Source organism: Prevotella sp. TCVGH (assembly GCF_023522295.1).
GTDB classification, from domain to species: Bacteria; Bacteroidota; Bacteroidia; order Bacteroidales; family Bacteroidaceae; genus Prevotella; species Prevotella timonensis.
The window spans coordinates 1-45102 of sequence record NZ_QFFX01000024.1 but is presented as its reverse complement, the minus strand read 5'-3'; the positions used below and the strand labels follow the sequence as shown (position 1 = coordinate 45102).

Below are 45102 nucleotides of genomic sequence, written 5' to 3'. Positions count from 1 at the left end.
GTGTAGCTCGCTACACTCCTTCACTCTCTTGCATTTTGACCTCAAAAATAAGCTCAAAATCTAACAAAGCTAATTTACAGAACCAGCCTTAAAAGCGAACAAAGAAGGCTTATCAATCTATTGTAAAGATTGGAATAGCAGAAGAACTCAAAAACGGAAATCGTATCCTTTTGCTATATCCAAGAAGCGGAAGATGAGGGATTCAAACCCCCGATACCCAAAAAGGGTATACCGGATTTCGAGTCCAGCGCATTCGGTCACTCTGCCAATCTTCCTAATTTGCCTTGCAAAAGTAAACATAATTCTGCAATCTCCAAAATTTTAGACCATTTAATTCTTAGGGAACAATTCAACGTCAACGCACCAGCTCTGTTTGTATGGATAAGAATAAACGTTCTCCAACATCACCTCAAAAACTTACTTTCTTTTTGGTTTTGTCTTCGTTCCACACGATAATAACAAGGTTGTTTGTTAGTTAAGGGCTGGTTCTATAAATTACCACCGCATATAGTCATTAAAATTTTATGAAATACGTTTTGTTATCTTTTGGCTTCTTTTTGGTTCAAAATGTAAGATTGTTCAGTCGTGTAGCTCGCTACACTCCTTCACGCTCTTGCATTTTGACCTCAAAAATAAGCTCAAAATCTAACAAAGCTAATTTATAGAACCAGCCTAAAATCTTTGGTTATTTTCAGAAAATATTTTACAACACCCCTTGCATAGCTGCGATATTTTCAACTACCTTCCTCCTTCGTTCAAAATATTGAAATTATGAGCACTTTTCATAAAGTGTTGTATTTCAGTATGATATATAAATTTGGAAGAAATTCGGCTCCTCAAATAGTCTTTTTTTTCTTGAAAAACATCACTTCAATACGACTATTAACATGCTTCAAGCACTTTAAGTCGTGTTATTAGTGCCCTTATAACATGTTTCCAATCGCCTTAACTCAATGCTATAGGACAGAAAACAAGTTTTCTTGGCCGTTTTTGTGCATAATAGCATAGAATTTGTGGCTTGATTTTTTCTATTTTGTCTTTTTTCAACGCTCATTTTATTGTCATTTTTTAGGACAAATTACACAAATAAAAAACTGATAAAAAATAAGAAAAAGCAGAAATTTTCGTGTCTCTTATATTCGTCAAAAAAGATGAGAAGTTTACAAATCGTTTGGGATTTTCTACCGAGTTCATTAAAATCTTGGCACCCGTTGTAAGTGCGTATAGCAATTGTGTGGCTACCAATATGAATCCTTTTAGTCCTCAAAATTAGTAAACAAACAGCAAACTGAAAAAGAAGATATAAGTTTGTTAATGATAAGTTTTTTTGTTACCTTTGCGCTCTAAATAACAAAACATATCTAATAAAGTATATTTATGGGTAAAAGATTTGCCGAACATCAAGGTTTGAATTTGAAGAAAACTAACGAAGAGATATTGGCGAAATGGGAAAAGAACGACATTTTTCATCGCTCTATCAAAGAAAGGGAAGGCTGTCCACAATTTATATTCTTTGAAGGTCCTCCCTCGGCAAATGGACACCCTGGTATTCATCACGTGTTGGCACGTGCGATTAAAGATACTTTCAATAGATACAAGACGATGCAGGGTTTTCATGTCTTGCGCAAAGCAGGATGGGATACCCATGGACTGCCTGTTGAGTTAGGTGTTGAGAAAGAGTTGGGCATTACTAAAAAGGATATTGACAACAAAGCATCCGAACACTACATCTCTGTTGAAGATTATAACAGAAAATGTCGGGAAAACGTCATGAAATTCACGGAGGAATGGCGTCGCTTGACTGAAGAAATGGGCTATTTTGTAGATTTAGACCACCCATATATCACTTATGATAATAAATATATAGAAACCCTTTGGTGGCTTCTAAAACAATTATATAACCAAGGTCTATTGTACAAAGGTTATACCATACAACCCTATTCACCTGCTGCTGGAACGGGATTGAGTTCACACGAACTTAATCAGCCCGGATGTTATCGTGATGTGAAAGATACGACTGTCACAGGTCTGTTCAAACTTACTCCTGATAGTGTGGCACAGTTGGATGAAGCGCAAGACTTAAATTCATGGGGAGATACCTATTTCATCGCATGGACTACCACGCCATGGACGCTTCCTTCTAATACAGCACTGTGTGTGGGTCCAAAGTTCGATTATGTTTCGATACAGACTTACAATCCATATTCAGCCCAGCCAATAAACATCATCATGGCGTACGAAAGAGTGAGTGCATATCTTTCCACAGAGGGTGAAGTGGCGAAGGATGTCGACTTGCCTGCTTTTAGTAAGGGAGACAAAGTAGTACCCTACAAGATTATCAATCACCACAAAGGTGAGAAACTTGAAGGACTTCATTACGAGCAACTGATGCCTTGGGTAAAACCCACGGAAAAGGTGGACAGCAATGCTGCACCATTCATCACCAAGTATGCTCAGGCTCATCCCGACAAAGTATTTGTGGCAGAAAATAACAAAGATCACTTTGTTGAAATGGAAAGTGAAGCTTTCAGAGTGATTCTTGGCGATTATGTTACCACTGACGATGGAACAGGCATCGTACATATCGCACCTACCTTTGGTGCTGATGATGCTAAAGTGGCAAAAGATGCACATATACCAGCACTTTATCTCATCAACAAAAAGGGAGAAACTCGCCCGATGGTCGATCTTCAAGGAAAATACTACAACCTTGTAGAACTGGATCAAAATTTTGTGGATAAATGTGTTGATGTTGTTGAATACCACAAGCATGAGGGAGACTATGTAAAAAATGCTTACGATCCTCAATTTAATCCAAATGGTATTTGGGATGTAAAAGCTTCAGAAAAAGCCGATGATTTAAACATCGTGATGTCATTGGAAATGAAAATGGAAGGCTCTGCCTACAAGATTGAGAAACATGTACATAACTATCCTCACTGTTGGCGAACCGATAAACCTATCTTATATTATCCGTTGGACAGTTGGTTTATCAAAGATACTGCGAAGAAAGAACGTATGGTAGAGCTCAATAATACCATTCGTTGGCAACCAGAGTCAACAGGAACAGGAAGATTTGGTAACTGGTTAGAGAGCCTGAATGACTGGAACTTGAGTCGTAGTCGTTTTTGGGGAACGCCTTTGCCTATTTGGCGAGATGACGAAAAAGGGGAGAAATGTATAGGTAGCTTAGTCGAATTGTACGATGAAATAGAGAAAAGTGTTGCTGCAGGACAAATGAGTTCAAATCCAATGAAGGAAAAAGGATTTGTGCCAGGTGATTTCTCTAAAGAAAATTATGATAAGGTAGACTTGCATCGTCCCTATGTCGATCAGATAGTACTTGTCAATGACGAGGGGAAACCAATGTATCGCCAATCAGACTTGATAGATGTGTGGTTTGATAGTGGGTCTATGCCTTATGCCCAATTGCACTATCCATTTGAAGGAGAAATGGCAGAAGGAGTTTCCCTGAAGAATGCAGAAGGACAGACACTGACAGGCGAGGACGCTCGTCAGGCGATGGTACAGAGTAATTATATCGGTACACCGATTCCACCAGCTTTCTTCCCCGCAGACTTCATTAACGAGGGCGTGGACCAAACACGTGGATGGTTTTTTACGCTCCATGCCATTGCCACCATGGTATTTGATTCCGTAGCCTTTAAGAATGTGATTTCAACAGGTTTGGTTCTTGATGCCAAAGGCAATAAGATGAGCAAACATTTGGGGAATGTCAAAAATCCGTTTGATATGATTGAACGGTATGGAGCTGATGCTGTTCGGTTCTATATGATGACAAACTCAAGTCCATGGGATAATTTGAAATTTGATGAAGAAGGAGTGGATGAGGTTCGTAGGAAGTTCTTTGGTACACTCTACAACACTTATTCATTCTTTGCACTATATGCAAATGTCGATGATTTTCAACCGACAGGCTGTTTTGATAAGACAAAGTTAAAAGATGCGCCAGAAATTGATAGATGGATTATTTCGAAGTTGCACTCTCTCATCAAAGGAGTGGAAGATGATTTGAATAACTTTGACCCAACTCGAGCTGGGAGATTGATAGATACCTTTGTGAATGACGACTTAAGTAACTGGTATGTACGCCTTAACCGCAAACGGTTCTGGGGTAAGGAAATGAGCGAAGATAAATTGTCCGCTTATAACACCCTGTATGAGTGCTTATTGACCATTAGCAAACTTGCAGCACCGTTTATACCTTTCTTTTCAGATCAACTGTATGCAGATTTGGGTGGAGCATTAGCAAGTGTTCACTTGGATAAATTCCCCAAAGTAGACCAGTCGCTCATTGATGAGGACTTGGAAGCAAGAATGGAGATTGCACAAAAGCTAACCAGTATGGTTTTGGCACTACGAAGAAAAGTAAATATCAAAGTGCGACAACCACTCCAGCAAATCATGATTCCTGCAACAAGCGAAGAACAAAAACGCAGAATTGAAGCAGTTGCCGACTTGGTGAAAAATGAAGTGAACATCAAAGAAGTGAACTTTATTGAGGGACAAGGAATGCTTGTCAAAAAAATAAAGTGTAATTTCCGCACTATGGGAAAGAAGTTTGGCAAACTTATGAAAGGCATTGCGAACTATATGGATAATGTATCACAAGATGATATTGCAATGCTTGAAAAGAACGGTCAGCTAACTTTCTCTGTAGACCAGCAAGAGGTAACCGTTAGTCGGGAGGATGTTGAGATCGTGAGTGAAGACATTCCAGGATGGTTGGTTGCTAATGAGGGAAATCTAACTGTTGCTTTAGAGGTTGAATTAACCCCAGCATTGAAGAAAGAAGGAATCGCTCGTGAACTCATCAATCGTATTCAAAACTTACGAAAAGAAAACAATTTTGAAATTACCGACAGGATTGATGTGGTCATTTCACCAAATGAAAACAGTGATGCAGCAATTCAAGATTACAGTGATTACATCAAAAGTCAAGTTCTTGCTAATCAAATTAAAATCAACGAGAACGATGGAGTAGAGACTGATTTTGATGATTTCCAACTTCATATCCTCATTGAAAAAAAGAATGTAATATAAAAGAGAATAGAGTTTGAAGAACTCAATTGATTAATTAGATTGATAAAATTTATCTGTATGGAACAGAAAAAACGTTATAGCGATGCGGAACTTGAAGAGTTCCAGGCTATTATAAACGAGAAATTAGCTTTGGCTCGTAGAGATTATACCAGCATGATGAAGCAAATCATGAATGAAGATGGGAATGACACTGATGACACGTCTCCTACCTATAAAGCATTGGAAGAAGGAAGCACGACACAAACTAAAGAAGATTTGGTTCAGATGGCGGCTCGTCAACAAAAATTCATTCAAGGTTTGGAAGCAGCATTGGTTCGAATAAAGAATAAAACCTATGGAATTGATCGTATCACGGGCGAGTTGATTCCAAAAGAACGTTTAAGAGTAGTACCTCATGCTACTTTAAGCGTTGCATCTAAGAATGCAAGGAAACATTAATATTTTCTCTATTGCATTCTAATTAACTCAACGGAGTATGAAAAGATACATCACAGACGGAAAGCTGGCTGTCATTATTGTCGTATTGATACTGTTGATAGATCAAATCATAAAGATTGCGGTCAAAACCAATATGGCGTTGGATGATTCCATTCGGATTACCAATTGGTTCTATATTAGATTTATAGAAAATAACGGAATGGCTTATGGCATAACCTTTATCAACAAATTAGTCTTGAGCCTATTCAGGTTAGTAGCTATTGGCGTGATTATCTTCTATATGACCAAACTCTTGAAGCGACCACATACGAAGGGTTATATTATCTGCCTTTCTATGATTCTGGCAGGGGCTATGGGAAATATTATCGACTCTATGTTCTATGGGTTAATCTTCACACCTTCAACTCCCTATCAAGTTGCAGAGCTTGTTCCTTTTGGTTCAGGATACTCTTCTTTTTTACATGGTAAGGTGGTAGATATGTTTTATTTCCCTCTTATTGTGTCTACATGGCCTAATTGGGTTCCCCATTTTGGAGGACAAGACTTTATTTTCTTTTCTCCAATTTTTAATTTTGCCGATGCTTGCATCAGTGTTGGGGTGATAATCCTTTTGCTTTTTTATCGCAAAGATTTAGAGAATATTGGCAGTACTATTCAAGATAAAGAAACATCGATTAGCAAAAATGAGTAAGAAACTTCTTACATATTGTTTATGTTCGATATTCTATTTGCTGACATTGATATCGTGCAAGCCCTCTGTTCCGAAACAATACATTCAAGAGGATAAAATGGAGGATATTTTATACGATTACCACTTGGCGGATGCGATGTACAGAGGAAATTATGAAGATGCTTCTTTGATGTTAAAATACAAGGCTGCTGTCTTAAAAAAACATGGTGTTTCAGAAGCTGAATTTGATTCATCAATGGTTTATTATACGCGTCACACCCGACTCCTGCAACATATTTATGAATCTTTATCAAATAGAATGAGTAAAGATGCTCTTTCTTTGGGTGCTTCAGCAAGTCAAGTCAATAGATATCAATTGAACTCTGCCAGCGGAGATACCGCTAATATTTGGCGTGATAATCGGTCAATGGTTCTCAGTCCTTACAGACCTTTTAATGTAAGTTCTTACACTATTCAGGCAGATTCAACATTTAAGCCTGGCGATCGACTTTTTCTTAATTTCGATGCTCAGTTCATTTATCAAGATGGTACACGTGATGCGGTGGCTATCATGGCAGTAAAATTCAAAAATGACAGTGTTGCCACTCAAACTCTTTATGTATCTACGCCGAATCACTATACTACGCAAATTTCAGATGACAATAATATTGGCATTAAAGAGATACGGGGTTATTTCTTATTGAATAATAACAATCCAGCAGATGCTTATAGTACAACATTCAAGCTCATGATATTGACCAACATCTCTTTGGTGAAAATACATGTACAAAAGAAAAAGACAAAGCAGCAATCTGATTCACTAAATGTGGATAGCACGCTCATGCATGACTCTCTGAGAGCTGCCCCGAATCGAGGAATGCAACCAAAAAGGAGAGAGGTTGACGCTTCTCGTCCAGTACAAAGTGTGTCTCAATAATAAATTATAATCATCAAAAAATACTTAAACTTTATATCTATGAAAAGAACGAAGCAAATTTTTCAAATCCATGAGCATCTAACACGGGCTATCGCTTTTATAGCTTTATTCGTCGCTCTCCTTTTTAGTTCTCAAACAACAAACGCATGTACCAACTTTATTGTCGGGAAAAATGCCTCTGTTGATGGTTCTGTCATTTGTACGTACAATGCCGATGACTATGGACTATTTATCGGACTTAATCATTTTCCTGCAGGAAAGCATCAAGCAGGTACAATGCGTGATATTTATGATTGGGATTCCAATGTTTATCATGGACAGATACCAGAAGCAGCCGAAACCTATAATGTGATTGGGAATATCAATGAATACCAAGTAACCATAGGTGAAACAACTTATGGAGGTCGTGAAGAAATGGTAGATACAACAGGTATCATTGATTATGGTTCACTGATTTACATTGCGTTGCAAAGATCTAAGACCGCCAGAGAAGCGATTCGTATTATGACAACTCTGACTAATCAATATGGATATAATAGTGAGGGGGAAACTTTCACCATTTGTGATCCAAATGAGGCTTGGATTATGGAGATGATGGGTAAAGGTCCTGGAAGCAAAGGAACCGTATGGGTAGCGATACGTATTCCTGATAATGCGGTATGTGGTCATGCCAACCAAAGCAGAATTGGTAAATTTAATATGAAGGATAAAAAGAATGTTCTCTATTCTAAAGATGTTGTTGAGTTTGCGAGGAAGAAAGGTTGGTACACTGGTAAAGATGCAGATTTCTCATGGAAGGAAGCTTATGCAAAACCTGATTTCTCTGGACGTAGGTTTTGTGATGCGCGAGTTTGGAGCTTCTTCAATCACTTTCAAGATATGTCCAAGTATTTGCCATGGGCGTTAGGTAAAGATCCAAATGCAGAAGATATGCCGCTATGGATTATCCCTGAAAAGAAAGTAAGTATTCAAGACGTACAGGCTTGCATGCGCGATCACTATGAAGGAACACCCTTGGCAATAGATAGTGTTGATATCGGAGGAGGTATTTGGCAAATGCCTTATCGTCCAACACCACTAAAGTATAAAGTTGGTGAGCAGACCTATTTTAATGAAAGACCAACATCCACCCAGCAGTCAGGATTTACTTATGTAAGTCAGATGCGAAGTTGGTTGCCTCGAGAAATAGGAGGATTGCTCTGGTTTGGCAATGACGATGGAAATATGATAGCATATACGCCTATTTATTGTGGAAACACATCGCAGCCTGAATGCTATCATACGCCGGGAGCAGATGCTGTAACATTTTCTGATAAAAATGCCTATTGGGTGTGCAATTGGGTAAGCAATATGGTCTATCCTCGTTATCAACAAATGTTTCCAGATGTGAAAGCTGTTCGTGACTCGTTAGAATTGTCATATTTCAAAAAGCAACATGCAGTGGAAGAAGAAGCTTTACGTCTGTATAAAAACAACAAGGCAGAAGCAATCCAGTATCTCAACCAATATTCTAATGAGACAGCCCAACAGATGCTAAGTCGTTGGAAACAATTGGCTATCTTCTTAATCGTTAAATACAACGACATGGCTGTTAAACCTGTGAAGAACGGACAATTCACGAGAACCAAAACAGGATTAGGTTCACGAGTAAAGCGACCTGGTTTCCCCGCTTCATATGCCAAAGAAATTGTTAGACGAACAGGCGATAAATATTTAGTTCCTTCGGAAAAATAGCATTTATAAGATAGAACTCTATATGCAACTAAACAAGTAGGAGATAAACACACTAATGGTATTTATCTCCTACTCGTTAGATTTCTTATCCTAAATACTTCATGAGGATTTTTGCATTACCACTGTCACGGAGCTTGGCAATACTCTTTTCTCTAATTTGTCGAACACGTTCACGGGTTAACCCTAATTGATCGCCAATTTCTTCGAGTCCCTTTTCGTGACATCCAATGCCGAAGCATTCTTTAATAATAGTTATTTCGCGATCTTTCAGCACCTTGTTTAATACGGTGTTAAGCTCTTGTGCCATTGATTCATGGTCAACCTGTCTGTCCGTCCTACTGTCATCTCCACTTGGCATGACATCCAACATGGTGTTATCTTCACCGTCTTGAAATGGCGCATCAATGCTTACGTGATGCCCGTCTGCCATCATACTCTGTCCAATCTTCTCTTCGTCGATGTTTGTTGCATCAGATAATTCTGTGATAGAAGGGCGTCTATGATGTTCTTGTTCGAATCGGTTGATTTCGTGATTAATCTTATTAAGTGATCCTACTTGATTCAATGGAAGTCTCACAATGCGACTTTGTTCCGCAATGGCTTGTAAAATACTTTGTCGAATCCACCAAACAGCGTACGAAATAAACTTGAAACCACGTGTCTCATCAAACTTTTGAGCGGCTTTAATAAGCCCTATATTGCCTTCATCAATTAAGTCTGTCAGGGTAAGTCCTTGATGTTGGTATTGTTTTGCTACAGATACGACGAATCTTAAGTTGGCTGTAACAAGCTTATCCTTTGCTCTTTCGCCTTCTGGTCCGCCCTTTTTAATCTTTTGAGCGAGTTCTATTTCTTCGTCGATAGAAATCAAAGGGGCACGACCAATCTCCACTAAATACTTATCTAATGCTTCACTTGAACGATTGGTAATACTCTTCTGAATTTTTAATTGTCTCATCTTTGATATCCTTACTTCTAACTTTTGATTACAATATATTTATATACGCACGAAAAATGTGTGCAGAAAATCTGTACAAAGGTAAGGAAAAATAACGAGAATAACGAATGATGTTGTTTGTAAAATATTTAAATAATTATAAAAAGAGCTGTTATCTGGTAAATATAACAGGGTTGTTGTTCCTAATGGCTGTATTTGCGGACCATTTCATCTATCGATTAGTCTTTGATGTGGATAAGTGAGTTCGTGAGAATAGCCGCTAATCCACCTGTTGTAATACCAGAGGAAAATATATTCCGAATGGTCTCAGGCATTTGATTAAGAATGTCAGGTACCATTTCAACACTTAATCCTAAGGAAAAACTAATCGCCATAACAAGTATGGCTTTTCGGTTAATTTTGGTAGCGGCAATAATCTTAATGCCAGCTGCGGCAACGGTACCAAACATCAAGAGGGTAGCACCTCCTAAAACGGGAGCAGGAATTAAAGAGAAAACAATTCCTACTGCAGGGAACAGCCCCAGCAATATTAAAGCTCCTGCAATGTAATAACCCACATATCTACTTGCTATTCCTGTGAGTTGAATCATGCCATTGTTTTGAGCAAAAATGGAATTTGGGAATGAATTAAATATGGCAGCCAACATTGAGTTAAAACCATCGGCAAGAATACCACCAGCGGCTCGCTTTTCAAACGTACGCCCTTGAATGGGTTCACCCGAGATAAGGGAGTTTGCTGTGATGTCACCATACGCCTCAATTGCTGTGATGAGATATACTAATCCTAAAGAGATGATTGCCGAAATATCAAACCTAAAACCATATTTGAACGGTATAGGAATGTTGAACCCACCATAATCTTGTGTCGCATCGAATGGTATCATATCTAAAAAATACGCTACAACGCAGCCAATGGCTAATCCTAAGACGATAGAACTCATTCTTAAGATTTTGTTTGACGAACGATTAAAGAAAATGATGGCAAACAAAACCAACGCAGCCAATCCCAAATTCATTAACGACCCAAAGGTTCCGTTAGCTTCAGCCGCTGCTCCGCCACCACAAGCGTTAATGCCTGCTTTGATGAGAGACATACCTATGAGCGTAACCACAATTCCAGAAACCAGCGGAGTGATAATTTTTTGAGTGTATTTCAAAATTCGACTTACAAACATTTCCACCACTGAAGCAAACATACAAGCTGTGAATATGTAGGCTAATGCCAATTCTGTATCTATTTTTCCACCAATCATGCCTAACATGCCAGCACCAATAATGGGCCCAATAAATGAAAAGCTTGTTCCTTGAATACAAAGCAGTCCTGTTCCTATCGGACCAATGCGATGACACTGTATAAAGGTGGCAACGCCAGAAACAAATAATGACATAGATACAAGAAAGCCTGTTGTATGAAGGTCAAAGCTCAGTGCGTTTGAAATGATTAAAGGCGGTGTGATAATTGCCACAAAAATAGCCAAAAGATGTTGCAGCGCTGCAAACAAGGCTTCTCTAAGTTGCGGCTTATCATGTAGACCATAAATTAAATCGGTTTGATGATGAAGGATAGGCTCTTGTGGTTTTGTTGAAGTCGTCATTTGTCGCTGGTGTTGTGAGTTAATCAATTCCTTTCAATTTGATTTTACAGTCATCGAGTGATTCAATCATCGCCAATGATTCGCATCTAACGCCTGCCGCTTCAATCACTTCACGACCATGCTGAAAAGTCTTCTCAATAATAAACCCCATGCCTACCAATTCTGCTCCTGCTTGTTGACAAAGGTCGATGATTCCTTTTGCTGCATTACCGTAAGCAAGGAAATCATCAATAAACACAACCTTGTCTTGTGGGGTCAGGTAGTCTTTGCTAATAACTACATTATATTCCCGTTGCTTGGTAAATGAGAATACTGTAGTGGATAAGATGTTGTCCATGGTCGAAGCTTTCTTTTTCTTCGCAAACACAACAGGAAGATCCAACAAGAGTCCCATTACAATGGCGGGTGCAATACCTGAAGCTTCGATGGTTAATATTTTATTGATTTCAGTAGAACTGTATCTTTTAATAAACTCAATGGCAATAGCTTTCATTAAGTTGGGATCCATTTGGTGATTGATAAACTTGTCTACTTTTAGAATCCCACCAGGATAACAACGCCCGTCTTTCAAGATACGGTCAATTAATGTTTTCATTTGAGCTGCATTTTTGTAATGCGTGCAAAGTTACTAAAAAGATGCAAGAGCTAAGCAAAAATGCTTAGTATTTTGTATGGATAATGCACGACTTTTTTATTTAAGATAGGGTGGCTTATCGTAAAAAATAATCTTTTTTCTTTTATTTCAGCACCGTGTCTAACGAATAAACTGCATCACATTGCTTCCCTCGTTTGCTGCAATAGTAATTACACATCAATAAAAGAGTTGCGTTTTTTCTTGTTATTTTTGCTAAAAACATCAGACGTTTTTGTCCTGTAATTTTACCAAAAAACGACCATCTAAAATCTTCAAAATAGAAAAATTTAATAGGCAAACGATATATAAAATTACGCTGATTTTACAAAAATAAACGCCTTTTCAAGTTAGAACATTAACTTAACAGCCTTGGAAACACTCATTAGAGGTGTTATTTACATGACATAACAGCCTTAAAGCATGCAAATTGCAGGCTTATCTTAATGCTTTAGCCGCTAATGAACGGTAAAAAAGGGAGTGAAAATATGTTCTTTATGTATAATATGTTCAATATCAACGTGTTATAAAAGTCTCTCATAATTCGCGTATTTGCGACCAACTTTGCCGTTGGATGTTTTCACGCGAGTTATGAGAGATACTTTGTAAAGAAAATTCAGCATTTATTTTCTTTGAACAAGGCAGTGCATCACCAATTTTACCAACGCTTTTTTATGATTGGATTTCATTGAATGATAATGGCTATAACAGAAGCCAAAAGCAGATTGTTCTTTACAATAAACCCCTTTCTTTAGCGAAATCTGCAGTTTCTTTGGTGTGAAATAAGAGATACAAACATTTGCGATGTAAATAAAAATAATTATCTTTGCAAACTGAACAAATACACTTCATAATGAAAGCTCTGCGGGTTTGAACAACCCTACAGTGGAGGTGAAAAATGGAGATGATACCCTATATCGCTTGTTAGTAACGACTGACAAGGAGAGGAGGGTGTCTCTGTTTTTTAACCCTTTGGAGGAGCATTCATGGGTGTGTTGATGTTTCAATTCAGGTTTTTTCTTGTGCGACGAGGGATAAGTTTTTTCGCTATCAAGTTACTTTTTTCTGTTTATTGAAATCCAGAATCGCTCACTTCGTTCAACATGAGATGAAATCTCACCTATAATATTCATGATTTAATTTTATATTTATGACAAATCGCAAAGTGGCTCTTATTACTGGTATTACCGGACAAGATGGAAGTTATCTTGCAGAGTTTTTGATTGATAAGGGATATGATGTACATGGTCTTCTTCGCCGTAGCTCATCTTTCAACACAGGACGTATAGAACACTTGTATTTAGATGAATGGGTGCGGGATATGAAACAGTCTCGCTTAGTGAATTTGCACTGGGCTGACATGACCGATTCGTCCTCTCTCATTCGTATCATTGGTGAGATTAAACCTACCGAAATCTATAATCTTGCAGCACAGAGTCATGTCAAAGTGAGTTTTGATGTTCCTGAATATACGGCAGATACGGATGCCATAGGTGTACTCAGACTGTTGGAAGCAGTGCGTATTTGCGGCTTAGAAAAGAGTTGTCGCATCTACCAAGCCAGCACTTCCGAACTTTTTGGAAAAGTTCAAGAGGTGCCACAGAAAGAAACCACCCCCTTCTATCCACGTTCGCCCTACGCTGTGGCAAAACTCTATGGCTTTTGGATTATGAAGAATTATCGCGAGAGTTACGGCATGTATTGTTGCAACGGCATTTTGTTCAATCATGAAAGCGAGCGGAGGGGTGAGAATTTCGTGACCCGCAAGATTACCTTGGCAGCTGCACGTATAGCGCATGGGTTGCAAGACAAACTGTATTTAGGTAACTTGGACGCTCGACGCGACTGGGGATATGCGCCCGATTATGTACAATGTATGTGGTTGATGCTGCAGCAAGAGCAGCCTGACGATTTCGTCATTGCCACAGGCGAATATTATAGTGTGCGCGATTTCGCTACCTTGGCATTTCATCATGCTGGCATTGAACTTGAATGGCGTGATAAGGGGATGAATGAAAAAGGCATTGACAAGGCCACTGGCAAAGTGCTGGTAGAGGTGGATCCCAAATATTTCCGACCCGCAGATGTCGAACAATTGCTCGGTGATCCAACAAAGGCGAAAGAACAGTTAGGCTGGAATCCTCGCCAAACCAGCTTTGAAGAACTGGTTAAAAAGATGACAGAGTATGATTTGGAAAATGTGAAATAGTAAGGAAAATAGTTTTTTCTTTCCAGATTACCTAGTATTCCTAGGTTTCCTAGTATCCCTAGAAAATTTAGAAGACCTATTCATCAATCATGGCATTATCAAAAACATCTAAGATATACGTTGCTGGGCATCACGGCTTAGTGGGTTCAGCGATATGGAAGAATCTTGAAGCAAGAGGATACAGCCAGCTGATAGGGCGCAGTCATAGCGAATTAGATTTAACCAATCAGCAAGCCGTTGACGACTTTTTCAAGACAGAACGTCCTGATGCAGTGGTGTTAGCCGCTGCCTTCGTGGGAGGTATCATGGCGAACAGTCTGTACCGAGCCGACTTCATCATGCAAAACATGATGATGCAATGCAACGTGATTTCGTCAGCTTATAAATATGGTGTGAAAAAACTACTCTTCTTGGGTTCCACCTGCATCTATCCAAAGAATGCACCACAGCCCATGAAAGAAGACGTGCTGCTTACTTCGCCATTGGAATATACCAACGAAGAATATGCCATTGCCAAGATTGCCGGACTGAAGATGTGCGAGAGTTATAACCTACAATATGGCACGAACTATATTGCGGTGATGCCCACTAATCTATATGGTCCCAATGACAACTTCCACTTGGAGAACAGTCATGTGATGCCTGCCATGATGCGCAAGATCTATTTGGCTAAACTGATTCATGAGGATAACTGGGAAGCCATTCGGGTGGACATGAACAAGCGACCGATTAATCCTGTTAAGGCTTTGGCAGAGCAGATAGGAAAAGACAATGTTGACGGCGAGTGTAGTAAAGAACGCATCTTGCAGGCATTGAAGTTTTATGGCATAGAAAACAATAAGGTAACCCTTTGGGGAACAGGCTCGCCATTGCGTGAGTTCCTTTGGAGTGAGGATATGGCAGATGCTTCGGTACACATCCTTCTAAATGTAGACTTTAAGGACATCATCGGTATTGAGAAGTATTCGAGCGTGTTTTACGGCACTGCTACCGATGGTGAGGTAAATCGAAACAATAGCGAGGGACGTGGTGGTGCTATTCCCTCACTTGGCGAGATACGCAACTGTCATATCAACATAGGTACGGGAAAGGAACTAACCATTAAGCAACTCTCCGAACTTATTGTACGAACCGTTGGTTTTACAGGAATCGTTGTGTGGGATGAAAGTAAACCCGACGGTACTCCGCGCAAACTCATCGATGTGTCAAAGTTGCACTCTTTGGGTTGGACGCACAAGGTGGAAATAGAGCAGGGCGTGCAATGGTTGTACGACTGGTACAGGCAATCGCTGCAAGGATAAAGATAAGGGATAGATTTTAGCGAGTCTGATTCGTTTATCAACTTAATAACAGAGGAACACTTCCATTCAAATCATTACTCATGAAAACGTATGTAAATCTTTGCCTGTTATGGTTGATACTGTTATTTCTTGGGACGGTAGAAACTCATGCACAAAGGTTTTATTTTAAAGAGTTGTTCAAAAATTGCGTGTATAAAAATAGAAAGCATACTCCGCAAACATTTTATGCAGCAGATAAATCTTACGGTCATCAATGGAAATTGACAGTAGATGGAGCGCTTGCTGATAGCGATGTGGATTGCCTGCATGTGGGGAAACAAGAAGAAAAATCTCAGATTATTTGTTTAGAAACCACAACACCGTTTAAGGATGTGGATTTGGTAAGAGTGTCCACATATATAGCAAAAGGACGAAAAGGGAGAGGTTACGAAGTAAGCATGACCCTCGGTTCGGATAAAGAGAAATTCAGTGATACACGTAAATACACGAAAAAGAAAGAAGATCTCAATGATGACTTAAGTAATTTTTATATTACTGAGGGTAACATAAATAGTGGAACTCTTACGGTTGAAATGAAAGGGGAAAAATATGAAAAAGGAGCTTTATATTTGTTTTTTATAGAAGTTGCCTCCATTTTATCCGATCAGCACGAGCTACAAAGCCAACACATCAAATCTGAAGAGATTTATTCATATCAAGTGCAGCGCACTTTCTCCAAAGACTATTGGAATACCCTTTGTTTGCCGTTTGATGTGGAGGAGAGTCAAGTGCAGGAATTATTTGGAAACACCCATAGATTAAGAACTTTTACGGGAAATATAGATGCGAATGGTACGATGATTTTTGCAGAAGCAAAGGAAATAAAAGCAGGTGTTCCCTATCTGCTAAAGCCTGCAAAGACAGTAGAGAACCCTGTTTTTACGAATGTCATTTACACCAATGCTATGCCTACTGTAGTGAGCGATCCAACGGGAGCTTTCTGTTTCGTGGGTGCTTTTAACCCCACGGAGCTACAAACAGACGGTACAGAACTATTCCTTGGAAACGGTGACAAACTGTATAAACCCTCTTCGTCGCATAACAGAATGAATGGTATGCGTGCATTCTTTAGAATAAAGAAAAATTCAAACGCATTATCAAATGGCAAATACGCCATACGGTTTGATGACGAAACCACCGCTATCATGGATATACTTCCTGAATTGAAATCACATAACTCTCGTACTTACAATTTGCAGGGAATGATAGTGGACGATAGTCAACCTCTGCCACCAGGCATTTACGTCAAGAATGGAAAGATAATATGTGTATGTAAATAAGATATAGTCGTGCGTCAAATTTATATAACTCCACATATAGATGTTTTATGCGTCGATAGCACAATTCATCTGTTAGAAGAATCGGGCAAGTCAGGAGTAAACAATGAAGGTAATGTAGATACTACAGGAAGCACTAATGAGTGTGACGCCAGTGGTGCGCACTCCAAACTTTTTGAGTTTGAAGACGAAGACTCTTCTTGGGACGATCATTGTTGGGAGTAAGACAAATGCTATTTTCTATAGTTAGTATCTCTCTCTCTTATAATAATAGGTAACGATTTATAGAACAAGCCTTAAGTCAGATAACATCATGAAATCAAATACGAAAGCAAAGATAATCTATCAGTTCAAGATTGAATTGAGAGGCATCACCAATCCACCCGTATGGCGACGCGTATTAGTACCTGCCAACTTCACCTTCTCAGGATTCCACGCCGTGATTCAAGAAGCATTTGGCTGGTGGAACGAACATCTGTATTGTTTCGGTGATAAACCATACAGTCAGTCGCTGTATATTGCAGAGGAGGATAAAGAGGATTGGTGTCGACCTGACTATGATGCCCGAAAGTTCACAGTAGGAGAGTTATTCGGTGACGGAGGTATCATCAAGAAATTTTGCTATGTCTATGATTTCGGCGACGACTGGATTCACGACATCACGCTTGAGAAGGTATTCGACGAGTATTCTGACCATGCCACCTGCATCAAAGGTAAGGGAGCCTGTCCCGAAGAAGACAGTGGCGGTGTATGGGAGTACGAAGATATGAAAGAGGACGGAGAGATTGACGATTCTGCTTTCATTGATTTGGAAGAGATAAACAAACATGTGGAAGCCGTAAAAACAACGGGGTTTGAACCGTGGTAAGGGAGTACTATATAACTCTTGATAGAAATTGAATTTGATTGAAGATAAGACTAAACAGAAAAAATTGGCGTAAATCTTTAAGAAAACATTAACTCTGTTAAATAGAAAATGGAAAATCAGCAACACAACAGTAAACGTATAGCAAAAAACACGGCTATCATGTATATCCGAATGTTCGTCATGTTGCTGATAGGTCTATATACCAGTCGGGTCATCCTGCAAACTTTGGGTGTATCCGACTATGGAACCTATAATGTTGTTGGTGGAGTGGTAGCCATGTTTGGCATCTTGACATCGACACTTTCTGGGTCAATTAGCAGATTTATCACTTTCGAAGTAGGTACAGGCAACAAAGAGCGATTAAAGGACATTTTCTCAACCATTACGTTAGTTCAACTCGTCATGTCTATTGTGATAGTTGTACTCATTGAGGTCTTGGGTGTTTGGTTCCTCAATGCCAAGATGAATATTCCACCCGATAGAATGGGTGCAGCAAACTTCGTTTTACAATGTTCTATTCTTTCTTTTGTGCTTAGCATGAACACGGCTCCTTACCATGCCTCTGTCGTGGCTTACGAAAGGTTTAGTCTTTTTGCTTATTTAACGATATTGGATGCCGTGTTGAAGTTGGCAGTAGTTTTTGCCCTATTTTTCTCTCCTTATGACAAGTTGAAGACTTATGCGGTTTTATTACTGCTTGCGGCTATCTTAGTGGAATCTATCTATGTACTCTATTGTCGTCGCCATTTTTCTGAGTGTCGCTTTAAGCTGAAATATGACCAAGCATTGTTGAAGGAAATAGGCGGTTTCTCATTTTGGGGCTTATTTGGGAATGCTTCATGGATTCTCAATACGCAGGGTATCAATATTTTAATCAATCTTTTTTTCGGAGTTACACTCAATGCGGCAAGAGGTATTGCAGTGCAGGTAAATGCGATGGTTGAGAATTTTGTTTCTAATTTTATGATGGCATTAAATCCGCAGATAACCAAATCTTATGCTGTTGGCGATTATGAATACATGCAAAAGTTGGTTTTCACAGGTGCAAAATATTCTTTTTTTCTCGTGTTGTTTTTCTCCTTACCGTTATGTTTAGAGACCAAAACGATACTCACACTTTGGTTGCAGCAAGTGCCCGACTACTCTGTCCCCTTCGTAAGACTTACGCTTTTGTCAACAATGATGTTTGTCTTAGGTAATACATTGACCACGTCTCAACATGCAACTGGGAAAATTCGTAAATATGCAATAGTTACCAGCTTGTTTACTTTTATTGAGTTCCCTGTAACTCTCATCTTTTATAAAATAGGTTTCTCACCGATATCCACATATATCATTCACATTATCGTATATACGTTGTTGATATTTGTAAAAATACATTTGGTAAGGGATTACATATACATTACTTATCTCCAATATATACGACACGTTTTATTAAAGGTTTTTGCTGTTTCTGTTGTCTCTGCTATCTTACCCTTGGTAGTTTATTTCTATATGAACGATTCGCTTTTACGCGTATTCTTTGTATGTCTGATAAGTGTTCTGTCAACGTCGTGTTGTATATGCTTTATAGGAATGGAATGTAACGAGAGAAAGGCGGCTCTCATGTTTCTTAAAAATAGAATTGCAAGTAAGTAATCAAATAGTTCTATTTTATCAATCCGATAGATATCAATAGTTACAAAATAATTAGTATGACACAACGTATACAACGATTTCATTGGATAGATTGGGCAAAAGTTATTTTAATCTATCTAATGGTTGTGGGTCACTGCTTTCCAATCAAATGGCAATATAATTTGATATACGCATTTCACATGCCTGCTTTTTTCTTTATATCAGGTTTTTTGTACAAGCCGCATCCTTGGCAAAAGACACTGAAAGCATTCGGTATTCCTATTTTACTTTTTTCAGTAGTTAATTTAGGTGTGTATATCCTTCCTAAAATGATAAAGGGAACATTAGACTTTTCTCATTTTATGGAAAGATGTCTATTGCCATATTGGGGTGGAGTAACAAACCCAGATTTAGAATATATTTATTTGTTCCCTGGGGTGTGGTTTGTCATTACATTGTTATGTGCTCGATTTCTCATGGGGGACATCAAATGTTTTTCTTTTGTTACGAAATATGCAAAAGTTGTATTGATTCTTTTGCTTGTCTATCTTGTAGTTGAGCCTATTTGGTTAACTGAAAATCCGTTGATACCTTATAAATTATATAGGGTAGTTCCCAGTCTTCCTTTTTTGTTGACGGGTTATATAATGAGAGACAACATAGAGGCGTGGATACATTTATCTTCATGGAAGGTACTTCTTTTGACAGGTATGTTTTGCATAGGTACATCCTTATTGGGTACTTGTAACATATTGGATTATAGGTTCAGTTATTCTTATGTTTTATTTTATGTTGGTCAAAGTGTTTGGTGGTTCTATTTTAGATGATACTGTTTTGCTGCCGTGGATTATAGCAGCAATGATTATGGGCATCAGTTATTATCCTATCAAATTTTTATTGTTGAATTTTCCGTTAGCATTAGGTAAGAGAAAATGAATTTTTACAGGTGATTATATTTCTAAGTTTTTTAAGGTATAGTCTTGTTTGATGCAAATTTGTAAGTGACCATGAGTGTTGGGGTGAAGAATCGAAGTTCAAATTTTGAGTTATTAAGAATCGTGTCTATGTTATTGGTAATGGTAGTTCATGCCAATTTCTCATCAATAGGTGCACCAACGATTGAAGATTGGAACGTTGCACCCCATATAACATTTGTTAGACACTTTGTAGAATCTCTTTCAATAGTTTGTGTAGATGTTTTTGTTTTGATTTCTGGTTGGTTTGGCATTCGGTTTTCTATAGATAGACTGAAGGAGTTTGTTTTTCAGATATTGTTTTTTTCTTTAGGTGGTTTTGTATACTTCATGCTTACTCCCCCCCCCCCATTCATTAACGATATTTAGTATTAAAAATATATTTTTATTTAATACAGGAGATTATTGGTTTATCAAGGCATATCTTATACTCTATCTCCTTTCACCAGTTCTCAATAGTTTCGTCGCAACAGCGACAAGACGGCAGTTTCAAGTGATGTTAGGAAGTTATTTATTGTTCATGTTTGTGTATGGTTGGTTGGAACCTGCATCAATACAATTTACGATGAATGGAACAACGGCACTTTCGTTTATAGGTTTATATTTGATAGGTAGGTATGTACGCCAATATCCACCAATTTTTAAAAACAGAAACACTTATTTGTTTCTGTACATAGGACTTTCCTTGTTGTTAGCTTTCCTGGCATGTCTTATGATGAATTATGGATTACGGGTTTCGCTAAACAGTAGATTGTACAATTATGGCAATCCACTCGTTATATTGTCCTCTGTTTCCTTGTTATTGTATTTCAGCCGTTTAAAGTTTCATAGCAACATTGTTAATGTGATAGCGACATCCAGTTTAGCTGTTTATCTGTTCCACTGCAACGAGTACGTCTTTCCTTATTATAGGATGTTAATGAAAAGCCTCATATCAGGCAGTAATTATGGTTTTATACTTGCTTTATTTGCTATTTTAGGCATATTCATCTTGTCTGTGCTGATAGATAGATTACGAATGTTGAGTTACTCTTTATGTCAATCATTCACGAAAAGAAAAATGTAAATATTATTATGGGGAATTTCAAATTTCTTTATAATAAAGTGTACTATTGGGCTGCCGTGAATTACAATCAAGTAAAAACATGGTTATATTCCTATGTTGTGCCCTACACGTTTGATAGTACGAAATATCCAAATAGCTTTTTGGTCAACGAAGTTCCTGCAACTACCAACGAAGCCCATTGCCTTTGGCATGAGAAGGTTCCAAGGGTAATTTATATCTTTTGGACAGGAGATAATGAAATAACGCCTAATCGCATGGCTGGTATCAATTCTTTGGAAAGAACTTGTGGTGTTGATGTTAAATTGATAACTCCCAAAAATTTAGATGCCTATATTAAAGACGACGACCCTTTGCCAGAAGCTTATCAATATTTGTCATTAAATCATAAGTCAGATTATTTACGTTCCTATTTTATGCATCATTATGGAGGAGGTTACGCAGACATCAAAACTTATTCTCATTCTTGGGTAGATGCTTTTAATCGGTTGGATAATTCGGAAGCGTATGCCATTGGCTATCCTGAGGTTGGGTTCTTGGGGGCAGCGTATCAAGATGTAAAGGATGCAACGTTGCAAAAAGATCTTAAAACTTATTGGCGCTTGTTGATAGGTAATGGTGCCTTTGTCTGTCGACCGCATACACCTCTTACTATAGAGTGGCATAAAGAAGCCAAACGACGGGTTATGACTTATGCCGACGAGTTGAAAAAACATCCTGCGCGAGATATATTTGGTAGAAATGCCGATTATCCACTTGCTTGGTCGATGATGCAAGGTGCAATATTCCATCCCCTATGTCTTAAATATCGAGCCAAACTATTGAAAGATAAGTCGTTGATGCCTTCTTTCAAGAACTATAGATAAGCAGTATGACAATTCTACTGAAAATATGGATACAGATAAAATATTGTTTTCTATTGTGTTTCAGAAATGCGATAGTGCTAAATGGCTATGTGGATGGTCTTAAATGGCAGGGCATACGACACCGCAATTGGGGTGATGACTTAAATTATTATTTGTTAAACCGTATGACTAAGCGACCTGTTGTTATATATCAGCATTTTTGGTTAGCTAAAAAGTTGCGGTTACGCAATTATCTCTGCATAGGTACATTACTTGATGCCGTTGGCTATTCAAATACACAAACGGTTGTTTGGGGAAGTGGTGTTTCTGGACAAGATAGAAATTTTGTGTTGCCAGTTCAGATTTGTTCGGTACGTGGTAAGAAAACTCAAAGCTTTCTATTAGATAGAAATATATCGTGTCCAGATAGTTATGGCGACCCAGCCTTACTGTTGCCACTGTATTATCAGCCAAAGACTATCAATAAAAAGTTCAAACTGGGCATTATTCCCCATGTTGTTGATCAGCAACACCCGTTCGTTCTCAATATAAAGCAAAATCATCCTGATATATTAATTATAGATTTGGGCAATTATCGAAAGTGGACGGATGTTATTGACCAAATATGCAGTTGCGAGCAGATAGCTTCCAGTTCGTTACATGGATTGATAGTTTCCGATGCATACGGCATTCCCAACTGCTGGATAGAATTAACGGGAAACATCTCTGGCGGGTATTTTAAGTTCTACGATTATGCTTCATCTATAGACCGAACGTTTGTCCAGCCCCTTACAGTTAATGAAGAGACGTCTTTTGATACTATTTTCAAAGAAGTTGACGAATGGCAACACCCTCATATCGACATGAAGAGCATACTTCAAGCCTGCCCATTTACTCTTCATTCGTAATAAGTGTTTAGCATCGGAGTTTCACAGATTGACACGGAATATAAACACCGTGTGCTTCCTTGCCTATCCGATGCAAGATAATATGTGAGAGTGTATCACAATAGTTTCATATGCAAGTAAAGACAAAGTTTGTCGAAGAATTAAACGTGATGAAAGTCTTAGCTACTTTTTTAGTTGTGTTAGGACATGTGTTCACCAATTATAGGGACGGTGGGTTAGTTAAGCCGTACTACGACAATGATTTTTTTGTAACTCTTTGTTCTTACATCTACTCTTTTCATATGCCAGCTTTTGTTGCAGTGTCGGGAGGTGTTTACTTCTACACCAGAAGAGTGTTAATGAAGTATAATAATTGGGGGGGTATGTGCTTAATAAATTAAAAAGAATTATAGTTCCATATATCTTTTTTTCTGTCTTCGTTGTTTTTCCAACCTTATTTGTATTAGGTTTTACAGGAGATAATCCTTTGAAATATTTTTTTGTTAATTATATCTTAGCAATAGATCCTCGACATCTGTGGTTTCTATTGATGCTTTTTGAAGTTTTTCTGTTATTTCGGTTTTTTGATAAATATGTTGATAAGCATAATTGTATTGTAGGACTGTGTCTTGCCCTCATATTAAATTGGTATAGCAGATATATTCCCACTTTCTTTCAATTGGGACCGATGTTTCGCTATTCGATTTACTTTTATTTGGGGTACGCATTTATGCAAAACAAAAATAAATTAGACGGATTTCTTGGTGTGAGATATGTAGGTCTGTTGTGCTTTGTGATAAGTATTGTTACATGGTGTATTTTGAAATACGATTTGCCTTCAATGGTTCATTGGATAATTGAAGTTTTTTGTGCTGTTGCAGGTAGTATTACATTATATATATGTTCCAAACAACTTTCTAACAGTAAAATAGTTCAAAGCGATATCTATCAACGCATCTCAAATAATGCTTTTGGTATTTACCTTTTTCATCCTGTGTTAATTTACAGTTTGCTATATATAACTCAAAAGTTGTCAATAAACCCTTGGGTATTGGCTACTTCAACTTTTATATTATCTTTTATATTGTCCTCTTATTTAACGACCTTTTTCCGAACAATCAAGTTGGGATGGGCTATTGGTGAGAGAAAACGTTGAACCTAAAAGCAAATGCCGATACTTTCTGTCATCATTCCAGTGTATAATGCTGAGCGCACTTTAAGAGAATGTGTGGATTCAGTACTTCAACAGGATGTGAAAGATTTTGAGCTTATACTTGTAGACGACGGCTCAAAAGACGCCTCGCCTGTCATCTGCGATGAATACGCATCAAAAGATAATAGGGTGAGAGTTATTCATCAACAAAATGCTGGAGTTAGTGCGGCTCGTAACAGAGGGTTAGATATTGCACAAGGAGAATGGATTACCTTTGTGGATTCGGATGATAGCATAGGTGCACATTTCTTTGACGAGGTTGTCAATTCAACCGAAGAACTCTTACTGCGAGGATATTTCATGCATGACGAGCATGGTGAGGAGGTGGAGCGATTAGTGTTGGATAATGTTCATCCACAACCAGCGTTAAGAGACTTTATTAACCAATATATCAGTTATAATTTATTGCGTGGACCAGTAACTAAGTTTTATAACCGTAGCATCATAGGTAACTTGCGTTTCCTTGAAGACATGAAAGTGGGTGAGGATACATACTTTGTGTGGCTTTATTTGTCCAAAATAAAAACCTACAAAATTCTCTACTACTACTACTACTACTACATAACAACGGATGTGGCTTCTCATATCAAGTATCAATCATCCACCAATTATAGCATCGCTTCTCTACAACATCTTCAAAAAGCTTTTGAGTGTTTGCACAACAAACACGGCATCAGTAAATCCAAGTTTTTGGGTTTTATAGGATATTTCAAGAAAATATCAAGTGCAGATTGGGGAGAATGTCCAAGCAAATGGTATCGCAACAAAGAAGTGCAAACACTCTATAAGTATGTTTGGCCTGACTTGTCTCTTTTGCAGAAGCTACGTATCATTATTACTTTTATCATCATGAAGAAATGAGCAAACCTTCTATATCCATCATCGTACCTATCTATAATATGCAGCACTGTATGCGCAGGTGCATTGATTCGCTGTTGTCACAGACGTTCAGAGATTATGAACTGTTGCTCATTGATGATGGCAGCATAGACAAAAGTGCTGTGATATGCGATGAATATCTTGACAAAGATTCACGCATACAGGTATATCACAAGCCTAATGGCGGTTTGAGCGATGCACGCAACTATGGGCTTCAACATGCAAAAGGCAAGTACACCATCTTTGCAGATCCTGATGATTATGTAGAAGAAAAAGGGTTGGACTTGCTGTTCGAAACTGCAGAACGAGAGCAGGCGGACATCACCATTTGTGACCTTTATCGGGAAGACGAGTATTCACGGCATTATGTGAATCAACAACCTTCTGAGCTTAAACCTGAAATCATTTTGCAGGAATTGTTCTGGAAAATAGGTGGCTTTACGGTAAATAAGTTGATTCGCCGAGACCTATACCAACAATTTAATATCCAATATCCCAAGGGTATCTATGGATGTGAAGATCAGTATGTCATGGCGCAATTCTTGCTGCATGATATTAAGGTTGCATACGTTCCCGTTGCTTTCTATCACTATATGTATAATCCCACTTCGTTAACACGTCATTATGATGAAGGAACCTATGAAATGGACGTTCATATTCTTCAGATGTTCACAAACTTGCTCCAAGGTACAAATGCTTTGGAGATAGCGCAGAAGAGTAAACACCAGGCTATCTTCTCTCGTGCTTTTTGGAATGGAGGCAATTATTATAGTTCATTGCTTTTTAAGCAGCGGTTTGCATCCTATCGGTCACAGGTGATGAGCTTCAACGAACCTTTGGTGGTTCGTTGGGCGATGTATGTCGCATGTAATGGCTGGTATCAATTTTCTAATAGAGTTATTTTTACACTCTTTCATGTTAAACGTAGGATGAAACAGCTAAAAAATATTTGTGATTCAAAATAATTAGTAATTTATGGTTGTTCTGTTTGCTTTGTTTTATTTGTTTTGCTTTGTACTGGTTATTCAGAATAAAGTAAAACACCAACATAAGGTTCTGATTTTGGCTCTATGTGTTCTTACATACGCCATTGGTGTTCGGACGGCATGGCCAGATGAGTTGGTGTATCAGATAGCATTTGACATGGCACCACTGCCATGGGATTTCTCTTTCAATGCTAAACCATTTGGCTATGCCGAATCAGGATATTGGTTTTTGGCATCATGTGTCAAGGTAATAGTTAATGATAGCCGATTTTATTTGTTCGTCATGGGTGGACTATCTATGTTTTTGTTGTATAAGAATCTGCAAAGATATTCTGTGTTTCCTTTGATAGGGCTTTGTATCTATATAGGTCGCTTTTTGCTTAATCGTGATTTTATGCAGATGCGTGCTTCGTTAGCAATATTATTGATTGTGCTTGGGGTAGACCTTATCAAAGAACGAAAGATGTGGCGCTATCTCTTGTTGGTTTTAGTGGCTTATCAGTTCCACCATATGGCTATTATTGGATTGCCGCTTTATTTCATTTGTTTGCTAAAATTGAAAAAGAGCCACATCGTTATTGGATTGGTTCTGGCTTTCATTGTTTCACAGGTAATGTTCTCTTCAATTGCCAATTTTGTTGAGACGTATAGTGAAGACTTGCAATATACTACTTATACAGAGGGAATGTATGTGGATGAAGCGAAAGGACTTGCAAATCCTATGATTTATTTTCAAGTTTTCATTTTGTTGATGTTTACATTTATGGAAGATAGGTTACGGTGTTTTTCATCTTATTATGATGTATACCGCACGGGTTATTTTTATTCCACATTGTTTCTTATCATTTTCTGCAACTATACAACTCTTTCTGGTCGCACCTCAACCATGTTTGCCACCCTGGAAATCTTTATGCTCCCACTTATGGCGAAATCACTTTCTATGAAATGGCGTATGATTTTTTTACTGGCTTGTGGAGTTGTGTTTGTCTATTTCTTCCATGATAAGTATAGCAGTGCCATGATAATGATGAGAGGTGAACAAATATTGCAGCAATTATAGGCATCGTTGTTCTTGTTTCGAAATAATAAACTCATGAAGATATTTATTGTCTGTAGCAGATTGTCGTATGGGGGTGCTGAGCGTGTGGGCGTAATGCTCGCCAATGGCTTGTCCGTTTCTCATAGCGTATATCTCATATCTAATACTTTAGAAGAGCCAACGTATGAGGTAGAGAGTAGTGTACAGCTCTTGCCTTTATTTTCAAGTATATCTTCTAAAATTGAGAAGTGGACAAGTACGTTGCCAAATATTCGTAAATACGCCAAAACTTATCGACCGGATGTAATTATTGGTATTATGGAAACATGCAGCTTGGTTGCGAAATTGGCTACGATAGGATTGAATATTCCAGTTATCATGACTGAGCATAATGCCTTTGAAAGACCAAAAAATACACCTCTTACTAAATGGCAGATTATAACGAAATTCTATATAAATAAATTATATTGTTGTGTAACAATACTAACAGAGGCTGATAAAGAGTTCATAGGATTGCGTTTAAAGAATACGGTAGTTATGCCTAATCCTCTTTTCCTAACCCCTATTATTAACTTACCTGTAAAAGACAAGATTGTATTAGCTGCAGGAAGAATTGATGACTGGCATTATAAAGGTTTTGACATCTTGTTAAAGGCTTGGGGAACAATAGCCAAACAATATTCTGATTGGACTTTGGAAATTGCTGGAGAAGGGAAAAAAGAAGATTTAGAGTTGTTGCAGAATATTGTTCGGAAATCAAACGTTGAAAATCAAGTAAAATTCTTGGGATATCAGAAAAATATTGTTGATAGATACAAGCACTCGGCTATCTTTGTTTTAAGTAGTAGATACGAAGGCTTTGGATTGGTTCTCATTGAAGCTATGTCTCAGGGGTGTGCTTGTGTGGCTTGCGATTTCAAAGGACGGCAACGGGAGATTATTCGTAATGATTCTGAAGGGTTAATTTGTGTTCCAAACGATGTGGATGCATTAGCTTTAGCAATCAAAAAAATGATAGATGATGATGTTTATCGACAAAAAGTTCAACAAGCTGCCATTGAACGTTCTAAATATTATACAATTGATAAGACGATAAAAAGATGGGAGGAATTGTTGAAAAAAGTAGTTAAACATTTTTAGACAAACACTATATAATATCTTATAATACGAATTTACATCTTAGGCGACTTTGTTTCTATCGGTGAGGGAATTAAGGCCGTATAAAATAATACTGCGGTATCGGAGAATATGGTGGAATCTTTCCGCCAATCATTTCTCGTAGCCTAACTACTTAAAGCATATATAGGTTTTTTATTTAATCACGCAACAATTTTATTGATAATACACATTTCTAATAAAAGAGGATATAATTATAACAGAGCATTTAAATAGATTTAGAATGAAAATAAAAGAGACGTTATTTTATAACAACTTAAAGCGTTGTTATTTCCGTATGAGAGCTTTTCTTATACCCAAAAGGATATATGCACATATTAAATATTATGTCCTATATCATAAGAAATTAAGTATTGACAAGCCACAAACGTTTGACGAGAAAATATGGTGGTTGAAACTTCATTATTTCAATCCTCTTATGACCATTTGTACGGATAAATATTTGGTAAGAAAATATGTTGAGAAATGTGGCTTACGCGATATCTTAAATGAGTGTTATGCGAATTTTACAAGTGTAGATGATATAGACATAGAAAAGCTGCCGAATGAATTCTTTTTGAAGTGCAATCATCTTTCAGGTGGGAATATAATTTGTACGAAAGATAATTTCGATAAAGAAAAAATAAAAAAAATATTTAGACCTTTACTTCGTAATAACTTTTATTATTATGGTTTTGAATATAATTATAAGTATATAAAACCTCAAATCGTAATTGAAAAAATCTTAAGACCTCTTGACGGAAGTTCTCTTTTGGATTATAAGTTTATGTGTTTCGCAGGCGTTCCAAGACTTCTATTCTTGGATATTGGCGCTTGTGACAAAGACGGAGGACATACAGAACATTATTATAGAAATGTGTATGATATGCAATTTAATTTGCTTGAAATAAAAGAAACTCGTGACAACTTTCTTGATAATTCAATTAAAAAGCCTAAGAATTTTGATTATATGGTAGAATGTGCAAAAATTCTTTCTAAGCCATTTCCACACTGTAGAGTTGATTTGTATAATGTAGATGGAAAAGTATATTTTGGAGAAATTACTTTTTTTCATGGGTCTGGTTATAATCATATTGAACCGCATAAGGCGGATTTGGAAATTGGAAGTTGGATACCTTTAGATAAAAGTTATCCTACAAAATATGGGTTGAGAGAAGTTGAAAAGACATTTCTAAAACTTACTACGTAATATATAATAAAATAGGTGAATTTGTTGTAGTAGATTTTGATACGGATATAAAAATAAACCGCATACATCCATGCTTGTCCGTTGTAAAAAAAACTATCTCTTGTAATAATGAGTGTGTAGCATCGGAGCTTCACGGATTGACCACGGAATATTATAAAATCTGTGAATTCCTCTGTTCATCCGTTGCAAAAAAAATATCTATCCGTTGAGAAAAGAATATTTGCCCGTTGCCAAAACTACTAATAAAAGTGTGGTAGCAATTTTGTTAGAGTCATGTTAGAAATTCTTTCATTTTTTGGTTATTCTTTATAACCGCGTTGCTGTTGTACTACCCCCGTTGCTGGGCGGAAAAGTGCGTGACAGAATATGTGTCTTCTTAATTGTCAGGATGCGGTGTAGTTTTCACAAATCATTGTTGACCATATCCGTCAGTCAATGAAAAAAGCAAATCAATGAAAATTATATTTACTTTAGCTGCTTTGGGCAGTGGTGGTGCAGAACGTGTGGTAAGTCTGCTCTCGGACGACTTTGTTGATAAAGGACATCAGGTGGAGATAGTATGTTTGCGATATAGTGACTATTATTATAAGGTGGACAAGCGAGTAAAGGTTGTAATGACCACAAACGAAAAGTCTGCCAGAGGTGCGGATGAACAAGTTACAGAAGAAGACAGCAATGTAAGATTTGTCGAGAACCTACAAGGCATAAACAGACGAAGGGCTTGGCTGAGGAGGCATGTCTGCGAGGAAAAGCCCGATGTTGTGATTGCCTTTACAGAAGGTGTCTACCTCTTTACCATATTGGCATTGCTTGGAACGCATACGCCCATTATATCCTCGGAGAGGATAGACCCACGCACACAACCGTTGGTGCGTCGACTGCTAAAGGTCTTTGTCTTGCCCTTTACGAATGTCTTTGTCGTACAAACACAAGCCATTAAGGATTACTTTCCGCATTGGATACGTAAAAAAACTCGTATTGTTTACAATCCCGTAAGGGAAGAAGCCCTTAAAGAGGTGGATAGTACAGAGGTGCATAAAACCAAGACCATCATCTCTGTGGCACGTCTCTATCCGCAAAAAAGACATGAAGTATTGATAGGAGCGTTTGCCAAGATAGCCGCCAAGCATCAAGCATGGAGACTGGTTATCTATGGAGGAGGACCAGAGCGAGGGCGGCTTACCAATTATATTAAAGAGTTGGAAGGCATGGTGCCAGGATTGTCGAAACGAATAATGCTAGCAGGTAAGACCGCAGATGTGGTAGAACGACTCCGAGAAAGTGCTATCTTTGCGCTGAGCAGCGACTCAGAAGGTATGAGCAATGCCATGATAGAGGCTGTATGCGTGGGGCTGCCTATCGTGACGACACGGGTGTCGGGAGTTAAAGAGCTGGTTCATGAGGGCGAAAATGGATATGTAGTGCCATGTGGAGACTCTGACCAAATGGCAGAGAGGCTGGATAGTTTGTTGGATAATGAGCCGCTGCTCCAACAATTTGGGCAGAACAGCAGGAAGATGAGAGAACAATTCCGAATAGAAAACATAGCTGCACAATGGATGCAGATAATTGAAAATATAGTCAAATAAGGGCGGTTCTATAAATTAGCTTTGACAGATTGCGAGGCTATTTTTGTGGTCAATTTGTTTGTGAGTGAAGGAGTATAGCGAGCTATACGACTGAACGAACAAGTAAATTGAGCCAAAAACGGAGCAAGCCGAATACAATCAAACTTGTTTGAATTGTTGAGGCGCAGCCTGTTTTATATAAAAAGAGATCGCAAGATGACAAAACGTAAAAAGACTAACATGACATAACTTTACGGCGGTAATTTATAGAACCGCCCATAAACCTATCAAGATATGAAAATTCTTATAACGGGTGCTGCAGGTTTCATTGGCTCGAAGCTAATGTATGAACTTGCACAGCGAGGTGACTTTGTAGTGGGCGTTGATTGCATCAACGATTATTATGACGTCCGCATGAAGTATGGGCGTCTTCAAATGTGTGGTTTCAATGAATATGACGTTTCTTGGCATCAGAATATCGTACAGAGTTCAAAATTTGATAACTGCTTGTTTGTGCGCATGGATATTGCAGACAAGGAAGCGATGGAACAACTGTTCTTGCGTTATCACTTCGATAAGGTGATGAACCTGGCGGCTCAAGCTGGGGTGAGATATTCCATACAAAATCCCTTTGCCTACCTGCACAGCAATCTTGTTGGATTCCTGAATGTGTTGGAGTGTTGTAGAAATCATGAAGTAAGCCATTTGGTTTTTGCCTCTTCGAGTTCAGTGTACGGACTAAACGAACATGTGCCATATCATGAGGACGACAAGGTAGACTCGCCAGTGAGCATGTACGCCGCCAGTAAGAAGTCTAACGAGCTGATGGCTCATGCGTATGGCAAATTGTACGGGTTCAGTGTAACGGGACTTAGGTATTTTACCGTTTACGGTCCTTGGGGACGCCCCGATATGTCGCCAATGTTGTTTGCCAACGCCATATCCAAGGGAGAACCTATCAAGGTGTTCAACCATGGCGACATGATACGCGATTTTACCTACATCGATGATATTGTCAATGGAACGATACGGGTGATAGATTCTACTTTGAACGCAGAGGACTGTCCTCACCATGTGCCTTATAAAATTTATAACATAGGCTGTTCGCATCCTGTAAAACTCATGGATTTCATTGCGGAGATAGAGCAGGCATTGGGTAAGAAAGCCGAAAAGATATATTTGCCTATGCAGCCAGGGGATGTGTATCAGACCAATGCAGACACCACAAGGTTGCAGACAGAGTTAGGTTATCAGCCGCATTTTAGTTTGCACGAAGGAATTGGCAAGTTTGTGGAATGGTATCAATCAGATCAGAATCCATTGAGAGATTAATTCGTCAACTTGTCAACTTGTCAACTCGTCAACTTAATAACTTAATAACTTAATAACTTACCAACTCATTAACTTAAAAACTCACAATATGAACATAGCAATAGTAGGAACAGGATATGTAGGTTTGGTTAGTGGAACCTGTTTTGCAGAAATGGGTGCCAACGTTACCTGCGTAGATGTAGACCAAAAAAAAGTAGACATGCTTTTGAAGGGCATTGTACCCATTTACGAGCCGGGCTTGGATGAAATGGTGCAGAGAAATGTAAAAGAAGGAAGACTACATTTCACCACAGATTTGACATCTGTATTGGATGATGTAGAGGTAGTGTTTTCTGCCGTAGGTACACCTCCTGACGAAGATGGAAGTGCAGACCTTCATTATGTGTTGCAAGTGGCACATACCGTTGGAGCCAACATCAGTAAATACACAGTGTTGGTGACCAAGTCTACCGTTCCTGTCGGAACTGCCAAGAAAGTCAAGGCAGCTATACAGGAAGAACTGGACAAACGTGGTGTGGATATACCCTTTGATGTGGCAAGCAATCCCGAGTTTCTGAAAGAGGGAGCAGCCATCAAGGACTTCATGAGTCCTGACCGCGTCGTCGTAGGAGTGGAAAGCGACAGAGCCAAAGAACTGTTGGTGAAGCTGTACCGTCCATTTATGATGAACAATTTCCGTGTCATCTTTACAGACATACCTTCGGCGGAGATGATTAAATACGCAGCCAATTCAATGCTCGCCACTCGTATCAGCTTTATGAACGATATAGCCAACTTATGTGAGCTGATTGGTGCCGACGTCAATATGGTTCGCAAAGGAATAGGTGCTGATACACGCATTGGAAACAAATTCTTGTATCCAGGTTGTGGATATGGAGGGAGTTGTTTTCCAAAAGATGTGAAGGCGTTGATAAAGACAGCCGAGAAGAATGGTTACGACATGAAAGTGCTAAAGGCGGTAGAGGCTGTAAACGCATCGCAGAAAGAAGTTGTTTTCAAGAAATTGAATCATTACTATCAAGGCAAACTGAAGGGGAAGAAGATAGCAATATGGGGACTTTCCTTCAAGGCAGAGACAGACGATATGCGAGAGGCAACCTCGCTTGTAACCATTGAGTTATTGAAACAGGCAGGTGCTAATATTTGTGTCTTCGATCCTGTTGCCATGGAAGAATGTCAGCGTAGGGTAGGTGATGCTGTAGTTTACGCTACAGATATGTATGATGCCGTTCTTGATGCCGATGCATTGTTGGTGCTTACTGAATGGAAACAATTCCGTCTGCCAAGCTGGGGAGTTGTGAAGAAATCTATGAACACGCCTTTGGTTGTTGACGGAAGAAACATCTATGTTCCAAGCGACATGAAGGCTCTGGGATTTGAGTATCACAGCATAGGAAGGAAGTAACTAAGGTTTTGGATTTAGATTTGGTAATTGTATTTTTTTACAAGTTTTCTATCGCAATTCAAATCAGTTTGATAGCATTTAGTTTGTACTGTTTTGGTTCAATACGTAAGTGTACTTGAATAAAGTAGCAAGTTACATTTCTTAACTTTCTTACTCGTTTCCTATAAAAATAAAAATTGGATTAGATTAACTTGTAGTACCATCTAAAATTGACTTCGATGGATAAATGTAAGTTCTCAGTATTATTGTCTGTATATTATAAAGAATCTCCTCTTTTTTTGAAAGAATCTTTGAACTCTGTTTTCAATCAAACTTTGTGTTCAGACGATGTAGTCTTAGTGGAGGATGGGCGTTTAGGTGAACAATTGGAACAGATTATATGTGATATGGAAATTGAGCATCCCGAACTTCATGTTGTTAGATTCGATAAAAACAGAGGCTTGGGCTATGCTTTGAATGATGGATTGAAGTATTGCAAACATGACATTATTGTTCGTATGGACACTGATGATATTGCTATGCCAAATCGTTTTGAAGAACAGATAAAAGTCATGTATGAGCATCCAGAATATGGGATTGTCAGTTCTTGGATAACTGAATTTCAGAAGACACCTGGAGATTCTTCTTTGGTGAGAAAACTACCAGAAAAACCAAAGGATAATTACAATTATGCGAAAACCCGATGTCCTGTTAATCATTCTACTGCTGTTTTTAGGAAAAACGAGGTGTTAGATGCAGGTGGCTATCAAACCAGTTTGTTTCCAGAGGATTATTTTCTTTGGATTAAAATGTTGCAAAATGGTACTAAAATTTATAATATTCAAAAAAGTTTGTTATGGTTTCGATGCTCTCCATTAACTATAAAACGTAGAGGAGGTTGGAAATATGCCTGTGATGAAGCCATTACGCAATTAAATGTCTACAAATTAGGATTCATTGGCATTCCGACAATGTGTAAAAATATAACTTTGCGATTTACTACACGTCTTCTACCTAATAGTATTAGAGTAATAGTTTATAAATTAATTAGGCGCTATTTTTAATATTGGACTATAGGTGCCCATAGTTTCCTCAAATCTATTGCCAATGAAATGAACAGGTCAGTTTTTGTTACAGTTTTTACTTCCATATATAATCGAGCTTATTCATTGCCAAGATTGTATGAGAGTTTGATACACCAAACATATGCAAATTTTGAATGGTTGATCATAGACGACGGCAGTATAGACGATACAAAAAGATTGGTACAGCAGTGGGTACAGGAGCAGAACATAGCGATACGGTATTATCATCAGGTGAATGGTGGCAAGCACAGAGCAATCAATCGTGGAGTTGAGCTGGCGCATGGTGAGTTGTTCTTTATAGTAGATAGTGATGATTACCTTCCCACCGACAGCCTTGCCGTTTTGGTTGACTATTATCAGCAAGTAAAAGATGCCAATAAGTTTGCGGGTGTTGTGGGTATGCGGGCATTCCCTCATGGAGAACGGATTTGTAGACGATTCACTACGGATGTGTTGGATGCTGACAGTGTTACGTTTCGGCAGAAACATAAAATGCGTGGCGATGTTGCCGAAGCTTTCAAGACGGAGGTGCTGCGTAAGTATCCTTTTCCTGAATTTGCAGGTGAGAAGTTCGTTACCGAGGATGTGGTATTCAATGAGATAGCCAAAACATATTTGTTGAGACATTTTAATGTTAACATTTATATTTGCCAGTATTTAGAGGACGGATTGTCGCATCATCTTCGACAGCTACATCGTCAGTCGCCACAAGGAACCATGCTTTACTATTCAAAATTAGTGCGAGATTCTCGTTTCGGACCTCGGCGGCATATCATAGATGCCGTTAATTTTTGGCGGTATCTTATACCTTACAAGGGACGAAAGACAAAATTGCCATTGTGGTGCTATATGCTGAAGCCGATAGGCTTTTTGTTTTATCTGTTGGACTTGCTATGTGAGAGAAGTTCTGATATTAATCATAGCGAAGTAAAAATGTAAAGTTTGTAAAAATATATTTGAGCTACGAAAACATTTTCAAAACAACAATTTTGTCCTGTTATTTTACCAAAAAACGACCATCTAAAATCTTCAAAATAGAAAAAATCAATAGGCAAACGATATACAAAAAAGGGTTGATTTTAACAAAATAAATGTCTTTTCAAGCTGAAGCATTGATTTAATGCCCTAGGAAACACGCATTAGAGGTGTTATCTACATGTAATAACCGCATTAAAGCATGCAAATTGCAGGCTTATCTCAACGCTTTAGCCGCAAAAAATTGATAAAATTAGGAATGAAAAGAGATGATTTTGTTTTAACATACTCAATAACACCAAATTACAAACATTGCTCATATCTCGCGTATTTGCGACCAACTTTGCCGTTGGTTGTTTTTACGCGAGTTATGAGAGGCACTTTGTAAAGAAAATTCAGTATTTATGAGCCTCCAATATACCGTATTATAAATTTTATAAATACTATTTTATGGGTGTATCTTGTAAACATATTATTCTTAAATGAATGAGCTTTGGTTGTACCTTTTTATCAAAAAAAAATTTTCCGAGACTCACATAAATAGATAATCTCTTATGGAGAAGACACGTATTTTCTATATTGATGCGCTCAAGACATTTGCCATACCAGCGTTATCAAAAAGTGAGGATAGCTTATGTGGTTTCTGCGCTGAGGCATGCAGGTCCAGTGTCGGTGGTCATGCAACTGGCAAAACAAATGGTTGAACATGGTCATGAGTGCAAGGTGTTTTACTTTGACGAGAACATCTTTGAACTTTCTTTTCCCACGGAGAAGGTAGACGGATACCGACCCATCAACTTTGCCCACTACGATATTGTGCATGCTCATGGCATACGTCCCAATTTGTATCTTACCTTTTACAAGCCGTGGTTTGGCAAGAAAACAAAATTTGTAACCACGGTACATTGTTATATATGGGAAGAGTTTCGGGTAGGATTTGGCAGAATAACAGGTTCTCTTTTCAGTCTGTTGTTCTTGGCTTCAGTCAGGACGTTGGATAAGGTAGTGGTGCTCAGCGATGATGCCGTTGGTTATTATTCACGCTGGGTGAATGTACGGAAGTTGGCTCGTTGCTACAATGGTATTGACATGCCACAGGGTAAGCTGTCCGTTAAGGAAGAAGAGCAGGTGCGTCAATTCAAGGAAGGGCACACGCTCATAGGTACATGTGCCTCTTTGGTGAAGATAAAGGGTGTGGAACAGTTGATACAAGCCCTTGCGCAGTTGCCAGACAGGTTTAGACTGTTGGTGATTGGTGAAGGAAACTTGCGCTTGCCTCTTCAACGTCGGTGTGCTGAATTGGGCATTTCCCACAGGGTCATGCTCATGGGTTTTGTTCCCGAAGGACATCGATACATGCCGCTTATGGACGTGTATGTGCAGACAAGTTTGAGCGAGGGTTTTTGCTTGGCACTGACAGAAGCAGCCATGTATGGAAAGAAGATAGTATGTGCAGACATTCGAGGAATGAAAGAAAAATATACAGATGATGAGATTACCTATTATCAATCAAGACGTTCGGATGATTTGGTACAGAAAATCCTGCAAGCAGAAAAAGAGGAAGACAAGCCGCTTCGTGCCAAACAAAAGGCATGCGAGCTGTTCTCTTCTGTGAGTATGTACGAGGCATATCACGCCTTGTATCTCCAGCTTGTGCAAAATAAGAATTGCAAATGACGACATTTACGGATACAGAAAAAGTTTTCCTTGAACTGTACAAGGCAGGAGTGTGGGGAGAGGGTGCCCACAAAGACGTCCTTGTAGGTAAGCATATAGACTGGAAAACCGTGCTGGGTATTGCAGAGAAACAAGCTGTTGTAGGCAATGTGTCTGATGGCATTTCGCTATTGAGAGAAGCAGATATGCCACAGCCATTGAAGATGAAGCTGATAACGTATGTGCTCACCGTCAGGAAGAACAACGAGACGATGAACGCTGCCATCCCCGAGATGTATCACTTGCTGAAAGATATTGGTGTTGTTCCGGTCTTGCTGAAAGGACAAGGGGTGGCACAAAACTATCGTGACCCACTTTCAAGACAGTCGGGAGATGTCGACCTATATATTCCCGATACGCAGCAGATAGCCGAGGCTTACAAGTTGTGTCAACAAAATATGAAGCTGATAGAGCCTCTCAATACCGATACAATGGAGGCGGTCTTTCTGTATCGCAATGTATTGGTGGAGCTGCATGGTCGCATCAATCCGTATGTGAATAAAACCTTGGAACAACGTTTCCCTGCTTGGTGTGATGCGGTATTTCGTAAGGAGAAGGAAAGAGAGGTCTGTATTGGGGGTGGCTTTGCTGTGCTGCCTCCCTTGCGATTGGATCTTGTCTTTGTCTTTGTACACTTAACAAGACATTATTTTGGTGGCGGAATAGGTCTGAGGCAGATAGCAGACTGGATGCGCCTGCTTTATGCGCACCATGCAGATATTGATCAAGAGCAGTTGGCTCGTGACGTAACGTATTTGGGCATAGAGAAGATATGGAAAGTGTTTGCCGCCATGGCTGTTGACTTCTTGGGATACCCCAAAGAAAAGATGCCACTATATAACGAGAGATATGCGGACATGGGCAAACAGGTGCTGCGCTATGTGTTGGATTCGGGAAACTTTGGTTATCACGATGTACGCACAAAAAGTAAATCAAAGAATTATTATGTGCGCCGATGTAAGGCTTTTACTGGAAATATGAGTAAAATCCTGCGTAACTTCTTCATGTTTCCTCACGAGACCATCTACAACATTCCTGGTTATTTGAAAAGTGGCATCAAGCGAACAAGATTTTAAGTAGAGAACATTATGAATTTGAAGTTTCTTTTTTTAGGCATTGTCATTCCTTTTATCAGTGCGTTTGCGTTGGTGACATGGATTCATCCTTTAATAGTTAAACTTGCCAAACAAAAAGGAATGGTTGACAATCCCGATGCCCGCAAGCTGCAGAAAGCACCTGTTCCCGTATTGGGCGGTATTGCTGTCTTTTGGGGAGTTGTATTGGGTGTGGTTTTGACGAGTGCAGTCTTTGACAGTTATATTTTCTTTCCTGCTTTCGTTGCCATTACGGTGATGATGTATTTAGGCACGTTGGATGATCTCATAGGATTGAGCGCATGGTTAAGACTGATAGTCGAGTTCTGTGTAATCTTGTTTTTGATATCTACCGAGCACAAATTTATTGACGATTTTCATGGTGCCTTATGCATACACCAACTGAACGAATATGTTGGCATTGCTCTTTCTTCGTTTGTGGGTGTTGGCATCATCAATTCCATTAACTTGATTGATGGCGTAGATGGACTTTCTTCCGGATTTTGCATGTTCGTTTGCGCCCTCTTCGGTTATGCTTTTATGACATCGGGTTACGGCTCGATGACCGTGCTGGCTTGGATATGTGTGGCTTCCTTACTTCCTTTTTTCCTGCACAACGTTTTCGGCAAAACGTCAAAGATGTTCATAGGCGACAGTGGAACGCTCATGCTGGGCACTCTCATGAGTATTTTTGTTTTTCATATTTTGGAAACCAAATCCATGGTGGCCTATAATTACCCTAACATGGGGGTGGTGGCTTTTACGCTTTCCGCTCTGTCCATTCCAGTTTTCGACACCTTGCGTGTCATGTTTCTGCGCATGTTGAGAGGAGGCTCTCCATTCCATCCAGACAAGTCGCATCTACACCATTTGTTTATAGAGATAGGCTTCTCGCATATCGGTACAACCGTGTCGGTATTGGCACTCAATGCCTTTAATGTGTTGTGTTGGTTTATCTCTTATCAGTTAGGAGCTTCTGCCACTGTCCAACTGCTGGTGGTAATTATGATAGGTGTGTTCAATACGGTAGGTTTTTATTATATTGTGCGAAGGTTGAATCACCAACGCATGCCTTATAAAATATTAAAACGAATTGCAGTCATGTCTCACATTGAGGCAGGTTGTTTCTTTATGAGTATTAGAAAATTTGTAGACCGCCATTGACTTGGCGTGTCTGCTTACATCAGATTTAATCAAACAAAAAAACAAGTATGAAAGCATTTGTATTTCCCGGTCAGGGATCCCAGTTCGTAGGAATGGGAAAAGAACTTTATGATAATAACGAGACAGCAAAGGAGTTGTTCGATAAAGCCAACGAGGTGTTGGGTTATCGCATTACTGACATCATGTTTGCTGGTACCGATGAGCAGCTCAAGGAAACCAAGGTAACGCAACCTGCCGTGTTCTTGCACAGTGTCATATCTGCATTGTGTCTTGGCGATGCGTTCAAGCCTGATATGGTGGCAGGTCATTCTTTGGGCGAGTTCTCTGCATTGGTGGCAGCTGGTGCGTTGAGTTTTGAAGACGGTCTCAAATTGGTTTATGCTCGTGCCATGGCGATGCAGAAAGCTTGTGAGGCTAATCCTGGTACCATGGCAGCTATCATTGGTTTGCCAGATGAAAAGGTAGAAGAGATATGTCAAGAGGTGAGCAAAGAAGGCAAAGTTGTCATTCCAGCTAATTATAACTGTCCAGGGCAATTGGTGATTTCTGGAGATAAGGAAGGCATTGAGGAGGCTTGCGAAAAACTAAAGGCTGCGGGAGCCAAGCGTGCGTTGCCTTTGAAGGTGGGAGGTGCATTCCATTCACCTTTGATGCAGCCTGCCAAGGACGAGTTGCAAAAGGCGATAGAGGCTACCACGGTGAATACGCCTCAATGTCCTGTGTACCAGAATGTAGATGGGAAACCTTATACCGATGCAGCCAAGATTAAGGCAAACCTTATCGCACAACTGACCAGTAGCGTTCGTTGGACAACAACGGTGCAGAACATGATTGCCGATGGTGCCACCGACTTTACCGAATGTGGACCAGGCAAGGCTTTGCAGGGTATGATAGGACGCATCAGCAAGGAAGTGACAGTCAACGGCATCTAAACGAAAGGAGTGTCTAAACTATATTGAGCTTTGTCATCTTGCCTGTTGGCTGGATGACAAAGCTCTATTCTTACCTATAAGCAACGTTAACATTATCGACAAACAACTCTCTTCACAGGGAGGAATAAGGAAAGATTACATGCAAATCTATCAAATCTTTACTCGCCTTTTTGGCAATCAAAACATGACTCGCATGCCCCATGGTATGATGGAAGAGAATGGAGTGGGGAAGATGAACGACATCACCACGACCGTGCTCAATCGTATTCACGGCATGGGGTTCACGCACGTGTGGTTCACGGGCATTGTTCGCCATGCAACGACAACCGATTATTCTACCTACGGCATCCCTCGCCAACATCCATCCATTGTGAAAGGAAGGGCTGGGTCGCCATACGCTATTACCGATTATTATGATGTCGACCCCGACCTTGCCGTGCAGGTGCCGAAGCGCATGGACGAGTTTGAAGCATTGGTGAAGCGTACGCACAAGGCAGGCATGAACGTGATTGTTGATTTCGTCCCCAATCATGTGGCTCGGCAATACCACTCCATTTGCAAACCTAAGGGAGTGAGAGACTTGGGAGAGAAGGATGATGTAAACAAGCACTTTGACATTCACAACAATTTTTATTATTGTCCAGGCTATCCCTTTGAACCTGCCATTGATTTGTGCAAAGATGTCAGCGAACCTTATCGTGAATATCCTGCCAAATGCACGGGTAACGATTGCTTTTGCGCTACGCCCAACAGCAACGATTGGTACGAGACCGTCAAGCTGAACTATGGAATTGATTACACTGATGCTGGAGGACGCAGTGAACATTTCGACCCCATGCCCGACACGTGGCGACAGATGACAGACATCTTGCTGTTTTGGGCTTCCAAGGGAGTGGACGGCTTTCGCTGTGACATGGCAGAGATGGTGCCAACGGCTTTTTGGCAGTACGCTATAGCTAAGCTTAAGACAACTTATCCTCACGTCATTGTCATTGGTGAGGTGTACAATCCTACGCTTTATCGGGCGTATATCGCTTCTGGATTTGATTACTTATATGATAAGGTTGGCATGTACGACTGTTTGCGCGACATCGTGTGTGGCAAACGTCCCGCCCATCACATTACCCGCCAATGGCAATCCGTGGATAATATTTTGCCAAAGATGCTCTATTTTTTGGAAAACCATGACGAGCAACGCATCGCCAGCGACTTCTTTTGTGGCAGTGCCGAACGTGCATTGCCGGCTTTCATGGTGTGCGCATGGCTGCACACCAATCCTGTCATGGTGTATGCTGGACAGGAGTTTGGCGAGCGAGGCATGGATGCAGAGGGATTCAGCGGACTTGACGGTAGGACGACCATATTCGACTACTGGGCGGTGAAGTCTATCATTGAAGGATATTATCAAAGAGAAAAAATGGACAAGCGCAGCCAACGCCTTTCCGAAGTATATCAGAAAATACTGCAATTGTGTCATCAGCCAGCCATTGCGCAAGGACAGTTCTTTGATTTGATGTATGCCAACAGTCAGCACTCGGCATTGTTCAACCCCGATGAGCAGTATGTTTTCTTGCGTAAATCGGCTGAGCAACTCTTGTTGGTCGTCGTGAACTTTTCGCCCAATCAGCAGCGGGTGCATGTTAATATACCCCAACATGCTTTCGACTTTCTGCACCTGCGGCAGGGTACATGCAAGGCGGTCGACCTATTGACACACCAAGAACAGCGTGCAGAGTGGTCAGCTTCCGTGCCGTTTGTGGCACAAATTCCTGGCTATGGTGGCAGAATCTATGAAATTCAACAAGTATAACATAGGCGCTTGCCATCAATCATTCGATAGTGTAGGTGTTCAAAATGAAAACTAAACGTTTCATTTTGAGCACCTACTGTCGTTTTGTGGCATTCCTACAATCTTCATCAACCGAACAAAATGCGTACACAACAATTCATCACTATGCGTCCTCAAAAGCCTCAGTCAAAGCTACTTCTGGCATGTTTGCTTTTATTTTCATGCTTCGTTGTCCTTCACACAGATGCAAAATCAGCAATACCACTAGTTCGTGTGGCATGCGTAGGCAATAGCATTACATACGGAACGGGCATCGCCAATCGTGATAAAGACGCTTATCCCGCACAGCTTCAGGCGATGTTGGGCAATAAATATCTCGTTGGGAATTTTGGAAAACCCGGAGCTACCTTACTTCTACATGGTCATCGCCCTTATTTCAAGCAGCAAGAGTTCCGCGACGCTATGACATTTCACGCCGATATTGCCGTCATTCATTTAGGCATCAATGACACCGACCCACGAAATTGGCCCAACTATCGTGACGAATTTGTGACCGATTATTTGGCTCTTATCGACTCACTTCGTCATGCCAACCCAAAGGTGCGCATCATTTTGGCAAGATTGTCACCTATTGCACACAGACATCCGCGTTTTATCTCAGGAACGCAACAATGGCATGAACAGATACAGGCAAGCATTGAGACTGTGGCAGCAATCAGTGGCAGTGAACTCATTGATTTTCATGCACCTTTATATCCTTATCCTTTTTTGTTGCCCGATGCCTTACATCCCAATGCTGAAGGTGCGGGTATCATGGCAAAAGTGGTATATAGCAGCATTACAGGCAATTATGGTGGCTTGCACCTGCCAGCTGTTTATACCGACAATATGGTATTGCAGCGAGGTGTGCCCATAACGATACATGGCAAAGCCAATGCAGGAGAGATAGTTAAGGTAAAGTTGGGAAGTCTGTACCAATCCACTCGTGCCAATCAGCAGGGCAAGTGGCAGGTTACCTTTGCGCCTCAGAAAGCCGAACGGAGCACGACACTCACCGTAAGTGCTGGTAAGCAAAAGCGTATCTTCCACGATGTGGCGATAGGCGAAGTGTGGCTTTGTTCGGGACAGTCGAACATGGCTTTCATGATGCACCAAGCCGCCACAGCCCAGCGGGATATTCCCCTTTCTGATGATGAGGATTTGCGTATCTATGACATGAAGCCTAACTGGGAGACGGTTGACGTGGAGTGGAACAAGTCGGTACTTGATTCGTTGAACCATTTGCAGTATTATCGCCCCTCGTCATGGACGGTTGCAACACCCGATGCGGTGCGGGATTTTTCGGCTGTGGCTTATTATTTCGGTCGTATGTTGCGCGACAGTTTGCAAGTACCTGTGGGGATTATCTGCAATGCAGTAGGCGGTTCGCCTACCGAGTCCTGGATAGATCGGCATACATTAGAGTCACGTTTTCCTGCTATTCTCAACAACTGGCTACACAACGATTTCATTCAGCCGTGGGTGCGACAACGGGCTGCCAAGAACATCGCACAAGCAAAGGGAGCAGGCGTAAGGCATCCGTACGAGCCTTGTTACTTGTTCGAGAGCGGTATCTTGCCTTTAGAGCGATATACTGTTAAGGGGGCGGCTTGGTATCAAGGCGAGTCGAACGCCCATAACATAGAGGCACACGAAACGCTGTTCAAACTGTTGGTCGATTCTTGGCGGCAGTATTGGAACAATGTCAGTATGCCGTTTTATTTTGTGCAACTATCAAGTCTTGACCGACCTTCGTGGACTTGGTTCCGTGACAGTCAGCGAAGGTTGATGCAGCAAATACCCAATACGGGCATGGCAGTATCTTCCGACCTTGGTGATTCGCTCAATGTGCATCCAATCCATAAACAGGAGATAGGCGAGCGACTGGCTCGGTGGGCATTGGCAGACACCTATCATCGCCCTCTCACGCTGTGTGGTCCGCTGTTTAAGTGTGCTTGGCGTGAAGCAGAGAACAAGGTCGCGGTCTCGTTTAATGATGCTGACAAACTGTCTACCTCTGACGGTAAGCCTGTTGATGGTTTTGAGATAGCCGAATACGATGGTTTGTTTTATCCTGCTCATGCAGAGATCAAAGGACAGTTAGTGATTCTTCAATCCGACAAGGTCAGGGAACCTCGCTTTGTGCGTTACGGTTGGCAGCCGTACACTCGTGCCAATCTTGTCAATGGTGACGGACTTCCTGCCTCTACTTTCAGAGGTGAGATAACTACACAGCCTTGCATTTCTCGCATGGAATAACGTCAACAGTTTCAGCAAACGTGCCAATGAAAGTAAAAAGTTTTACCTTTCATGATAAGAAGATTCGTTGTTTTTGTCCTATCATTTTACCAGAAAACGGGCTAATGTGACAAAAATGTGCATAAAAACGTTTCAACTACTTGTAAATCATTACCTTTGTTCCATTTATATATTTA

The 45102-nt window shown here is 39.7% G+C and carries 36 protein-coding genes and 1 tRNA gene; 33 read left to right on the top strand and 4 right to left on the bottom strand.

The window, feature by feature from the left end; all coding sequences use genetic code 11:
* Positions 1-187: 187 nt before the first annotated feature.
* A tRNA-Ser gene (locus DEM91_RS06375) sits at positions 188-275 on the bottom strand.
* 1102 nt (positions 276-1377) lie between these two features.
* Between DEM91_RS06375 and ileS the strand changes: the two genes are divergently transcribed.
* The 5 genes from ileS to DEM91_RS06350 are packed head-to-tail and all read left to right on the top strand — an operon-like array spanning position 1378 to position 8843.
* Positions 1378-5064 (top strand): isoleucine--tRNA ligase, encoded by a 3687-nt coding sequence (gene ileS, locus DEM91_RS06370; RefSeq protein WP_249858344.1) that lies wholly within the window; start codon positions 1378-1380, stop codon positions 5062-5064.
* Between the two features lie 57 nt (positions 5065-5121).
* Complete coding sequence (locus DEM91_RS06365; RefSeq protein WP_025072231.1) at positions 5122-5502, top strand: TraR/DksA family transcriptional regulator; 381 nt, start codon at positions 5122-5124, stop codon at positions 5500-5502.
* A gap of 37 nt (positions 5503-5539) precedes the next feature.
* Entirely contained in the window at positions 5540-6193 is a 654-nt protein-coding gene (locus DEM91_RS06360) for a lipoprotein signal peptidase (RefSeq protein WP_195252280.1), read from the top strand.
* Positions 6186-7109 carry a DUF4296 domain-containing protein gene (locus tag DEM91_RS06355; protein ID WP_195252279.1) on the top strand — a complete coding sequence of 308 codons (924 nt, stop codon included), beginning with the start codon at positions 6186-6188 and terminating at the stop codon, positions 7107-7109. Before DEM91_RS06360 ends, DEM91_RS06355 begins: the two co-directional genes overlap by 8 nt.
* Positions 7110-7148: 39 nt before the next feature.
* A complete protein-coding gene (locus tag DEM91_RS06350) occupies positions 7149-8843 on the top strand; it encodes a dipeptidase (RefSeq protein WP_195252278.1) in 1695 nt (564 codons plus the stop codon).
* Between the two features lie 85 nt (positions 8844-8928).
* Here DEM91_RS06350 and DEM91_RS06345 read toward each other — a convergent pair whose 3' ends face one another.
* The 3 genes from DEM91_RS06345 to xpt all read right to left on the bottom strand — a co-directional run bounded on the left by DEM91_RS06345 (position 8929) and on the right by xpt (position 11991).
* Positions 8929-9801, bottom strand: coding sequence for an RNA polymerase sigma factor RpoD/SigA (locus tag DEM91_RS06345; RefSeq protein ID WP_008125841.1), 873 nt, complete (start codon positions 9799-9801; stop codon positions 8929-8931).
* 218 nt (positions 9802-10019) lie between these two features.
* On the bottom strand, positions 10020-11396 hold the full coding sequence (locus DEM91_RS06340; RefSeq protein ID WP_025072227.1) for a nucleobase:cation symporter-2 family protein: 1377 nt from the start codon (positions 11394-11396) through the stop codon (positions 10020-10022).
* A 19-nt stretch (positions 11397-11415) separates the two neighbouring features.
* The gene (xpt, locus tag DEM91_RS06335) at positions 11416-11991 is read right to left on the bottom strand and encodes a xanthine phosphoribosyltransferase (protein WP_025072226.1); all 576 of its coding nucleotides are present in this window, start codon (positions 11989-11991) and stop codon (positions 11416-11418) included.
* Positions 11992-13177: 1186 nt separating this feature from the next.
* On the opposite strand from xpt, the gene gmd reads away from it, so the two are divergent.
* From gmd to DEM91_RS06210, 28 genes are all read left to right on the top strand, one after another.
* Positions 13178-14236 (top strand): GDP-mannose 4,6-dehydratase, encoded by a 1059-nt coding sequence (gmd, locus tag DEM91_RS06330; RefSeq protein ID WP_025072225.1) that lies wholly within the window; start codon positions 13178-13180, stop codon positions 14234-14236.
* A gap of 89 nt (positions 14237-14325) precedes the next feature.
* Complete coding sequence (locus DEM91_RS06325) at positions 14326-15537, top strand: GDP-L-fucose synthase family protein (protein ID WP_249858343.1); 1212 nt, start codon at positions 14326-14328, stop codon at positions 15535-15537.
* A 188-nt stretch (positions 15538-15725) separates the two neighbouring features.
* The gene (locus tag DEM91_RS06320) at positions 15726-16856 is read left to right on the top strand and encodes a hypothetical protein (RefSeq protein WP_249858342.1); all 1131 of its coding nucleotides are present in this window, start codon (positions 15726-15728) and stop codon (positions 16854-16856) included.
* 9 nt (positions 16857-16865) lie between these two features.
* Complete coding sequence (locus DEM91_RS06315; protein WP_195252273.1) at positions 16866-17078, top strand: hypothetical protein; 213 nt, start codon at positions 16866-16868, stop codon at positions 17076-17078.
* An 88-nt stretch (positions 17079-17166) separates the two neighbouring features.
* On the top strand, positions 17167-17721 hold the full coding sequence (locus DEM91_RS06310; protein WP_195252272.1) for a plasmid pRiA4b ORF-3 family protein: 555 nt from the start codon (positions 17167-17169) through the stop codon (positions 17719-17721).
* Positions 17722-17829: 108 nt separating this feature from the next.
* Positions 17830-19359: a lipopolysaccharide biosynthesis protein gene (locus DEM91_RS06305; RefSeq protein WP_195252271.1), complete on the top strand. Its 1530-nt coding sequence runs from the start codon at positions 17830-17832 to the stop codon at positions 19357-19359.
* Positions 19360-19415: 56 nt separating this feature from the next.
* Positions 19416-20165, top strand: coding sequence for an acyltransferase family protein (locus DEM91_RS06300; RefSeq protein WP_249858341.1), 750 nt, complete (start codon positions 19416-19418; stop codon positions 20163-20165).
* A gap of 643 nt (positions 20166-20808) precedes the next feature.
* On the top strand, positions 20809-21378 hold the full coding sequence (locus DEM91_RS12680; protein WP_410525629.1) for an acyltransferase family protein: 570 nt from the start codon (positions 20809-20811) through the stop codon (positions 21376-21378).
* Between the two features lie 8 nt (positions 21379-21386).
* Positions 21387-22241 carry a glycosyltransferase gene (locus tag DEM91_RS06295; protein WP_195252268.1) on the top strand — a complete coding sequence of 285 codons (855 nt, stop codon included), beginning with the start codon at positions 21387-21389 and terminating at the stop codon, positions 22239-22241.
* A 5-nt stretch (positions 22242-22246) separates the two neighbouring features.
* Positions 22247-23128 carry a polysaccharide pyruvyl transferase family protein gene (locus tag DEM91_RS06290; protein WP_195252267.1) on the top strand — a complete coding sequence of 294 codons (882 nt, stop codon included), beginning with the start codon at positions 22247-22249 and terminating at the stop codon, positions 23126-23128.
* Between the two features lie 110 nt (positions 23129-23238).
* Positions 23239-23508: an acyltransferase family protein gene (locus tag DEM91_RS12675; RefSeq protein ID WP_410525628.1), complete on the top strand. Its 270-nt coding sequence runs from the start codon at positions 23239-23241 to the stop codon at positions 23506-23508.
* Positions 23493-24263 carry an acyltransferase family protein gene (locus DEM91_RS12670; RefSeq protein ID WP_410525627.1) on the top strand — a complete coding sequence of 257 codons (771 nt, stop codon included), beginning with the start codon at positions 23493-23495 and terminating at the stop codon, positions 24261-24263. Before DEM91_RS12675 ends, DEM91_RS12670 begins: the two co-directional genes overlap by 16 nt.
* A 12-nt stretch (positions 24264-24275) precedes the next feature.
* The gene (locus DEM91_RS06285; RefSeq protein WP_249858340.1) at positions 24276-25181 is read left to right on the top strand and encodes a glycosyltransferase family 2 protein; all 906 of its coding nucleotides are present in this window, start codon (positions 24276-24278) and stop codon (positions 25179-25181) included.
* Complete coding sequence (locus tag DEM91_RS06280; protein WP_195252264.1) at positions 25178-26164, top strand: glycosyltransferase family 2 protein; 987 nt, start codon at positions 25178-25180, stop codon at positions 26162-26164. Before DEM91_RS06285 ends, DEM91_RS06280 begins: the two co-directional genes overlap by 4 nt.
* A gap of 97 nt (positions 26165-26261) precedes the next feature.
* Positions 26262-27245 carry an EpsG family protein gene (locus DEM91_RS06275; RefSeq protein ID WP_229039101.1) on the top strand — a complete coding sequence of 328 codons (984 nt, stop codon included), beginning with the start codon at positions 26262-26264 and terminating at the stop codon, positions 27243-27245.
* 33 nt (positions 27246-27278) lie between these two features.
* Complete coding sequence (locus tag DEM91_RS06270; protein WP_195252262.1) at positions 27279-28364, top strand: glycosyltransferase family 4 protein; 1086 nt, start codon at positions 27279-27281, stop codon at positions 28362-28364.
* 259 nt (positions 28365-28623) lie between these two features.
* On the top strand, positions 28624-29589 hold the full coding sequence (locus DEM91_RS06265; RefSeq protein ID WP_195252261.1) for an ATP-grasp fold amidoligase family protein: 966 nt from the start codon (positions 28624-28626) through the stop codon (positions 29587-29589).
* Positions 29590-30041: 452 nt separating this feature from the next.
* Positions 30042-31178, top strand: a complete 1137-nt coding sequence (locus DEM91_RS06260) for a glycosyltransferase (protein WP_195252260.1) — start codon at positions 30042-30044, stop codon at positions 31176-31178.
* A gap of 273 nt (positions 31179-31451) precedes the next feature.
* Positions 31452-32489, top strand: coding sequence for an NAD-dependent epimerase/dehydratase family protein (locus DEM91_RS06255; protein ID WP_036926929.1), 1038 nt, complete (start codon positions 31452-31454; stop codon positions 32487-32489).
* 88 nt (positions 32490-32577) lie between these two features.
* Entirely contained in the window at positions 32578-33894 is a 1317-nt protein-coding gene (locus tag DEM91_RS06250; protein ID WP_102188395.1) for a UDP-glucose dehydrogenase family protein, read from the top strand.
* A gap of 218 nt (positions 33895-34112) precedes the next feature.
* Positions 34113-34937, top strand: a complete 825-nt coding sequence (locus DEM91_RS06245; protein WP_195252259.1) for a glycosyltransferase — start codon at positions 34113-34115, stop codon at positions 34935-34937.
* Between the two features lie 48 nt (positions 34938-34985).
* The gene (locus DEM91_RS06240; protein ID WP_195252258.1) at positions 34986-35897 is read left to right on the top strand and encodes a glycosyltransferase family 2 protein; all 912 of its coding nucleotides are present in this window, start codon (positions 34986-34988) and stop codon (positions 35895-35897) included.
* A 618-nt stretch (positions 35898-36515) separates the two neighbouring features.
* A complete protein-coding gene (locus DEM91_RS06235) occupies positions 36516-37610 on the top strand; it encodes a glycosyltransferase family 4 protein (protein WP_249858339.1) in 1095 nt (364 codons plus the stop codon).
* Positions 37607-38725: a nucleotidyltransferase family protein gene (locus DEM91_RS06230; RefSeq protein ID WP_249858338.1), complete on the top strand. Its 1119-nt coding sequence runs from the start codon at positions 37607-37609 to the stop codon at positions 38723-38725. Before DEM91_RS06235 ends, DEM91_RS06230 begins: the two co-directional genes overlap by 4 nt.
* A gap of 12 nt (positions 38726-38737) precedes the next feature.
* Positions 38738-39907: a glycosyltransferase family 4 protein gene (locus DEM91_RS06225; protein ID WP_249858337.1), complete on the top strand. Its 1170-nt coding sequence runs from the start codon at positions 38738-38740 to the stop codon at positions 39905-39907.
* 47 nt (positions 39908-39954) lie between these two features.
* Positions 39955-40839, top strand: coding sequence for an ACP S-malonyltransferase (gene fabD, locus DEM91_RS06220; RefSeq protein ID WP_249858336.1), 885 nt, complete (start codon positions 39955-39957; stop codon positions 40837-40839).
* Positions 40840-40978: 139 nt separating this feature from the next.
* Positions 40979-42649 (top strand): alpha-amylase family glycosyl hydrolase, encoded by a 1671-nt coding sequence (locus DEM91_RS06215; RefSeq protein WP_249858335.1) that lies wholly within the window; start codon positions 40979-40981, stop codon positions 42647-42649.
* Between the two features lie 144 nt (positions 42650-42793).
* Positions 42794-44926, top strand: coding sequence for a GDSL-type esterase/lipase family protein (locus DEM91_RS06210; RefSeq protein WP_249858345.1), 2133 nt, complete (start codon positions 42794-42796; stop codon positions 44924-44926).
* The last annotated feature ends 176 nt before the right edge of the window (positions 44927-45102 follow it).

What these genes read in the sequence shown, in the direction of transcription:
- ileS (WP_249858344.1), top strand. Translation starts at nt 1,378, where the DNA reads ATGGGTAAAAGATTTGCCGAACATCAAGGTTTGAATTTGAAGAAAACT.
- DEM91_RS06365 (WP_025072231.1), top strand. Translation starts at nt 5,122, where the DNA reads ATGGAACAGAAAAAACGTTATAGCGATGCGGAACTTGAAGAGTTCCAG.
- DEM91_RS06360 (WP_195252280.1), top strand. Translation starts at nt 5,540, where the DNA reads ATGAAAAGATACATCACAGACGGAAAGCTGGCTGTCATTATTGTCGTA.
- DEM91_RS06355 (WP_195252279.1), top strand. Translation starts at nt 6,186, where the DNA reads ATGAGTAAGAAACTTCTTACATATTGTTTATGTTCGATATTCTATTTG.
- DEM91_RS06350 (WP_195252278.1), top strand. Translation starts at nt 7,149, where the DNA reads ATGAAAAGAACGAAGCAAATTTTTCAAATCCATGAGCATCTAACACGG.
- DEM91_RS06345 (WP_008125841.1), bottom strand. Translation starts at nt 9,801, where the DNA reads ATGAGACAATTAAAAATTCAGAAGAGTATTACCAATCGTTCAAGTGAA.
- DEM91_RS06340 (WP_025072227.1), bottom strand. Translation starts at nt 11,396, where the DNA reads ATGACGACTTCAACAAAACCACAAGAGCCTATCCTTCATCATCAAACC.
- xpt (WP_025072226.1), bottom strand. Translation starts at nt 11,991, where the DNA reads ATGAAAACATTAATTGACCGTATCTTGAAAGACGGGCGTTGTTATCCT.
- gmd (WP_025072225.1), top strand. Translation starts at nt 13,178, where the DNA reads ATGACAAATCGCAAAGTGGCTCTTATTACTGGTATTACCGGACAAGAT.
- DEM91_RS06325 (WP_249858343.1), top strand. Translation starts at nt 14,326, where the DNA reads ATGGCATTATCAAAAACATCTAAGATATACGTTGCTGGGCATCACGGC.
- DEM91_RS06310 (WP_195252272.1), top strand. Translation starts at nt 17,167, where the DNA reads ATGAAATCAAATACGAAAGCAAAGATAATCTATCAGTTCAAGATTGAA.
- DEM91_RS06305 (WP_195252271.1), top strand. Translation starts at nt 17,830, where the DNA reads ATGGAAAATCAGCAACACAACAGTAAACGTATAGCAAAAAACACGGCT.
- DEM91_RS06300 (WP_249858341.1), top strand. Translation starts at nt 19,416, where the DNA reads ATGACACAACGTATACAACGATTTCATTGGATAGATTGGGCAAAAGTT.
- DEM91_RS12680 (WP_410525629.1), top strand. Translation starts at nt 20,809, where the DNA reads ATGTTAGGAAGTTATTTATTGTTCATGTTTGTGTATGGTTGGTTGGAA.
- DEM91_RS06295 (WP_195252268.1), top strand. Translation starts at nt 21,387, where the DNA reads ATGGGGAATTTCAAATTTCTTTATAATAAAGTGTACTATTGGGCTGCC.
- DEM91_RS06290 (WP_195252267.1), top strand. Translation starts at nt 22,247, where the DNA reads ATGACAATTCTACTGAAAATATGGATACAGATAAAATATTGTTTTCTA.
- DEM91_RS12675 (WP_410525628.1), top strand. Translation starts at nt 23,239, where the DNA reads ATGCAAGTAAAGACAAAGTTTGTCGAAGAATTAAACGTGATGAAAGTC.
- DEM91_RS06285 (WP_249858340.1), top strand. Translation starts at nt 24,276, where the DNA reads ATGCCGATACTTTCTGTCATCATTCCAGTGTATAATGCTGAGCGCACT.
- DEM91_RS06280 (WP_195252264.1), top strand. Translation starts at nt 25,178, where the DNA reads ATGAGCAAACCTTCTATATCCATCATCGTACCTATCTATAATATGCAG.
- DEM91_RS06270 (WP_195252262.1), top strand. Translation starts at nt 27,279, where the DNA reads ATGAAGATATTTATTGTCTGTAGCAGATTGTCGTATGGGGGTGCTGAG.
- DEM91_RS06265 (WP_195252261.1), top strand. Translation starts at nt 28,624, where the DNA reads ATGAAAATAAAAGAGACGTTATTTTATAACAACTTAAAGCGTTGTTAT.
- DEM91_RS06260 (WP_195252260.1), top strand. Translation starts at nt 30,042, where the DNA reads ATGAAAATTATATTTACTTTAGCTGCTTTGGGCAGTGGTGGTGCAGAA.
- DEM91_RS06255 (WP_036926929.1), top strand. Translation starts at nt 31,452, where the DNA reads ATGAAAATTCTTATAACGGGTGCTGCAGGTTTCATTGGCTCGAAGCTA.
- DEM91_RS06250 (WP_102188395.1), top strand. Translation starts at nt 32,578, where the DNA reads ATGAACATAGCAATAGTAGGAACAGGATATGTAGGTTTGGTTAGTGGA.
- DEM91_RS06245 (WP_195252259.1), top strand. Translation starts at nt 34,113, where the DNA reads ATGGATAAATGTAAGTTCTCAGTATTATTGTCTGTATATTATAAAGAA.
- DEM91_RS06240 (WP_195252258.1), top strand. Translation starts at nt 34,986, where the DNA reads ATGAACAGGTCAGTTTTTGTTACAGTTTTTACTTCCATATATAATCGA.
- DEM91_RS06235 (WP_249858339.1), top strand. Translation starts at nt 36,516, where the DNA reads ATGCGCTCAAGACATTTGCCATACCAGCGTTATCAAAAAGTGAGGATA.
- DEM91_RS06230 (WP_249858338.1), top strand. Translation starts at nt 37,607, where the DNA reads ATGACGACATTTACGGATACAGAAAAAGTTTTCCTTGAACTGTACAAG.
- DEM91_RS06225 (WP_249858337.1), top strand. Translation starts at nt 38,738, where the DNA reads ATGAATTTGAAGTTTCTTTTTTTAGGCATTGTCATTCCTTTTATCAGT.
- fabD (WP_249858336.1), top strand. Translation starts at nt 39,955, where the DNA reads ATGAAAGCATTTGTATTTCCCGGTCAGGGATCCCAGTTCGTAGGAATG.
- DEM91_RS06215 (WP_249858335.1), top strand. Translation starts at nt 40,979, where the DNA reads ATGCAAATCTATCAAATCTTTACTCGCCTTTTTGGCAATCAAAACATG.
- DEM91_RS06210 (WP_249858345.1), top strand. Translation starts at nt 42,794, where the DNA reads ATGCGTCCTCAAAAGCCTCAGTCAAAGCTACTTCTGGCATGTTTGCTT.